Origin of the sequence: Pseudarthrobacter sp. S9 (assembly GCF_050156545.1) — a bacterium.
Taxonomy (GTDB): Bacteria; Actinomycetota; Actinomycetes; order Actinomycetales; family Micrococcaceae; genus Arthrobacter.
Genome location: NZ_CP189577.1, coordinates 226,364 through 283,117, shown reverse-complemented (window position 1 = coordinate 283,117; position 56,754 = coordinate 226,364). Strand labels below are relative to the sequence as shown.

At 63.3% G+C, this 56,754-nt stretch carries 52 protein-coding genes and 4 pseudogenes (2 of these 56 only partly in view); 33 read left to right on the top strand and 23 right to left on the bottom strand.

The features are described 5' to 3' along the window. The 7 genes from ACQCSY_RS23375 to ACQCSY_RS23345 form a co-directional block, all read left to right on the top strand. Positions 1–1,576: the 3' portion of a DEAD/DEAH box helicase gene (locus ACQCSY_RS23375; protein ID WP_427136159.1), read on the top strand. The gene continues 1,019 nt to the left of window position 1, outside the view; 1,576 of the gene's 2,595 nt are visible here — the last part of the coding sequence; the start codon falls outside the window, past its left edge; the stop codon is at positions 1,574–1,576. 136 nt (positions 1,577–1,712) lie between these two features. After that, complete coding sequence (locus ACQCSY_RS23370) at positions 1,713–2,393, top strand: SOS response-associated peptidase (protein WP_427136157.1); 681 nt, start codon at positions 1,713–1,715, stop codon at positions 2,391–2,393. Further along, positions 2,386–2,781, top strand: coding sequence for a plasmid mobilization relaxosome protein MobC (gene mobC, locus ACQCSY_RS23365; protein ID WP_427136155.1), 396 nt, complete (start codon positions 2,386–2,388; stop codon positions 2,779–2,781). Before ACQCSY_RS23370 ends, mobC begins: the two co-directional genes overlap by 8 nt. Positions 2,782–2,788: 7 nt before the next feature. Continuing rightward, on the top strand, positions 2,789–4,393 hold the full coding sequence (locus ACQCSY_RS23360; protein ID WP_211882927.1) for a relaxase/mobilization nuclease domain-containing protein: 1,605 nt from the start codon (positions 2,789–2,791) through the stop codon (positions 4,391–4,393). Between the two features lie 8 nt (positions 4,394–4,401). Beyond that, positions 4,402–5,160 carry a hypothetical protein gene (locus ACQCSY_RS23355; RefSeq protein ID WP_211882925.1) on the top strand — a complete coding sequence of 253 codons (759 nt, stop codon included), beginning with the start codon at positions 4,402–4,404 and terminating at the stop codon, positions 5,158–5,160. A gap of 53 nt (positions 5,161–5,213) precedes the next feature. Then, a complete protein-coding gene (locus ACQCSY_RS23350) occupies positions 5,214–6,266 on the top strand; it encodes a PDDEXK nuclease domain-containing protein (protein ID WP_211882923.1) in 1,053 nt (350 codons plus the stop codon). A gap of 171 nt (positions 6,267–6,437) precedes the next feature. Next, positions 6,438–6,740: a DUF4193 domain-containing protein gene (locus ACQCSY_RS23345; RefSeq protein WP_211882920.1), complete on the top strand. Its 303-nt coding sequence runs from the start codon at positions 6,438–6,440 to the stop codon at positions 6,738–6,740. A 99-nt stretch (positions 6,741–6,839) separates the two neighbouring features. Here ACQCSY_RS23345 and ACQCSY_RS23340 read toward each other — a convergent pair whose 3' ends face one another. The 3 genes from ACQCSY_RS23340 to ACQCSY_RS23330 form a co-directional block, all read right to left on the bottom strand. Next, positions 6,840–7,055: a hypothetical protein gene (locus tag ACQCSY_RS23340; RefSeq protein ID WP_211882918.1), complete on the bottom strand. Its 216-nt coding sequence runs from the start codon at positions 7,053–7,055 to the stop codon at positions 6,840–6,842. A gap of 153 nt (positions 7,056–7,208) precedes the next feature. Beyond that, positions 7,209–7,571 (bottom strand): cupin domain-containing protein, encoded by a 363-nt coding sequence (locus ACQCSY_RS23335; protein ID WP_211882916.1) that lies wholly within the window; start codon positions 7,569–7,571, stop codon positions 7,209–7,211. Between the two features lie 388 nt (positions 7,572–7,959). Next, positions 7,960–8,370 carry a cupin domain-containing protein gene (locus ACQCSY_RS23330; RefSeq protein ID WP_246528103.1) on the bottom strand — a complete coding sequence of 137 codons (411 nt, stop codon included), beginning with the start codon at positions 8,368–8,370 and terminating at the stop codon, positions 7,960–7,962. Positions 8,371–8,595: 225 nt separating this feature from the next. On the opposite strand from ACQCSY_RS23330, the gene ACQCSY_RS23325 reads away from it, so the two are divergent. Continuing rightward, positions 8,596–9,183, top strand: a complete 588-nt coding sequence (locus ACQCSY_RS23325; protein WP_211882914.1) for a TetR/AcrR family transcriptional regulator — start codon at positions 8,596–8,598, stop codon at positions 9,181–9,183. Positions 9,184–9,290: 107 nt separating this feature from the next. On the opposite strand, the gene ACQCSY_RS23320 is transcribed toward ACQCSY_RS23325, so the two are convergent. The 11 genes from ACQCSY_RS23320 to ACQCSY_RS23270 all read right to left on the bottom strand — a co-directional run bounded on the left by ACQCSY_RS23320 (position 9,291) and on the right by ACQCSY_RS23270 (position 21,316). Beyond that, positions 9,291–9,668 carry a DMT family transporter gene (locus ACQCSY_RS23320; protein ID WP_211882912.1) on the bottom strand — a complete coding sequence of 126 codons (378 nt, stop codon included), beginning with the start codon at positions 9,666–9,668 and terminating at the stop codon, positions 9,291–9,293. Continuing rightward, a complete protein-coding gene (locus ACQCSY_RS23315) occupies positions 9,665–9,991 on the bottom strand; it encodes a DMT family transporter (RefSeq protein WP_211882910.1) in 327 nt (108 codons plus the stop codon). Before ACQCSY_RS23315 ends, ACQCSY_RS23320 begins: the two co-directional genes overlap by 4 nt. A gap of 464 nt (positions 9,992–10,455) precedes the next feature. After that, entirely contained in the window at positions 10,456–11,100 is a 645-nt protein-coding gene (locus ACQCSY_RS23310) for a DUF5134 domain-containing protein (RefSeq protein ID WP_211882909.1), read from the bottom strand. Positions 11,101–11,252: 152 nt separating this feature from the next. Then, a complete protein-coding gene (locus ACQCSY_RS23305; protein ID WP_427136149.1) occupies positions 11,253–13,199 on the bottom strand; it encodes a primary-amine oxidase in 1,947 nt (648 codons plus the stop codon). Positions 13,200–13,589: 390 nt separating this feature from the next. Continuing rightward, on the bottom strand, positions 13,590–14,576 hold the full coding sequence (locus ACQCSY_RS23300; protein WP_427136611.1) for a heme-dependent oxidative N-demethylase family protein: 987 nt from the start codon (positions 14,574–14,576) through the stop codon (positions 13,590–13,592). A gap of 11 nt (positions 14,577–14,587) precedes the next feature. Next, a complete protein-coding gene (locus ACQCSY_RS23295) occupies positions 14,588–15,574 on the bottom strand; it encodes a PDR/VanB family oxidoreductase (RefSeq protein ID WP_427136147.1) in 987 nt (328 codons plus the stop codon). Further along, positions 15,571–16,053, bottom strand: a complete 483-nt coding sequence (locus ACQCSY_RS23290) for a dimethylamine monooxygenase subunit DmmA family protein (protein WP_427136145.1) — start codon at positions 16,051–16,053, stop codon at positions 15,571–15,573. Before ACQCSY_RS23290 ends, ACQCSY_RS23295 begins: the two co-directional genes overlap by 4 nt. Positions 16,054–16,062: 9 nt before the next feature. Further along, on the bottom strand, positions 16,063–16,443 hold the full coding sequence (locus ACQCSY_RS23285) for a cupin domain-containing protein (protein ID WP_427136143.1): 381 nt from the start codon (positions 16,441–16,443) through the stop codon (positions 16,063–16,065). Positions 16,444–17,475: 1,032 nt separating this feature from the next. Further along, on the bottom strand, positions 17,476–19,050 hold the full coding sequence (locus ACQCSY_RS23280; protein WP_427136141.1) for an APC family permease: 1,575 nt from the start codon (positions 19,048–19,050) through the stop codon (positions 17,476–17,478). Between the two features lie 562 nt (positions 19,051–19,612). Then, positions 19,613–20,335 (bottom strand): cache domain-containing protein, encoded by a 723-nt coding sequence (locus ACQCSY_RS23275; protein WP_211883159.1) that lies wholly within the window; start codon positions 20,333–20,335, stop codon positions 19,613–19,615. Positions 20,336–20,515: 180 nt separating this feature from the next. Next, positions 20,516–21,316 carry a FadR/GntR family transcriptional regulator gene (locus tag ACQCSY_RS23270; RefSeq protein WP_427136139.1) on the bottom strand — a complete coding sequence of 267 codons (801 nt, stop codon included), beginning with the start codon at positions 21,314–21,316 and terminating at the stop codon, positions 20,516–20,518. 420 nt (positions 21,317–21,736) lie between these two features. On the opposite strand from ACQCSY_RS23270, the gene hxlB (ACQCSY_RS23265) reads away from it, so the two are divergent. The 8 genes from hxlB (ACQCSY_RS23265) to ACQCSY_RS23230 all read left to right on the top strand — a co-directional run bounded on the left by hxlB (ACQCSY_RS23265) (position 21,737) and on the right by ACQCSY_RS23230 (position 30,372). Then, positions 21,737–22,336, top strand: a complete 600-nt coding sequence (gene hxlB / locus ACQCSY_RS23265; protein WP_427136138.1) for a 6-phospho-3-hexuloisomerase — start codon at positions 21,737–21,739, stop codon at positions 22,334–22,336. 76 nt (positions 22,337–22,412) lie between these two features. Continuing rightward, on the top strand, positions 22,413–23,036 hold the full coding sequence (gene hxlA, locus ACQCSY_RS23260) for a 3-hexulose-6-phosphate synthase (protein ID WP_427136087.1): 624 nt from the start codon (positions 22,413–22,415) through the stop codon (positions 23,034–23,036). 290 nt (positions 23,037–23,326) lie between these two features. After that, positions 23,327–23,479 (top strand): hypothetical protein, encoded by a 153-nt coding sequence (locus ACQCSY_RS23255; RefSeq protein ID WP_427136136.1) that lies wholly within the window; start codon positions 23,327–23,329, stop codon positions 23,477–23,479. A gap of 46 nt (positions 23,480–23,525) precedes the next feature. Then, on the top strand, positions 23,526–25,094 hold the full coding sequence (zwf, locus tag ACQCSY_RS23250; protein WP_427136134.1) for a glucose-6-phosphate dehydrogenase: 1,569 nt from the start codon (positions 23,526–23,528) through the stop codon (positions 25,092–25,094). Continuing rightward, positions 25,091–26,083: a glucose-6-phosphate dehydrogenase assembly protein OpcA gene (locus tag ACQCSY_RS23245; RefSeq protein WP_427136132.1), complete on the top strand. Its 993-nt coding sequence runs from the start codon at positions 25,091–25,093 to the stop codon at positions 26,081–26,083. Before zwf ends, ACQCSY_RS23245 begins: the two co-directional genes overlap by 4 nt. Positions 26,084–26,186: 103 nt before the next feature. Next, positions 26,187–27,293, top strand: a complete 1,107-nt coding sequence (locus tag ACQCSY_RS23240) for an S-(hydroxymethyl)mycothiol dehydrogenase (protein WP_427136130.1) — start codon at positions 26,187–26,189, stop codon at positions 27,291–27,293. Next, the gene (locus ACQCSY_RS23235) at positions 27,290–27,910 is read left to right on the top strand and encodes an MBL fold metallo-hydrolase (RefSeq protein WP_427136128.1); all 621 of its coding nucleotides are present in this window, start codon (positions 27,290–27,292) and stop codon (positions 27,908–27,910) included. Before ACQCSY_RS23240 ends, ACQCSY_RS23235 begins: the two co-directional genes overlap by 4 nt. Positions 27,911–28,020: 110 nt before the next feature. After that, positions 28,021–30,372, top strand: a complete 2,352-nt coding sequence (locus ACQCSY_RS23230; protein WP_427136126.1) for an FdhF/YdeP family oxidoreductase — start codon at positions 28,021–28,023, stop codon at positions 30,370–30,372. 84 nt (positions 30,373–30,456) lie between these two features. Here ACQCSY_RS23230 and ACQCSY_RS23225 read toward each other — a convergent pair. The 3 genes and pseudogenes from ACQCSY_RS23225 to ACQCSY_RS23215 all read right to left on the bottom strand — a co-directional run. Then, a pseudogene (locus ACQCSY_RS23225) lies at positions 30,457–30,577 on the bottom strand (ATP-binding protein); the annotation flags it as partial. 295 nt (positions 30,578–30,872) lie between these two features. Then, positions 30,873–31,616, bottom strand: a complete 744-nt coding sequence (locus tag ACQCSY_RS23220) for an IclR family transcriptional regulator (RefSeq protein ID WP_427136124.1) — start codon at positions 31,614–31,616, stop codon at positions 30,873–30,875. Beyond that, on the bottom strand, positions 31,613–33,085 hold the full coding sequence (locus ACQCSY_RS23215; RefSeq protein ID WP_427136122.1) for an APC family permease: 1,473 nt from the start codon (positions 33,083–33,085) through the stop codon (positions 31,613–31,615). Before ACQCSY_RS23215 ends, ACQCSY_RS23220 begins: the two co-directional genes overlap by 4 nt. Positions 33,086–33,539: 454 nt before the next feature. On the opposite strand from ACQCSY_RS23215, the pseudogene ACQCSY_RS23210 reads away from it, so the two are divergent. From ACQCSY_RS23210 to ACQCSY_RS23170, 9 genes and pseudogenes are all read left to right on the top strand, one after another. Further along, positions 33,540–33,785: pseudogene (locus ACQCSY_RS23210) on the top strand (aldehyde dehydrogenase family protein); the annotation flags it as partial. A gap of 18 nt (positions 33,786–33,803) precedes the next feature. After that, positions 33,804–35,753, top strand: coding sequence for a primary-amine oxidase (locus tag ACQCSY_RS23205; protein ID WP_427136120.1), 1,950 nt, complete (start codon positions 33,804–33,806; stop codon positions 35,751–35,753). Continuing rightward, entirely contained in the window at positions 35,750–37,405 is a 1,656-nt protein-coding gene (locus tag ACQCSY_RS23200; protein WP_427136118.1) for an APC family permease, read from the top strand. The genes ACQCSY_RS23205 and ACQCSY_RS23200 overlap by 4 nt, the downstream gene beginning before the upstream one ends. An 84-nt stretch (positions 37,406–37,489) precedes the next feature. Continuing rightward, positions 37,490–38,152: a DUF5134 domain-containing protein gene (locus ACQCSY_RS23195; RefSeq protein ID WP_427136116.1), complete on the top strand. Its 663-nt coding sequence runs from the start codon at positions 37,490–37,492 to the stop codon at positions 38,150–38,152. Next, positions 38,149–38,277: a hypothetical protein gene (locus tag ACQCSY_RS23190; protein ID WP_427136114.1), complete on the top strand. Its 129-nt coding sequence runs from the start codon at positions 38,149–38,151 to the stop codon at positions 38,275–38,277. Before ACQCSY_RS23195 ends, ACQCSY_RS23190 begins: the two co-directional genes overlap by 4 nt. Before the next feature lie 50 nt (positions 38,278–38,327). Further along, positions 38,328–38,892, top strand: a pseudogene (locus ACQCSY_RS23185) (NAD(P)-binding domain-containing protein); the annotation flags it as partial. 101 nt (positions 38,893–38,993) lie between these two features. Further along, positions 38,994–39,596 (top strand): hypothetical protein, encoded by a 603-nt coding sequence (locus ACQCSY_RS23180; protein ID WP_427136112.1) that lies wholly within the window; start codon positions 38,994–38,996, stop codon positions 39,594–39,596. Between the two features lie 151 nt (positions 39,597–39,747). Beyond that, the gene (locus tag ACQCSY_RS23175) at positions 39,748–40,479 is read left to right on the top strand and encodes a YcnI family protein (protein WP_427136110.1); all 732 of its coding nucleotides are present in this window, start codon (positions 39,748–39,750) and stop codon (positions 40,477–40,479) included. Positions 40,480–40,585: 106 nt separating this feature from the next. Continuing rightward, the gene (locus ACQCSY_RS23170) at positions 40,586–41,161 is read left to right on the top strand and encodes a copper resistance CopC family protein (protein ID WP_427136109.1); all 576 of its coding nucleotides are present in this window, start codon (positions 40,586–40,588) and stop codon (positions 41,159–41,161) included. A 546-nt stretch (positions 41,162–41,707) separates the two neighbouring features. Here ACQCSY_RS23170 and ACQCSY_RS23165 read toward each other — a convergent pair. Next, on the bottom strand, positions 41,708–42,976 hold the full coding sequence (locus ACQCSY_RS23165) for a LuxR C-terminal-related transcriptional regulator (protein ID WP_427136107.1): 1,269 nt from the start codon (positions 42,974–42,976) through the stop codon (positions 41,708–41,710). Positions 42,977–43,174: 198 nt separating this feature from the next. Here ACQCSY_RS23165 and tkt point away from each other — a divergent pair, with 198 nt between their 5' ends. The 6 genes from tkt (at position 43,175) to ACQCSY_RS23135 (ending at position 50,339) form a co-directional block, all read left to right on the top strand. Then, positions 43,175–45,328 (top strand): transketolase, encoded by a 2,154-nt coding sequence (gene tkt / locus ACQCSY_RS23160; RefSeq protein WP_427136105.1) that lies wholly within the window; start codon positions 43,175–43,177, stop codon positions 45,326–45,328. 104 nt (positions 45,329–45,432) lie between these two features. Next, the gene (gene tal, locus ACQCSY_RS23155; RefSeq protein WP_427136103.1) at positions 45,433–46,554 is read left to right on the top strand and encodes a transaldolase; all 1,122 of its coding nucleotides are present in this window, start codon (positions 45,433–45,435) and stop codon (positions 46,552–46,554) included. A 34-nt stretch (positions 46,555–46,588) separates the two neighbouring features. Then, positions 46,589–47,308: a ribulose-phosphate 3-epimerase gene (rpe, locus tag ACQCSY_RS23150; protein WP_427136101.1), complete on the top strand. Its 720-nt coding sequence runs from the start codon at positions 46,589–46,591 to the stop codon at positions 47,306–47,308. 10 nt (positions 47,309–47,318) lie between these two features. Further along, positions 47,319–47,792, top strand: coding sequence for a ribose-5-phosphate isomerase (locus ACQCSY_RS23145; RefSeq protein ID WP_427136099.1), 474 nt, complete (start codon positions 47,319–47,321; stop codon positions 47,790–47,792). 112 nt (positions 47,793–47,904) lie between these two features. After that, on the top strand, positions 47,905–48,924 hold the full coding sequence (gene fbaA, locus ACQCSY_RS23140) for a class II fructose-bisphosphate aldolase (RefSeq protein WP_427136097.1): 1,020 nt from the start codon (positions 47,905–47,907) through the stop codon (positions 48,922–48,924). 299 nt (positions 48,925–49,223) lie between these two features. Continuing rightward, a complete protein-coding gene (locus tag ACQCSY_RS23135; RefSeq protein WP_427136095.1) occupies positions 49,224–50,339 on the top strand; it encodes a Gfo/Idh/MocA family protein in 1,116 nt (371 codons plus the stop codon). Between the two features lie 157 nt (positions 50,340–50,496). Here the strand turns inward: ACQCSY_RS23135 and ACQCSY_RS23130 are convergent, their stop codons facing one another. From ACQCSY_RS23130 to hxlB (ACQCSY_RS23110), 5 genes and pseudogenes are all read right to left on the bottom strand, one after another. Then, positions 50,497–51,522 carry an ATP-dependent 6-phosphofructokinase gene (locus tag ACQCSY_RS23130; protein ID WP_427136093.1) on the bottom strand — a complete coding sequence of 342 codons (1,026 nt, stop codon included), beginning with the start codon at positions 51,520–51,522 and terminating at the stop codon, positions 50,497–50,499. 117 nt (positions 51,523–51,639) lie between these two features. Continuing rightward, positions 51,640–52,002 (bottom strand): cupin domain-containing protein, encoded by a 363-nt coding sequence (locus ACQCSY_RS23125; RefSeq protein ID WP_427136091.1) that lies wholly within the window; start codon positions 52,000–52,002, stop codon positions 51,640–51,642. A gap of 87 nt (positions 52,003–52,089) precedes the next feature. Continuing rightward, positions 52,090–53,577 carry a glyceraldehyde-3-phosphate dehydrogenase gene (locus ACQCSY_RS23120; RefSeq protein WP_427136089.1) on the bottom strand — a complete coding sequence of 496 codons (1,488 nt, stop codon included), beginning with the start codon at positions 53,575–53,577 and terminating at the stop codon, positions 52,090–52,092. 135 nt (positions 53,578–53,712) lie between these two features. Then, entirely contained in the window at positions 53,713–54,336 is a 624-nt protein-coding gene (hxlA, locus tag ACQCSY_RS23115) for a 3-hexulose-6-phosphate synthase (RefSeq protein WP_427136087.1), read from the bottom strand. A gap of 76 nt (positions 54,337–54,412) precedes the next feature. Then, positions 54,413–54,986: pseudogene (gene hxlB / locus ACQCSY_RS23110) on the bottom strand (6-phospho-3-hexuloisomerase). A 1,124-nt stretch (positions 54,987–56,110) separates the two neighbouring features. Here hxlB (ACQCSY_RS23110) and ACQCSY_RS23105 point away from each other — a divergent pair. Continuing rightward, on the top strand, positions 56,111–56,410 hold the full coding sequence (locus ACQCSY_RS23105; protein WP_427136085.1) for a cupin domain-containing protein: 300 nt from the start codon (positions 56,111–56,113) through the stop codon (positions 56,408–56,410). A gap of 101 nt (positions 56,411–56,511) precedes the next feature. Then, positions 56,512–56,754: the 5' portion of a hypothetical protein gene (locus ACQCSY_RS23100; RefSeq protein ID WP_427136083.1), read on the top strand. Its footprint extends 135 nt past the window's final position; only the first 243 of its 378 coding nucleotides appear in the window; the start codon lies at positions 56,512–56,514; the stop codon falls past the right edge of the window.

Below are 56,754 nucleotides of genomic sequence, written 5' to 3'. Positions count from 1 at the left end.
CATCACGACCACCACCTGGTTGAGCGGTGTCGAGATGCCGCGGGTGGTCCAGTACATAGCTCCGACCTCGATCTCGCAGTCAGGGAACCTGCGTGCCGTGATCTTCAAGCAGGCCCTGACCACCGGCTGGGACTGCCCCCGCGCCGAGGTCATGGTGTCTCTGCGCACCGCGCAGGAGCACACGCAGATCGCCCAGCTCATCGGCCGGATGGTGCGCAACCCCTTGGCCAAGAAGATCGAAGAGCCGGAATTCGACGATTTGAATGCAGTGGACCTGTACCTGCCGCACTTCAATAAGGTTGAAGTGGCGATGGTCGTGAAATCCTTCATGGATTCGGCGGACATCGAGGTTCCGGTGCAGTTGAATCCCAAGCGCATGACGCGAAACCCCGAAGTTCCAGCCGCTGTCTGGGATGCCATCGGTGGGCTGACTCGGGAGCAGAAGCCGGTACGCCGGTTCAACTCGAACGTGAATCGCCTGGTGCGGCTGGGCACCCTGCTGGACAACTCCGACTTCGAGCACCCCGGGGGGTCTTCCTACACCCAGGAATCACGCAACGTGGTCGTGGAGACCCTTGCCTCTGTGTACAGCCAGAACAGGGTGGCCATCGACAGGGTTGCTGATTCGCTGCTCGAAGTGAGCTTTGAAATGGCCACCTTCGACCAGTACAGCGGCGCCAACACAGGGACCATTGCTCGCACGGCTGCGACCAGCCAGAAGAATCTGCGCCAGCTCCTGGAGGAAGCCAAGCGACGGCTCCCCGACGCCGCCGCAGCTTGGTACAGCACCTCCTTGGTCATTGCCGGGGAACTGGCGTGGGATGAAGTGGTCGTCCGGACTGTGGCCCTGGCACGGTCCGCCGAGGCCAGGGAAGCACTGGAGGCCCAGTGCGGCGCGCGGGTGGAATCCTGGCGACGTAACACAGCCGGCTCGGTGGCACGCCTGAAGCCGACGCAACGCCATGAATTTGAAACCATCTTCGCCCCCATCGGTTCGGCACTGACCAGCAACCTCGGTATGCCCGAGACGATTTCGCAAAAGACAGAGATCCTGAACAAGGACACCGGCTTGGTCGAGGAGCTTCCGTTGTATGCGGGCCACCTCTACGCGTTGCCCGAAACCAAGCTGTTCCCCGACACCTTCACCGGATGGGAGGAGAGTGTCCTTGAAGCCGAGCAATCCTCTGGCACGCTGTTGGGCTGGTACCGGAACCCTGTGGGCGGCAGCCACGCGCTGTCGGTGCACTATCTGGATTCCGAGGTGTCCAAGAACCTCTACCCGGACTTCCTGTTCTTCCATGATGACGGGGAAGACGGGGTGGTCATCGACCTAGTAGATCCCCACAATCACTCTCTGGCGGACACCGCACCAAAGTGGGCTGCCTTGGCGCGGTACGTTCGAGAGCACGATGGGGATTTCCGCCGAGCGGCGATTGTCATCAAGGACTCTGCAGGAGAGCTGTTGGCGATCCAGTTGTCCGGTCAAACCGACGACATTCTGGAGAAAAAATTGTCGGAGGCAACATCCAAGGAAGCCATCGAGCAGCTGTTCCGTGAGCTTGGTGGAGCTTACTAACTCCACCAACGCCTGCTGGACCTCTCCATTTGAGTCCTACGACCGAGCACGCTGGCGGTAGGACGAGTCTCAGGCTGATGGGCAGGGGATTAGGGAGGTCCAAGTGCTGTTCGGGCTTGTCAGGCAGAATGGCCACATGTGCGGCAGATACGTTATGTCCAAGGCCACCGGCGACCTTCTGAGCTACTTCGATGCCAAGGAGGTGGAGGGAACTCCGCGGCCGCCGAGCTGGAACGTGGCGCCAACCCAGGATGTGCCAATCGTGGCAGAGAGGCTCATAGAAGGCAGCATCGAGCGGCATCTGCTTGTGGCCCACTGGGGTCTGGTGCCTTCCTGGGCCAAAGACATGAAGATCGGCAACAAGCTGATCAACGCCCGTAGCGAGACCATCCTGGAGAAACCTTCTTTCCGGAAAGCTGCCGTCAGACACCGGGCTATCGTCCCGGCCGACGGCTATTACGAATGGCAGAAGACCGAAGACGGCAAGAAGATCCCCAACTACCTGTACTCGGAGAACGAGCCCGTGCTGGGCTTCGCCGGCCTATATGAGTTCTGGGCGGATCCGTCTCTGCGAGAGGATGACCCGGGACGGTGGCTGCTCAGCTGCACGGTGCTCACCACGACCACCCAGGACGCGCTGGGGCACGTCCACGACAGGTCACCAGTCATCATCCCGAGCGACCGCTTCGCTGAATGGCTGGACCCGGACCTGACCGACAAAAATGGCGTCCAGCACCTGCTGGACTCCCTGCCTGAGCCGACCCTGACACCACGGATTGCTGCGCTGGCAACTACGAGGGGGCGGAACGATGAGTGAAGGCAACGGCTTTGCCGGTTGGAAGGCCCGCCGCCGCCGGGCCAACGTTGACGGCGGCAGGGTGCACCGTCACGAGGTCAAGGTCAGCCCGGAAGAGGAAGCCCGGCTTCTCGCCCTGGCGGAAAAGCACCGCGTCACGATTCCCCGGCTTCTGATCGAAGCGGCACTCAATGAAAACAGTGAAAGCCCGTCCGAGCACCGCGATCAGTTCATGCAGCTTTCGAACCTGCAGCGTCTCGTCGGGTCCGTGGCGAACAACATCAACCAGATCGCCCGGCACGCCAACTCAACAGGGGAAGTGCCGCCGGATGCGGCGGCTTCCATCGCCCACGCGAGGGCGGTCATCATCCGTATCGACCGTCAGCTCGCTGACATGGCCGGCCGGTGATTTGTTCGTGATTCCGAACATCACCCAGGGCGACCGCATGGCGGGTCTGATGATCTACCTCGCGGGCCCGGGGCGGGCGAACGAACACGAGGAACCGCACCTTGTCGCCGGCGATTCCGCGCTCATGGCGTGGCACGATGACAACGAACTGAACCGGGACGCGGCCCTGGACATCGCCAACGCCCTGGACCGCGCCCAGAAGTTTTTTGAAACGGAAGTGGACGGCGGCCACGTCTTCCACTGCTCCCTGAGCCTGTCCGCAGAAGAGGGACAGCTCACCGACGAGCAATGGGGTGCCATCGCGAACGACTTCATGACGGAGATGGACTTCACCGAGGACGGCGGAAAGGCCCCGGCCCGGTGGGTTGCCGTGCGGCACGGGCTGAGCAAGAACGGCAACGACCACATCCACATCGTGGCCAGCATGGTCCGCGACGACGGCACCAAATGGAACAGCTGGAAGAGCAAGTACAAGTCCCAGCAGGCCGCCCGGACGCTGGAGAAAAAGTACGGCCTCAACCAGCTCGGAGACGTTCGCGCGGAGCGTGGGTTCACTCCTGCGGAACAGGCCAAGGCCGTCCGCCAGGGACTGCCCGAGGTGGAGCGGCACAGCCTCGCACGGACGGTCCGCAGCTGCGCGGCAGCGTCAACGGATGAAGCGGAGTTCGTCCGCCGGGCACGCCAGGAAGGTGTGCTCGTGCGCCCACGTTACGCGGCCGGCCGCACCGACGTCGTGACCGGATACTCCGTCGCCGTTCGCCCCCGGAAGGGGGAGCGTGCCGTGTGGTTCGGCGGAAACTCCCTGGGACGTGACCTGGCTCTGCCCAAGCTCCGCACCGGGTGGGAAAGCACCCCGGAGTCAGCGGCTGCCGCCGTCGCGGAATGGAACGCCGCTGCTCGCAACCGCAGGCCGGTCACCCCGGGCCGGGAGACGCTGGAGCCCTCGGCCGACCTGTGGGCCAGGTACGCGAACGACGTCAGCGCCCTCCGGGAGAAACTGGCCACCACCCCGTACGGTGACCACGTCGCGTGGGCACAGGCAGCCCGCGAAACATCCGCCGCTTTCGGCGCCTGGTCCAAGCGCATCGAACCCAGCCCCGGTCCGCTGGCCGACGCCGCACGGGAGCTGTCGAAATCAGCCCAGCTGCGGCGCTACCCGTCACGGCCGGCGGTTGCTTTGCCGTCGGCACGCGGGGCCACCATGATCATCCTGGCCGCGACGTCCAGGAGCGAACGCGCAGCCTATGCCTTGATGTTCCGGCAGCTCGCCCAGACCGCCCGCGCCATCCACGACATGCACCAAGCCACCGATGACCTGCGGCGCGTCCGCGGCCTCTCAGCCGCCGTCATCGCCGCCAGCAAGGTTGTCGAAGCCAGCGCCACGACCCAGACCATCACGGCACAGCCCCTGACGATGGAAGTACTGCGGGAACAGCACCCGGGAGCCGGCGAGGAAGCCCTCCGGGCACGGCTGATCGCTGAACGGTCACGGGGCGGCTCGCCCATCCCGACGACACTCACCAGGCCAGAGAAAACACTGCAGCAGGCCGGGACCACCCGGGCCGAAGAACCTGACCGAGAACTCCATCCGAATCCAGGCATCGAGCGATAGGGACAAGCATGAGCGAAGCAGACGGAATCGACGATGCGGTAGACGCCGCAATGCGCACCGGGCTGATGGTTGCCAGCCGCATCGGCGAGCAGCTGGCCAGAATGCGCGAACAGGACCAGCGCGACATCGCCGCCGCCGAGGAACACCGGGCACGCCAGCTGCAGGAACGCTTCGACGCCCAGCGAGCAGCAGCCCGGGCCCAGTTGGCACCGGCCGCGCGGGATGACTGGTGGGACAAAGCCACTCCCGACATGATCGAACGCGCCCACCAGACAGCCACGGCCTGGAAAGGCTACGACCCCGAAGCCGCCCAGGCATCTGAACACATCCGGAACCAGATCCAGGCCAGCTACGGCATCGACGTGAACAACACAGGAGCGGACGAGGCATCCGTTTCCGCCGCGCTCACCCGGGCACAACAAGCCCGCGCCGAAGCAGACAACGAACGGACCAAAGCCACGGCCGCACGCACCGATGAAGCGATGGCCGTCGCCGCGGTTGAAGGCGCCAACCGGCAGGACTATGCAGCACAGAGGGGACAGCGCGAGCAGGCCTACGATTCCCCCGGGCGACGTCAGCAGCTCGCCGAAAGCCTCGACGGCAAAGGGGACCGTGAGGCCGTCAACTCCCGCCTCCTGGCAGACAAGCACCAGGGCGCGCCGGCGACAGCCGCTGTGGCGCAGAAGCCCTCGCTGGCCAGGACCTCGAAGATGGCCAAGCAGGGCGGCAAGGGCAAGACCCTGGAACGCGGCGGCCTTGAACGCTAGGGGAGCGGACCGCCTGCCGTGCCAGGACCGCTCCGATCATTAGGGTCGAAAGCATGACTGAAGATCGCGACCTCGCCCTCCCCACCGGCTACACCGACCTCCTCGTCGAGCTGAAGACCCGGGTCCGGGCAGCGCGCACCAAAGCACTGCGGACCGTCAACACTCAGCTGATCGAGCTGTACTGGTCCATCGGGAAAACCGTCCTGGAACGGCAGGAGGCGGAGAGCTGGGGGAGCGGGGTCATGGGCAGGCTGGCCGATGACCTGCGGGCAGAATTCCCTGAAATGAAGGGACTGTCCCGATCCAACCTGTTTTACATGCGCGGTTTCGCCGCCGCCTGGCCCGACCCAATTGTCCAACAGGCTGTTGGACAATTGCCGTGGGGCCACATCACCGTGCTGCTGGACAAACTCGATGCTGCAAAGGAGCGTGCCTGGTACGCGTCCGCGGCCGTCGAGCATGGCTGGTCGCGCAATGTCCTCATGAACATGATCATGAACAAGACCCTCGAACGTACCGGAGCGGCGCCTTCGAACTTTGTCCAACGGCTTGTTGCACCGGACTCGGAGCTGGCCCAGCAGATCGCCAAAGATCCCTACAACTTTGAATTCCTCGGACTCTCCGGGGAGGTGGCCGAACGCGATCTCGAGAACGCCCTGACCAGCCGGATCACCGAGACCCTGCGCGAGCTCGGGCCCGGCTTCTCCTTCGTCGGCCGACAAGTGCATTTTGACGTTGATGGCGATGACTTCTTCGTGGACATGCTTTTCTTCAACATCGAGCAATCCCGGTACGTCGTCATCGAGCTCAAGACGGGCAAGTTCCAGCCCGAATATGCCGGCAAACTCAACTTCTACGTCGCGCTCGTCGACGACGTGCTCCGGCGCGATCACCACAACGAAACCATCGGGATCCTCATCTGCGGCACCAAAAATGACCGGAGCGTCCGGTACAGCCTGGGGCGCTCCACCTCACCCATGGCCGTCGCCGCCTACACCTACGACAACCTCCCCCCGGCCGAACAACAGGCACTCCCCAACGAAGGACACATCGTCGCAGCGCTGGAATGGGCAGAACCCGAGACCTCGGCGGCGCAAGACGAATAAGGACTCCCGGGACAGCGCTTCGGCGCGTTCCCCCGACGTCCCGGACCAAGACGCCCCCAATGGTCGGGCTCCCCGGACGTCCCCGCCGCTCCCCGCGACTGAGGAATACCGGGGCTATGGTGTACGTTGCAGTCCCGTTAGACAAGAACGTCAGAAGAGAGAAAGACCTAAGTGGCAACCGATTACGACGAAGTACGGTCCGACGTCAAGGAATCCCAGGACCGGTCCCTGGAGGCGCTGCAATCCGCCAACGCACCGGATGCCCGCAGCGTTGTCCGGGAGCTGGACGAATCCGACGCCCTGGATGAGGCCATGACTCCCGGCGGGGAGTTTGTCTCGGAGGAACTCATTGTTCAGGTCATCCCCCAGGCCGAGGACGAGTTCACCTGCTATTCCTGTTTCCTGGTCCGGCACCGGTCCCAGCTCGCGCGCGAAAAAGACGGCCACTCGTACTGCATCGAGTGCGAGGGGTAGGACGATCCAGATGCCTGACCATCGGTCATCCGCCATGCCTTCTGTGATTGTCGTCTCTGTCCAGGCAAGAGTCGGAAAGAAGTAGCGATGAACACTCCGTTACATCTCCGCTGGGACGAACCAGGCCAGCAGCAGCTCCTCGCCCGGGCTGAAGCGTTGCTCCAGCGGCGCGGACGGTGCCTGCTTGGAATCGCCGGGGCGCCCGGTGCCGGAAAATCCGCCATCTCCATCCACGGGCACATCGGTGGGCTGCTGGAGCCGCTCCACCAGGGACCCATCGAACAAACCATCCTGCGCGGAAGAACCGGTATCCATACCCAATCCTCGCGGCCGCCCTATCGTGACCCGGTTAAATTAAAAACCGGCACCCTCACTTGCTGGCCCACGCACCTGGAACTCGCCGCCCACGCCCGCCGCTGTGGCCACGAGCAAGGGGCAAGCGCGCCGGCCGGCCAAGCATCGTCGCTGTCAGAAGATCACGTAGAGTTTGCGAAGTGTCTCGTGAAGCTCCCAGTTACCGCTCCAGCCCCGAGGGATGAAGACCGTGTCTCCGGGGCCAACGAACTCGGGCTCGCCGCCGTCGGCGGTAATTGTCATCGAGCCGGAAAGAACGTGCACAAATTCGTTTGTTTCAAGGACCCAGCGAGAGGGTCCTTCGGTGCATTCCCAGATGCCGGCTTCGGAACCGTTCTCGTCCTTCCACAGGTAGCTTCCGCGGGTGTCCATCTGCGGTCCGGTCGCTTCAGGACAAGGGCCCCAGTCGTCCAGCTCCGTAACGTTCCCTGCATCGCGGATAAGGTGGGCGGAGATGGAGGCTGTCGTTTCAGTCATTGTTTTGCCTTTCGGGTGGCTATCAGTGGTTGTTACCGATAGAGGTTTGTTTTTGTTTCATTGCGGCCGACCTGCCCTTGGATGCGGCGCTCAAGGTGTTCCGCATTGCGCAGCCGTCCTGCTGAACCACGCATAAGGCGGTCTATCACCACTGCCAGGGTTCTGATTCCGGCTTCAAATCCGGATGACCGCGTCAGCTCCACCGGCCACACAATTGGCGAGTTGATCAGCCTGTTTGCTGATCCGGGTACCCGCCAGCTTCGTAGACCCGCCGGGAGGCCCCGGATCCATTGGCTTCAGCGACCAGGCTTCGTCGATTCCAGGCCACTAAGGGTCCTTGACGCTTTTCCCTTGGCGCTGCCTGCCGTGGCCGGATATGGATCAGGGCTCAGACTTCGTAGTACCGGAAGGAGTGCGATTCCGCACCTGCGGGGTTGGGTCCGTAGATGGTGACCATCCGGGCGTAGACGGGTGCCCAGTATCTGCCCATGCGTCCGGGATTTACGCGGGCTGAATCGCCTGGCTTGAGGATGACGGTCTCTCCCCCACTCTCGATGTGGAGTTCGCCTTCCAGCACGTAATTCGTCTCGGTGTGGGGGTGGAAGTCCTCCCAGGCGCAGGCCTCCAGCTCCCACTCGGAGAGGATAAAGTCTTGCCAGGGGCCTTCAGGATGGGAGTTGATGAACCTGCAGCGGAGGCTCTGCCATTGGTCCTTCATCGGGGCCAGGGCCTGCGCAGGCCAGAAATCGATCGCAGTCCCCGTCGTCAGTGTCGGGGGCTGAGGGGTGGTTGTGACCATTGTTTTCACCGTTTCTTCAGGGGTTCTGCATTGCGAGCTGATTTGATGAATCTAAGTGACATCGCATCATCGTGATGCAGGTCACTCCGGTGTGAATACTTTTACATGGACGTGTGTTCAAGTCAACCGTTCTAGACGCTGATCTTGAACCTTTTTTCTCCAGCTAAGCAATAGGGTTAAGGAAGTGTCCCTGTCGAACCTAACCGGGAGACTGGAGAGTGAACTATGCGGGTATCCGCTGAAGATCGAAAAGAACAGCTGATTTCAGCGACGGTGGAACTGATGCGTCGTGAGGGTGTCCAGTCTGTGACCATTCGGGCCATAGCCAAGGAGGCTAATGCTCCGTTGGCTACGGCTCATTATTGCTTCAGCAATAAAGAAGAGCTCATGGAAGCGGCCGCCGAGGCCTGGTTCAAGAACCTGAGCCGCTTTTCCAGCGGCGCCCCGGTCCATTTGGGACTTCGCAAAGCTGTGGAACAAGTGGCCGAAGGCTACTGGCGCGCACTGGAGGAAGAGCCCGCAAGCATCCTTTCCGAGATCGAACTGATTCTGTGGGCAACGCGCAATGCAGCCGTCAGCCCGCTGGCCGTGAAGATCTATCCCGCCTATGAAGTGGAGCTGGGAAATATATTCTCTTCCGCCGCCCAAGGCAGCGGTGACCGGTGCCTCATAGACTTCCCCACGCTGGTGAGGCTCTTTCTCATGATCTACGACGGGGCCGCCATTCAATACATGACCGACCCGAAGGCTACCGATTACCGCGCCCAGTTCTTCATGATGGTTGATGCACTTCTGATCAAGGCCGGCGTCTGAACTACTCCGCTGTGGGGGCTCGACGAACCCCTAGAACGCGCCAAGGGGAATGCCGCGGGGCATACGCCATCGGATGGCCTTAATGGTCGGGAGAACCAGCGGGAGCCTCAGGCGGGGACCCTGGTGTCGGAACGGTCGGCATCGGACGTGGCGTCCGCCGGCAGGGACTTCAGCCCGGCCGCGCAGCCAACGATCCCGGCGATGAACAGCACCTTCAACAGGCTGAAGGGTTCGACGCCGGTTGCCATGGCCCAGCCGACGGTCAGGGCAGCGCCTATTCCTACCCAGACGGCGTAGGCGGTGCCCAGCGGGATGCTGCGGATGGCCGCGCCCAGCCCGATCATGCTCAGGGTGGCCGTCACGGCGAAAACCACGGTGGGGAGGGGAACTGTGAAGCCGTTGGACAGGCCCAGGGCGGTGGCCCACACGGCTTCCAGCACGGCGGAGCCAAGCAGCAGCAGCCAGGCTCTTGAACGTTGGCTCATTGCGCCACCATCTTCAGTCCGACCACGCACGCGGCGATGCCGGTGAGCAGCAGCAGGCGCGCCGTCGTCGGGCGTTCAGCTTTGGTGAGCATCGCGTAAGCGGAGGTCAGTATCACGCCGACGCCTACCCAGACGGCGTAGGCGGTGCCGGCGGGGATGGTCTGCATGGCGAAGGCGAGGCCGGCCATGCTGGCGAGTGCGGCGGCCAGGAAGAGGAGTGCGGGGGCGATGCGGCGCCTGCCGGGGCACCGGAACGTCCGGTGCAGGGCAGCGGCCCAGACGGCTTCCAGTGCCCCGGAGGAAATCAGGATTAACCACGACATGACAGATCCTTTGGCCACGCCTGTAACGCCCGACGGCGGGTGGCCGGGGCGGTGGCCAGCCTCACCGCCGGGATGCCCCGGCGCAGGACAGGAAGAACAAAGCTGGTGTTAGCCGGCAATTGGGCCATGGCTGACGCATCAAAGCCGGCCAGTCTCAAGATTAACCTCCCCATTGGTTGGTACCGCCCCAATGCGAAACGGAAGGCCCCGGCTGTGTTGCGCACTCAATCCGTCTCAGGTCCGGTGCAGAAGAAGCACTCCCCGGGTTCGAGGCTTGAGTCGCAAGTCTTTTCGATGAGGTGTTCATCGGCATCGTTTAGCGCCACGCTTACGGTTCGTGTATCCATGGCCGCTACTTTCTCGCTTGTGGACGCATCAGGTGGCAGCGCCCAATCGCCCGGCCAACCAGGCAGCGGATCCTGCTGCTGAAGGAGTGGACCGCAGCGCTCATTGGGGATCAGCACTTATGCCATGGTGGCGAACATGAGAGCCATGATGGCGGCGCCGAGGGCTTCGAGGCTGTGTTGTTTTCGGGGGGAGTGTTTTGGGGCTGTTTTGTTGGGGGCTGTGGTTGCCGGTTTCCGGTTGCGCAGTAGGAGGGCGATGAAGACCAGTGCCGCGGTTGCGAAGATGATTGTCAGTGGGGTGGCGAGGTTGGACAGGTGATCGAGGGTTGCGGTGGCTGTGGTGGGGGTTGGGTGGGGCATTGCGTGGTGGGTGTTGGGCAGTGGCATGGCGTCTGCGGGGCCGGTGGTGATGTGGCTTGTCATCATGGTGATCATGAGGGCGGCGCCGGCCATGCTGAGGCTGTGGTACAGGCATTTCAGGCGGCCTTGGCTGCCTGCGCAGAGTATTTTGAATTCGGTCCGGGCGACGGCCTGGATGATGAACCAGAGGGCTGCGCCGGTGAGGACGGCGATCTGGGCGAGCACGGTGGAGGGTGCGAGGTTCCAGAGCATGGCGGCCATCAGGATGTTCATGAGGGCGTGGAGGGTGTTGTTGACCCGGTCGGTGAGCTGGTGTGGCTTGGTGGCCTGCAGGAGGTGATAGCTTCCACTGAGCAGCAGGACGGCTGTGAGGGCCCAGGTAATTGCGGGGATATTTAACACGCGGATCACACTCTCGCTACAGGGTTGGGTTAGGTGCAGGTCGGTCCCCGGTGCTGTTGTTACAGCACCGGGGACCGCCTGTTTGAGGGTTGTTCGTTTCCAGCTTTAGGTCATGTGCCTGGTTCTTGGCTTTCCCTGAAGCTGGGCAGGGTTTATTTATCGGTGGTGCAGCATGTTCCGGTGTCGGTTGTTTCGGTTCGGTTTTCGTTGCCGGGGAGGTTCAGGGTCGGGTTTTGGTCGAAGAAGCCGTGGGGTTCGAGCATGAAGCCGATGTTCTGGCGGGGCATGACGGGCCAGTCTTCGAGGCGGACGACGTGGTGCATGCCGAAGGTGTACCAGACGACGAGGTCCTGGTCGACGATGTTCCGGTCCTTTTGGGTCCAGATGTGCAGGCCGTCGTCGGCGCCGGTGGCCTGGTTGGGGAATTCGCCGGCTGCGAAGCGTTCGGTCCGGTCGTAGGCGGTGACCCAGAGGTTGTTGCGGGCGAACTGGGCTCGTTTGCTGACGTAGGACTCGTCGCCGGCGGCGAGCTGGATGCCGTCGGTGGGGATGAGGCGGTAGGCGACCGGTTCGTTGACCAGGTTCTTGCTGTCGCGGTTGGCGATCTTCCAGAAGCGGTGCTTGGAGGAGTCTGTTTTCCGGATGGCGGCCTGTTCGGTTTCCAGGAGCCGGTCCACTGCCATGAAGGCGGTGTGGGTGGGGTTGTCTTCGGGGATTTTCATGTCCACTTCGTAGACGGCGTTGTTCGGTCCGTCGATTTCGAAGTCCATGCGGACGTTGAACATGTGCTGGTGGATCGGTGCGTAGAGTCCGTCGTTGTTCAGGGTCTGGCCGTAGGGGCTCTTCTCGCCGGGCTTCTGGCCGGCGGTGGAGAGGATGCCGGTGGCCTTGACCAGGAACTCGATGCTGCCGTCGAGGAAGAGGTGCCAGTAGAAGGCGTACTCGTAGTTCGCGACGGTGGCGATGAAGGAGATCACGAGCTTGCGGCTGCGCCGGGTTTCGGTGGTGCCCTCGCGGAAGTCGAAGTGCTTCCAGAGGATGGAGTCGTCTTCCTCGTGCATGCAGATGGCGTTCTCGATGGTCAGCGGGTTGCCGTGGCTGTCCGCGGTGATGCCGTCGAAGTACTTGATCTCGCCCAGGCAGTCACAGCCCAGGGTCAGGGAGTTGGCCATGTTGCCGATGTTGTATTCGCCGGAGTCGAAGGCGTTCTTTTTCGCCTGGACGGGGGCGGTATCGCCGTAGGGGACGACCATTTCCGACAGTGAGGCCCGGTTGATCACGGGACGTTCGACGCCCTTGTTGCGGAACTTCAGCTGGTGCAGGACCAGGCCTTCGCGGGGGGTGAAGCCGACACGGAAGGACCAGTCGGCCCACTGGACGTGGTTTCCGGTGACCGTGAAGGACGCGCCTTCGGGCTGGGTGATGGAGATCGGCTTGAGGTCGGCGCGGGCCGGCCCGACGTACTTGGGCAGGTAGTTGCCGCTGGCGCTGGGGACCGGGATCGCCTGGTCGTCCTCGACCTTGACGACGTCCCCGGAGTTCAGGTCCACGATGACGATGAAGTTCTCGATCGGGTGCGCGTACGGGCTGTCATCGGCCTCCTCGCGGACGAAGACCAGGGCGCGCATCAGGCGCCGGCCCTCGTTGTCTTCACCGAAGTAGCCCACGGACCACGGTTCGAAGCAGACCAGGGACATGTCGGTGATCCCGCGCTTGGCCAGGGCGGCCTGGACCTCGGGGTTCTTCCGGCAGCTCTCTTCACCCTCGGCGAACTCGTCCAGCATGAACGGAGGATGGATGTTCGCAGCCAGCTGCGTCCACTTCGAGACGATGCCCGAATCAAGGTCGACAATCGCTTCGTAGGAACGTCCCTCGGCACGGTTGACCAGGACCGCATCAGCCTCGCGCACCGTCTGAGCGCCGCTCCGCAGCAGTTCCTTCTCCGGCTCGCGCAGCTCAATACTGATAAAGCGGAACGACTCCGCCGCAGCCTGGCCACCCTTCAGGATCGAAGCCGCACGGGAAATCTCGGCGCGGGACAGCGGGTCGAGAGGGTGTGATACCCCTACCTCGGTGTGGATTTCAGTGTTGAGAGTCATGGTTTTCTCCTTGGTTGTTCAGGACGAGGGATCCCAATGGCTGACAGGCGAATTGCCCCGTGAGATGGGTGGGGTTTGGCGAATAGGTGGCAGACCACTCATGTGCTTGAAACCTGCCTGGAGGACGCCGAGCCTGGACTGGCTGCACTTGGCCTGCAAGCTCCTGACCCGGCAAACCCGGTATCCCTTAAGTTGCTAAGGGCCAGTGGAGTTCTACCCTGAACTCCACCAGCGTGACGCCGGTCACGTGTTCCTCTTTACTGCCAAGCTACGTCAAATAAATCATTTAGTCTAGCTTTTTTTATGGATATTCTTATGCGTCGTTTTTTATCGTTCGGAACAGTCGTGTTCCGGTCGATATGGGCCCCCAAGACGGGGCCGATCCGCTGGTTAGCGGGCCAGCAGCCAATCAGATGCCGCTTTGCGATAGCGGATGATGCCTTTGTATTCGGCCATGTCGTCGGGTAGCTCGGCCAGCACATGGCCCATTTTTTCCCGCCACGCAGGTACCCGGGCAATGTCGGTGAGGGGCAAGAGGTGGGTCCGGACCAGGAACAGCAGGGCACCGGAGTGCGGGAGACGGATCAAGTGCTGCACTTCCACCCGCAGATGGAGCTTCTCCGGCATGGCAGGGTCGTCGGCTATGGTGCTGCGGTCCGGGCCCCATTCCGGGTAGGTTTCCGTGGAGGTGTCCATACGCCGGCCGATGGTCATCGTCCAGTTGGTCCGCCGGAATTGTTCCCCGGGCTGCAGGCGCAACAGGAACTGCTCAGCCCGGCTGATGATGCGTTCTTCCTTTACCCGCGGGACGGGGTGGTGGATTTCGAGGAAGTTCATGCCGACATCGAATCCGAATGACCAGTCGGCGGCGAACGTCACGAGGCCGGCATCCAGCCACAGCGTATCTTCACGGACGTCAAGAAGAATGATGTCGTCCTGGATCTGGCTGCCGAGGAACCGCATTGGCCCCTCAGGCAGTGAACTGTCGTCGCCGACGGTGAATTCCACCTCGAGATTCTGCAGGCCATTACGCCAGCGGCAGCTGTTTCCTTCCCGCTGGAACGACATCGTATCCGGGTAATCTTCCGCCATGGAGGACAGCAGGGTGGTGAGGGCGTCCCATACTGCCGGTCGCATGTGGGGGAGGACATTCACGCGGGAAGGGTCGCGGCTCAGCACCTTGGCGCGCTCGGCCAGTTCGTCCAGATAATGTTCGTCGATGTCCACCAAATGGGCTCCCCAGGCGCCGGCTTCTGTCGGTGCTGTCTTGGTGGCCGGTTCGACGTTCGCGCTGTACCGGTAGGTGTCGGAGGCAAAAGGGAAGGGAAAGCGCCTGATCCGTTCCGGGAGGAGGGCGGCGTCAGGATCGATATCGATGATCGTGCTACTCAAAGGTCCAACTCCAATTCTGGGTCGTTGCTACGCGAGACGCAGCACATCATGGATGTGTTCGCTGCTTTTTCCTGGTCGGACAGGTAAAGGTCCCGGTGCTGAGGTGCGCCGCGAAGTACCGGGAGGACGCATTCGCCGCAGATGCCTTTGCGGCACATATTGGGGATGGTTTTCCCTGCTGTTTCGAGCGTCTCCAGCAGCGAAACGCCGGCCGGAACTTCCAAGCGAACGCCGCTGCGTGCCAGATGCACCGTAAAAGGTTCGCCCGCATCCAGTTCGGCTGCGCCAAAGGCTTCTGAATGGAGCCGGGCGGATGACCAGCCTTGGCTGCGGGCCTCTTCGAGGACCGCATCCATTAAGACAACCGGACCGCACACGTAGAGGTGGGTTCCGAGGGGCTGCGTTATAAGCGCTTCCGCCAGAACGTCTTGGAAACTGCCCCGGTCAGTGCACTCGACCAAAGCGGTCAACCCCGGCCCCAGCAGTTCCCGCGCTTCCGCCACGTGGGCGCCGGCGTCTGGCCGGTGCACGTAGATCATTAATGCTGTGTTGCCCCGTTCCACCGCGGCCCTGGCATGCGAAAGAATCGGCGTGATCCCGATTCCTGCAGCAACAAGCAGATGATGCTTCGCTGTTGATGCGGGCGCAAACGCACTCCGGGGGCGCGAAACGTTAACCCGGTCACCGACGGAGAGCCGGTGCATGGCCACGGAGCCGCCGGCACCTTCTTCGACCCTCAGCACAGAGATGTTGTATTCGGATGGCGCGTTGCCTGAACCTGTCAGCGAGTATGCATTGACGCCGCTCCCGTATTGGACCACCAAGTGGCTCCCCGGGACATAGGAGGGCAACCTTCCACCTTCCGGAGCAGCCAACGTAATGCTGACAATCGATTCCGTCTGACGGCTGACGTTTGTCACCTCCAGATGGAGGCCTCCCTCCACCGCCGGGTGGACATGGGGCTGGAGCGCTATGGCGGTCATGCTGCCTCCTCGGCATGGGCTGAGTAGCCCAGGTATGCGCCTCTTCGTCGGGAAAAGTGATCAGTGATGCTCAAGGTGGTGGCGCATCCTTGACACTTCACCTCGGTGCCGGCTGCCCCATCAATGGTGGTGGTAAGGCAATGCGGGCAATAAACAAACCGGGGTCCGGTTTCCTGGGACAGGAGTGATACCTCCTCGCCCAGAAGTCCGCAGTCCGCGGCGGCTGCGGCGGCTGCACGGATATCCGTCGGGGGGCCTGCGAGTACGAGACGGACGCCTACACGGGAACTGCTGAACACGGACTTGAGTTCCGAGAGGGCGTCGGCGGTTGCTGCTTCGAAATGGAGATCGTAGCGGGGCTGGCCATCGGTGTCTGGAACTGCGGTGTCACCTGTGGATCCGAAAGATACACAGATGACACCGCGGAAACCAGGTTCCAGGCCGGTGCCGGCTGCCGGCGGCATGGACGCGGAACGCATGGTCGGTCCTTACGGCTCGAAGGTGCGGTCGCCGGCGAAGAACCCCAGGGCGTACTCGGGGGTCTCGAACTTGACGGTGGTGCCCTTGGGGAAGAACAGCACATCGCGTTCCTTGGCGTGCGTCACTTCTCCCGTCGTCTGGTCAGTGAGGATGAATTCACCCTTGATGACGACCTTCATTTCGTCGTAGGTGTACGTGTACACCAGCGGATCTGAAGCCTTCAGCTCGAAGAATCCGGCGCACATGACCGAGCCCTCGGGGTTGTGGAGGGAATCGCCGATCGCAGCGACCGTCCCCGGCTCGTTCATCGACGGCAGTCCGATGAAGCCGTTTTCTACCTTGTGGATGGATCCGGCCTTGCTCAGTGTTCCTACGAGGGTGGTTTCCATGGTCTCTCCCGTGAATAGTGTTTGTGAAAGATTTGTCAGAACTTTTCATCTTTTGGTGCATAACAAGACTGCGCTGAGGATCAAGTCAGAACCCTGGTTCGGACTCCGGGGGGAATCGTCTGCAAACCGGCATCCTCTAATTTCCAGAGGCCCAGTCAGGCTCTGCTCCGAGCCCTGTCGGTGTGATGCCAGTCACATACGTTCGTCCCACATGCAAAGCTACGCTACGGAATTCATCTAGTCCAGTCTTTTTTAGGAATATTCATTTGAGAAGTTCAAGTTAATATTTCCCACAAGTTGACATGTGGGGGCCTGAGCCGCCCGGAGTCATCGTCGCCGGCGGCCATTTGCCACCTTCATGGGACCTGTTTGGCCAGTCATGGAATCGTCGGGCGTGTTGTGCCGGATACACCGATAGTCCCAGAATCCCGTTCCTGCGGATCTGAGCGTTCTCGGGCTTCATCCAAGGCCCGGATGCTGTCTTCCTGGACGACCTGCTGGGAGCGGGATGCGGCCCTGCTGCAGGACGCGCATGCGGTGCCGTCCTGGCCGCTGCGGGACGACCCCCTACGAGGCGCCCAGCCCGCAGGCGGCCTGAGAACCCCGCGCCCCAGCTGGCCGTCCCCTCCGCCGGTCGCTGCCGCCTGGCCTGGAAACCGACGCTTCCGCAATCAAGAAAAACCCACCCGACCGCTTGACAAAGAACATAGGGAAACCCCCGCCAACCGCGCGGCCATTCGTGTACACGGCAGCCGAACAGACATGCTGAAAAATCCGCCGTCATGCTAGAAAGATGGATGTCTCGACAAACTCTGCGAGCCTGAACGCCAGGCGTGGCCCGTGCCGTCTTTGACGCATCGGCCACCTGGCTAGTTCAGAGGTCACGGACACAACCGGTAACGCGATCCTCCGGCACAAAACGCCCAGGAAAAGATTGCCTACGGTGGAACAAGCGCGGGCCTCAGAATGCCGGCCACAGAGACGGGAAGGCAGACCGTTCCTTGACCGGTCTGCCTTCCCGTCTTTGAGAGATTAGACCAGTGCGGGTGCAAGCTGATCGTCAGCGTCAGCGGAGTCCGGCACGGCTGCCGCATGTTCTTCCAGCACACCCGTGCGGTGCCTGATACGCAGCCTGTACAGCAGGAGACCGACCACAACGACGAATCCGACGAAGATGACCCCGCCCCACTGGAAATACCACTCGAACGGTGGCTCGGAGTTGTAGATCTCCGGCCGAGGCCAGATCAGGTTGACGGTCATTGCGGCTCCCCAGACCACGGCAATGAGATTGACGATAAAGCCCCGCTTCTTACCCAGGCTGAAGCCTGACTCTGCCCCATCGTCAGCCAGCGGCCACTTTTTCAGGAACCTGTTACGGAGCATGGGAGCGGTGACCAGCAGGTAGGCCAGGTAGATCAGCACGATTCCAATGCTGGAAAGAATCGTAAAGATGGCGGGCTGGCCGATATTGATCAGCAGCGGGATGATTGCGAGAACGCCGGTGGTGATGGCCGCCGTCGTGGGGGTCTTCCGAACCGGGTGGACTTTTGCAAGCTGGCTGCTGAATGGCAGGTTATTGTCCCGCGCCATCGCGAACATCATGCGGATGGCCGCAGCATGGACGGCGAGTGCGCAGACAGTGATTGCCACCACGACGCAGAGCAGGAAGGCCTTGCCGAAGGGTCCTCCGAGGACCGACAGGACGATGTACTGCAGGCCTCCGTCTGCTTCCCCGAGCTTGGGGTCAGACAGGTCCGGAGCAGCGAGGAGGGCAGCGAGGAGCACTGCTCCGCCCAGGATGAAGGATGCCGTTACGGCCCTGATGATTGCCCTTGGCGCGGTCTTCTTCGGGTTCTTGGTTTCTTCTCCGAGGGAACCGGCGGTGTCGAAACCGTACATGGCGTAGCCGGAGGCCATGGCTGCGATAAGGAAGACGCCGAAGTATCCGAGGGGTTGGCCTTGACCCAGACCCTGGGTGTCGAAAACGACCTCGGGCCCGCGTACTGCGTGCCATGCCAGAGCGAGGACCAGGAATACAGCCGCGAAGAGTTCCACAAATACGCCGATGCTGTTGATGGCGGTCGTCAGTTTGACGCCAAACGCATTCACGAGGGTGGTGAAGGTGATCAGGATCGTTGCAAGCAGGACGCCGTTGACCGCGAAGTCGTAGGGGCCGGTTCCGTCACCGACCATCTGGAAGCCCTGCCAGATCTGCGGCATCGTAATCTGAAGAGACAGTGCGACAGCGCCGATTGTGACGATCGACGCGATCAGCATCAGCCAGCCTGCCATCCAGGACGTCGTTTTCGAGGCAAGCTGCTTGGACCAGTTGTATACGGCGCCCGCGACCGGATACCGGCCCGCGAGCTCGGCAAAGACGAGCGCGACCATCAGCTGGCCGACGAATACTCCGACCCAGGTCCACCAATAGGCCGGTCCTGCGGTGCCGTAGCCGAAGTAGAAAAGCTGAAAAACACTAGTGAGGATGGAAATGTAGCTGACGCCAGCCGCGAAGCTGGCGAATTTACCGATACTCCCGGTCGAGAGCGACTGCTTGTAGCCAAAGTCGCTGAGACCGCTCGTATCGTGGTGCTTGAGTTGAGACATGGGGGAGTCCTTAGTCGAATCTGAATGATTGCGCCGTTGGGGTCGTTGAGGAGGATGCCGGTGGGGGCCGAATTCGGGGGTGTCGTATCCGGGGGAAGTGCTTCTTCGTCCGGTCTGCGATCTTTGCAGGACTTCGGACCGTTCCGGCAGCGTCTCCTGTGAAACAGATCACTCTAAAGATTACAGACTTAACCTCCATTTCAACAGCTTTTATTCATGTTAATTTTGCTGCTTCGTTGCCCGCCTTCCAGGAGAGCCGTTCTCGGCCAACCTCGTCAGTCCCCTGTAGATGTTGAGGCTGGTACCGCCGGTCATCCACGTCCAGGCCCACGAACTCCTCCGCTGAACGCACGCCGCCACCCTGGCCAGCTGGCAGGAAGCCGGGTGTTCACCCGGCGGACACGCCCGGCCTTGACCGCCAGGGCTCGCAAAAGAGACAGACATGAACCGCCCGGGCGCCGAGGTGCTTACCAGCACACCGCCCAGGCTCCCGGCGACCCCCCGGACCCTGACCTACCAGATCACCACGGCGTGAACTTTAACAGCGGTCCACTGTCCTACTTCAGGAGGTCTGAGGCTGGGTGGTATAGATCAATGAGAGCCCCAGGTGGGGAACATCCAGAGCCAGTCGGTGCAGGTCTGGAGATCCGGATTTGATCCGCTCGCCAACCAAGTACATCCCGGAGTTGCCAAGAATGACGCGGTTGCTGGCGTTGATGAGGGCGGCATCGCCTGGGATAACGCGCAGGTTTGGCATGAGGAGGGGTTCGAGGTCCTTGATCCGAATGTCGCATCCCGCCACCCCCGCAAAGTTTCCATGGACGGAAAACGGTGCCGCGAACGTAAGGATGTATTCCTCGAAGCCGAGATAATCTATATACGGGCCCCAAAGGGTCTGCTCACCTGTGGAAGCGGCGGTCGAGAAGAACGGTAGCTTCTCATAGTCGTAGTATCGATTGCTGCCTGGAGTCAGGTCAAAGTCAAGCCTTCCGATGGCCCCGGATTCCTTGCGGGACCACCATTCCAAAGCCCGGCCGCCCTTCTCAACGGATTCCGCGGCGAGGAAGGTCCCGGCGCCGACAGCAAAGGTGTTCTTGGTCAGGAACTCCCGTGAGAGTTCGTCCAATCCGACCAGTGCAGCCTTGTTGACCTTGGACTTGCCGGCGAGGTTTCGTTCAAGCAGGGTGGCAACGTTTCTGGAGAGTTCCTTGATCTCGGTGGAGACACCGCTGGTCCACGAAGTGAGCGCATTGGCAGCATGTACGACTTCATTGTCGGGGTTCATTGGGCCATCCTGAGTTGATTCGGCGTAAGCCAAGGTGAGTTTCGTGATCAGGTGGAAGATGTTTCGCCTGACATGCTCAAGGACCCGTTTCCGGGCCTTCTCGGCTTGGTCCTGGGCCAGGCCCGGACCAGTTCCAAGTGTCAGCGGTTGCCACTTCGGGGTCAAATGCTACGGCGGGGGTCATTGGCCATCCTGAATTGATTGGGCGTAACCGAGAGTGAGCTTTGTATCAATCAGGTGGAAGATGTTTCGCCTGATGTGTTCAAGGACCAGTTTCTGGGCCTTTTCGGGTTGGTCCTGGGCCACGGCCCGGACCAGTTCCAGGTGTTCAGCGGTTGCCGTTTCGGGGTCAAATGCTACGGCGAGGGGGGTCCATAGCTGTTGAACTGTTTCCTCCTGAAGCCGGATTTCGGCATTGGCAAGCCTCGGTGATTGCGCGGATACTGCCAACTCGATGTGGAATCGGCTGTCAGCAGATGCACGCACTTCGGGGGTCGTGGCCAGAACCAATGCCCGGGCAAGTTCCTGAAGACGGTCGACGTCGTGTGCTTCCGCTCGCTCACATGCCAGACGGACGGTCGCGGCGGCTATGGCGGCATGTTCGTCGCCGATGTCGCGTATTTCCGAAATAGACGTGGAGAGAAACCACTCCCGTATGGTGTCGGTCTGGGTCCGAGGCTGATTGACGACGAAGGTCCCCCCGCTCCGGCCTCTGCGGGTCTCGACGACTCCCTGGTCGCGCAGTTCGGCCAAAGCTTCGCGAAGGGTTGCGCCGCCGACCCCAAACATGTCCGAGAGTGCCGCTTCGGGGGGCAGCCGTTCACCCACTTTGAGCAGCCCGAGGGCGATGGCCTTGGTAATTCTGTCGACAATCGCATCGGCCCTCTCGATTTCCGGCAAGGCTCGATATATCTGCGACTGGAATGAGGTCGGCGTGGCCAAAAGTCTGCGCTCCGAAAATGGGCTACGGGTGGGGGTCATCTAAGCAGTCCGGGCAGTACTGAAGGATTTTGATCCTTCAGTAGAGTCTATGCAATAAATCCTTCAACACTCCGGCTTTCCGGCCGGACTGGCCGCCGTCCCCCGGACGGTGACGAAATGGATGAAGCCATCCCCGCCCTTGCGAACCAGCCTCTCTCGTAATCGAACCACTGATCATGCATGTCCTGTCCTTGGACCAGGTGTCGGCCGCTTTCTCGACGGCCAAAGATTCTGCCACGAGCGGCCAGGCCCTCCGGACAGTCCACCGGGGACGGAAAACATCAGGCCATCCTAAAGTGTAGTGAGAACCGTCAGAAAACAGTGTTACCCCTGCCCGTCTGCTTCGGGATTATGGATATCAACCAGAAAGCCTCACCCGGCCCGCTACAGGCCGGGTGACCGAATCGAAGGGGATAAATCGTGACTCCGACAGCTAATGCAACGCTCACCGGGTACAGCAGCACAGAGGACATTGTCCGTAATCTGGCCCTTGTCAGGGACGAGATCGCGGATACGGCGGCCAAGATCGACGGGCAGCAGGTGGCCGACCTGGCCCGTCATCTCACCCAGCCGGGCCGGGTGTTTGTTGCCGGCGCGGGCCGGAGCGGGCTGGTGTTGCGGATGGCGGCCATGAGGCTGATGCACCTGGGCCTGAATGTCCACATCGCCGGTGACACCACCACTCCCGCAATCGCTTCCGGGGACCTGCTCCTGGTGGCCTCCGGATCGGGGACGACCTCGGGGGTGGTCAAGTCAGCGGAAACGGCCGCGAAGGCCGGGGCGCGGATCGCCGCGTTCACCACCAACCCGGATTCCCCGCTCGCCGGGCTCGCCGACGCCCTGGTGACCATTCCCGCCGCGCAGAAGACCGACCACGGCTCCAGCGTCTCGCGCCAGTACTCCGGGTCCCTGTTCGAACAGGTGCTTTTCCTCGCCACCGAGGCCCTCTTCCAGTCCCTGTGGGACAACACCGATGTGCCCGCCGAAGAGCTCTGGCTCCGGCACGCCAACCTCGAATAACCGGGGCCCCTCTTTTTCCACACCCACCGCAGTTACCTGCAGAGAACCGCAGTTCCTTACAGAAAGTAGAAACATCATGAAGCTCCAAGTTGCTATGGACGTTCTGACCACCGAAGCCGCCCTCGAACTGGCCGGCCAGGTCGCCGAATACGTCGACATCATCGAACTCGGCACCCCGCTGATCAAGGCCGAAGGGCTCTCCGCCGTCACCGCCGTCAAGAACGCCCACCCGGACAAGATCGTCTTCGCCGACATGAAGACCATGGACGCCGGCGAACTCGAAGCCGACATCGCCTTCAAGGCCGGCGCCGACCTGGTCACCGTGCTCGGCACCGCGGACGACTCCACCATCGCCGGCGCCGTCAAGGCAGCCAAGGCCCACAACAAGGGCATCGTCGTGGACCTCATCGGTGTCGCAGACAAGGTCACCCGCGCCAAGGAAGCCCGCGCCCTGGGTGCGAAGTTCGTCGAGATGCACGCCGGCCTGGACGAACAGGCCAAGCCCGGCTTCGACCTGACCGGACTCCTGAGCGCCGGAGCAGAAGCACGCGTCCCGTTCTCCGTCGCCGGCGGCGTGAAGCTCGCCACCATCGAAGCTGTCCAGAAGGCCGGCGCCGACGTCGCCGTCGTCGGCGGCGGCATCTACAGCGCAGCCGACCCCGCCCTGGCCGCCAAGCAACTCCGCAACGCCATCAACTAACCCTCCGGCCGCCCCAATGACCGCGGCGGCCCGCACCTGACAACGGTGCGGGCCGCCGCATCCACGCCCAACGATCAGCGGCCCCATTTCGAACCAGTACTGCCCGCGGAGAAACATCACCGCGGGCAGTACAGGTTCGGTACTGAATTCGACCTAAGAACACAAAGCCCCACGGATGAGGGGTTGGCACATGCGAAACCTAACCCATGGGAAGGAATCTGTTCATCATGCATAGTCAGGCCACACACAATTTGGAAGTAGTCGTTACCGAGCCAAGTCGTCTTTATGCGTTGCTCGATGATGCAGAGGCCACGCTCCGGCAGGTAGCAACGCCCCATTGCTATTCCGGCATTCTGGTCACCCGCCATAATCCCAGCCGGTACACCCTCGCCCTCAGCGACACCGTTCCCTACGGGGAGACCCGCGAGCAGATCCTCTCATAACCGCCGGTCCCCGGCCGCACTACCCTGTCGAAAGTTAGAAGCCACCATGTCACTCACCTACGTTGATTCAAGTGCGAGGCCCCGGCACAAGTCCGGGGGTAATCCGTTGCGGGATCCGCGGGATCGTCGGCTGAACCGTATTGCCGGGCCGTCGTCGTTGGTGCTTTTTGGGGTGACGGGGGATCTTGCCCGCAAGAAGCTCATGCCTGCGGTGTACGACCTGGCGAACCGGGGGCTGCTGCCGCCGAGCTTCGCCCTGGTCGGCTTTGGCCGGCGGGAATGGGACAACGAGGACTTCGCCGCCGAGGTCAAGGAAGCCGTCAAGGCCTACGCCCGGACCCCGTTCGATGACATGGTGTGGAAGCAGCTGTCCCAGGGCATCCGGTTCGTCCAGGGCGAGTTCGACGACGACGCCGCGTTCGAGCGGCTCCGCGACACGATCAAGGAACTGGACGAAAACCGGGGAACGCGGGGAAACCACGCGTTCTACCTGTCCATCCCGCCGAAGGCCTTCGAACTGGTCTGCCGGCAGCTCTCCAAGCACGGACTGGCCCAGGCCGAGGGGGACAAGTGGCGCCGCGTGGTGATCGAGAAGCCCTTCGGGCACGACCTCGCATCGGCCCGGCAGCTCAACGACATCGTCGAGTCGGTCTTCCCGCCGGACGCGGTGTTCAGGATCGACCACTACCTGGGCAAGGAGACGGTGCAGAACATCCTGGCGCTGCGCTTCGCCAACCAGCTCTTCGAGCCGCTCTGGAACGCCAACTCCGTGGACCACGTCCAGATCACCATGGCCGAGGACATCGGCACCGGCGGCCGGGCCGGGTACTACGACGGCGTCGGCGCGGCCCGCGACGTGATCCAGAACCACCTGCTGCAGCTGCTCGCCCTGACAGCCATGGAGGAGCCGATCTCGTTCAACGCCGATGACCTGCGCGCCGAGAAGGAAAAGGTCCTCGCCGCGGTCCGGCTCCCGGCGGACCTGTCCGCGCACTCGGCCCGGGGCCAGTTCACCGGCGGCTGGCAGGGCGGCGAAAAAGTCGTGGGGTACCTGGCGGAGGACGGCATCCCGGCCGACTCCAGGACCGAGACGTTCGCCGCGATCCGGGTGGACATCAACACCCGCCGCTGGTCCGGGGTGCCGTTCTACCTGCGCGCCGGCAAACGCCTCGGCCGCCGGGTCACGGAGATCGCCGTCGTGTTCAAGCGCGCCCCCAACCTGCTCTTCACCGACCACGGCGAGGACGACTTCGGCCAGAACGCCGTCGTGATCCGGGTCCAGCCCGACGAGGGCGCCACCATCCGGTTCGGGTCCAAGGTCCCGGGCACCCAGATGGAGGTCCGTGACGTGACCATGGACTTCGGCTACGGCCACTCCTTCACCGAATCCAGCCCCGAGGCCTACGAACGGCTCATCCTGGACGTGCTGCTCGGCGAACCGCCGCTGTTCCCCCGGCACGCGGAAGTGGAACTGTCCTGGAAGATCCTGGACCCGTTCGAGGACTACTGGGCGTCCCTGCCCGGACAGCCCGAACCCTACGCCCCCGGCAGCTGGGGCCCCGCCTCCGCCGACGAGCTGCTGGCCCGTGACGGACGAACCTGGAGAAGGCCATGATCGTAGACCTGCCCGACACCACCACCTCGAAGATCTCCAAGAAGATCATGGCCCTGCGCGAGGCGGGCGGCGTGATCGCCCTGGGCCGGGTCCTGACCCTCGTGGTCGTCACCAAATCCGGACTGGAAGAGGAGGCCATCGACGCCGCCAACGAGGCCAGCCGGGAACACCCCTGCCGGATCATCGTGCTCGCCGACGCCGGCGCCGACGCACCCACCCGCCTGGACGCCCAGATCCGGGTGGGCGGGGACGCCGGCGCCTCCGAGGTGATCCTGCTCCGCGGCTACGGTGAACTCGCCCAGGAAAGCGAATCCCTCGTCGCGGCCCTGCTGCTGCCCGACGCCCCGATCGTGGCGTGGTGGCCGCACGGCGCCCCGAACAACGCCTGCCAGACCTCCATCGGGAAAATTGCGCACCGCCGGATCACGGACTCGGCCAACGAGGCCGACCCCCAGGCGGCCCTGGACAGAATCCGGAACACCTACAAGGCCGGCGACACCGACCTCGCCTGGACCCGGCTGACCAACTGGCGGATCCAGCTCGCCGCGGTCCTGGACCAGGCCGACGGCTCACCCGTCACCGCCGTCGCCGTCGAAGGCGCCTCCGATTCCCCCAGCACCATCCTGCTCGCGGCCTGGCTCACCCTGGCCCTGGACGCCCCCGTCACTATCGTCGCGGACCCCGCCGGCACCGGGATCCGGCGTGTGCGGCTGACCCGGACCTCCGGCGACATCCAGCTGTACCGGCCCGGCCCCACCATCGCCGAACTCACCCAACCCGGCCAGCCCGCCCAACGCATCTCCCTGCCGCGCCGCACCCTCAAAGACTGCCTCGCCGAAGAACTCCGCCGCCTCGACCCCGACGAAGTCTTCGGCGAAACCGTCCGTAGTCTTGATACCTCCAAAATGCACCAGGAAACCGACATGACGTTCACGTGCAACGGGGAACCATGGCGTAACCGGGATCTTCAGTCACTGATCGCCGTTTAGGGGACCGCGCAACCGAGGACCAGGAACCCCAACGCGTTAGTTAGATTGGCACCTGGTGCCGATACACCGGATCCGGCCGGATCCAGGAAGGAACACAAGAATAATGGTCCACAAAGTACAGGCAGTCATCGCCAGGGAGAAGAATGCCCCGGTTTCGTTGGAGACAATCCTGGTCCCGGATCCGGGGCCGGGGGAGGCCCTGGTGGACATTCTCACGTGCGGGGTCTGCCACACGGACCTGCACTACAAGCAGGGCGGCATCGGCGACGACTTCCCCTACCTGCTGGGACATGAGGCCACGGGTGTGGTCAGCGCGGTGGGTTCCGATGTCACGCAGATTCGGCCGGGCGACCGGGTCATCCTCAACTGGCGGGCCGTCTGCGGTGAGTGCAGAGCCTGTGCCAAGGGCCAGCCGCAGTACTGCTTTAACACGCACAACGCGACGCAGAAGATGACGCTCGAGGACGGTACGGAACTCTCTCCCGCGCTGGGCATTGGCGCCTTCGCGGAGAAGACCCTGGTTGCCGCCGGGCAGTGCACCAAAATTGATGACGACGCCGATCCCGCCGCCGTCGGGCTGCTCGGCTGCGGTGTGATGGCAGGCATCGGTGCCGCCATCAACACGGGTGAGGTCAAGCGCGGCGAATCCGTGGCCGTGATCGGCTGCGGCGGCGTGGGTATCGCCGCGATCGCCGGCGCAAAGCTCGCGGGCGCCACCACCATCATTGCGGTGGACATCGATGCCAACAAGGTGGAGATGGCCAAGTCCCTTGGGGCCACCCACGGCGTGGATTCCGGCAAGGAAGACCCCATCGAGGCAATCCGGGCCCTCACGGGAGGCAACGGCGCGGACGTGGTGATTGACGCCGTCGGCCGTCCCGAAACCTACAAGCAGGCGTTCTACGCCCGCGACCTCGCCGGCAGGGTGGTGCTGGTGGGCGTCCCGACGCCGGCCATGACGCTTGAGTTGCCCCTGCTGGACGTCTTTGGGCGGGGCGGATCGCTGAAGTCGTCCTGGTACGGGGACTGCCTGCCCTCCCGTGATTTCCCCATGCTCGTGGCGCATTACAAGCAGGGCAACCTGGATCTGGACGCCTTCGTCACCGAGCGGATCACCATTGACCAGGTGGAGGAAGCCTTCGCCAAAATGCACGACGGCAAGGTCCTGCGCTCGGTCGTTGAAATACAGTCTCTGAAGGAGCTCTCATGACAGTCACCATCGAAAACCTTGTCACCTCGGGCACTTTTTCGCTCGACGGCGGCACCTGGGACGTGGACAACAACGTCTGGATCGTGGGCAACGACCATGACTGCGTCATCATCGATTCGCCGCATGATGCGGCAGCGATCATCAACCAGGTGCGCGGCCGGAAGGTCCTGGCCATCCTGCTGACCCACGCTCACAATGACCACATCGGCGCGGCGCGGGAGGTCGCGGACGCTGTCGGCGCCCCGATCGTCCTGAACCCGGAGGACCTGGTCCTCTGGAAGCAGGTTTACCCGGATACGGAACCGGACCGGTACCACGGGGACGGTGACGTGTTCGAGGTGGGCGGCACCGCGCTGTTGGCCATCCACACCCCGGGCCATTCCCCGGGCTCCACCTGCTTTTACCTCGAAAGTGAGGGAACGGTCTTCACCGGCGACACGCTCTTTAACGGTGGACCGGGAGCGACGGGACGATCCTACAGCGATTACCCCACCATCCTGACTTCCATCGGAGAACGGCTGCTCACCCTCCCGCCGGAGACCGTGGTCCGCACGGGCCACGGCGATAACACCACCATTGGTGCGGAACGGGAAACGCTGGCTAAGGTTTCCCAGTAGAGCAGGGTTCCCCCATCAGCAGGATCCCGACGAGGCGCGCCAGGACAGCTGGCGCGCCTCGTTGGGCGTTTTGAACAAGAACGGTGTGAGCCGGTAAGGAAGTTGGAACAATGAAGTTCGGCAAGCAGCCCGCCCCCGTCGCAGACATCAACGAGGACAACCTCGCAGTCCGCAAGCCCAAAACAGAAGCTGCCGGAGTCAAGGCCGTCATGGTGGCCCTCGAACGCGCCGTGGCCCAGGCCGGCGTGACCCGCACGGCGCAGTCACTGCTGCGGCTGAACCAGCAGGGCGGATTCGACTGCCCCGGCTGCGCCTGGCCGGAATCGGCCACGAAGCGCAAGGCGGCCGAGTTCTGCGAGAACGGCGCCAAGGCCGTGGCCGAGGAAAACACCCTCCGGACGGTGGGGTCGGAGTTCTGGGCCAAGCACTCAATTGCCGAGCTGGCGGAGAAGACAGAGTACTGGCTGGGCAACCAGGGCAGGCTCAGCGAACCGGTGGTCATCAGGGAGGGGGAGACGCACTATTCGCCGATTTCCTGGGCAGACGCCTTTGAGCTGATCGGCGAACACATCCGCGCCTCCACCCCGGACCGGTGCGTCTTCTACACCTCGGGGCGTACCGCGAACGAGACGGCGTTTATGTACCAGCTGTTCGCCCGGGCCCTGGGCACCAACAACCTGCCGGACTGCTCGAACATGTGCCATGAGTCCTCGGGCTCGGCACTGAATCCGACCATCGGCATCGGCAAGGGGACCGTGTCCCTGGAGGATATCCACGACGCGAAACTCATCTTCGTCGTGGGGCAGAACCCCGGCACCAACCATCCCCGGATGCTCTCAGCTCTGAAGGAGTGCAAGGACAAGGGCGGCAAGGTGGTGGCGGTCAATCCGCTGCCGGAGGCCGGGCTGTTCAACTTCAAGGATCCGCAGACCGTCTCGGGTGTGGTGGGCGGGGGCACTCCGCTGGCTGACGAGTACCTGCAGATCAAGGTCGGCGGCGACCTGGCGCTGTTCCAGGCACTGGGCCACCTGCTCCTGGCGGAGGAGGAACGGAACCCGGGCACCGTCGTCGACCGTTCCTTTATCGACGCGCAAACCGACGGGTTCGAAGCCTACCGCGAAGCCCGCCGCGGGCTGGACTGGGCGGAGACCGAGAAGGCCACCGGCCTGTCCCGGGAACAGATCGAAACCGTGGCCGGGATGCTGATCCGGTCCAAGGCCACCATTTTCTGCTGGGCCCTGGGCGTCACGCAGCAGCCGCACTCGGTGGACACCATCAAGGAAATGGTCAACGTCCTGCTCCTGCAAGGCAACTTCGGCAAGCCCGGCGCCGGCGCCTGCCCGGTCCGCGGGCACTCCAACGTCCAGGGCGACAGGACCATGGGCATCTGGGAGAAGCCCAAGGAATGGCTCCTCGAGGCACTGGACACAGAGTTCGGGATCCAGTCCCCGCGGCATCACGGCCATGACGCGGTGGAGTCCACGGAAGCGTTTGAGCGCGACGAGGTGGATGTTTTTGTGTCCATGGGCGGCAACTTCTCACTCGCCTGCTCGGACACCGAAACCCTGGAGGCGGGCATGCAGCGGATCGGCCTGACCGTGCACATCTCCACCAAGCCGAACCGGTCCCACGTGGTGCACGGCCGCACCTCGCTGATCCTGCCCACGCTGGGCCGGACGGACAAGGACGACAAGCACCCCAACGGGGCCCAGTTCCTGTCCGTGGAGGACTCCATGTCCGTGGTCCACTCGACCCAGGGCAGGCTGCAGCCGGTCTCCGATCACCTGCTCGCCGAGCCGGTCATCGTGGCCAGGATGGCCGAGGCAACCTTGGGGCCGGACCACGCCGTGGACTGGAAAGCCATGGCCGAGGACTACGACGTGGTCCGTGACCACATCTCCCGAGTCCTGCCCGGTTTCGAGGACTTCAATACCCGGGTCCGGACCAAGAACGGCTTCGTGCTGCCCAATCCGCCCCGGGACACCCGCTCCTTTAAAACGGACATCGGCCGCGGCCGTTTCACGGTCAGCCCGTTGGAATACATGACCCCTCCCGACGGGCATTTAGTACTCCAGACCATCCGCAGCCACGACCAGTACAACACCACGTTCTACGGCCTGGACGACCGCTACCGGGGAATCTCGGGCGGCCGCCGCGTGATCCTGGTACACCCCGAAGACCTGGCAGAACTCGGATTCAAGGACCGGGACCTCGTGGACGTCGTGAGCACCTTCCGGGGCCAGGACCGGCAGGCGGACAAGTTCCGGCTGGTCGCCTACCCGACCGCGAAGGGGTGCGCCGCGGCCTACTTCCCCGAGGCCAACGCCCTGGTCCACAAGGAAAACGTGGCCCGGGAATCCAACACCCCCGGGTTCAAAGCCATGTTCGTCCGCTTCGAGCCGCACGCCGGCGGGACTGCATCTTCCGCGGCCGGCGCTCTCGAACCGGCCACTGTCGTCTAGGAACAGCAGAACGGCCCCGCATCCAAAGAAGACGGGGCCGTTCTTGTGATGTCGGCCGGCCGGTCGCGCAGGCGTTCCATTCCCGGCTGCCATGTTGTCGCCGTACACGGTTCCCCAGCGTACTGATTTCGAGGTTGGTGGTGATGATCAGGCTGCGTTTCTCACGGCCGTCGGTGATGACTTGGAACATGAGCCTGGCGCCTTCTGCATTTCGAAGGAGCCGGCTATTCCCGTATCTAAGTGCGGGCTCACCGCACCATCCAGCAGGCGACAGGGAGGCGTTGCTCAGCGGTGGGCTTCGTGGAGGACGATCACGGGCAGGCGGGATCGTTCATCGAGTTCCCCGCGAGTAGGGACGCTGTTTGGGAGGGCTGGTACCCCGGTGTGGAGTGCCGGCTTCACCGGTGATCGCCCCGGTGTGGCGTTGGGCTGCGCCATTGGATACTGGCGATCAATTCACGCTGTCCGGAGTGCCCTTTCGGCTCCGTTCCGATGTTCAATCAGAACAGGAAAGGTGCTAGTCGTGCCGTCAGTTCACGGGCCGCTTCCGCATGTTCGCAGATAGTGGTGAACCGTTCTGAGGGGCCGGAGAGGCAGAGGGCTGCGCCGACGGACCCGTCCGGGAGTCTTACTGGAAGTGCCAGGCTGGCGGATCCTTGTGCTAATTCGTTGATTTCCGAGGCCTCGCCTTTGAACCGTATTTCCGCGAGTTGCTCTTCCAGTTGCCCCCGGTCTGTGATCGTGTGCTGCGTCAGCTTCATCAATGGCCCTCCCGGGGGAGGGGAGGCTGATTCGCCGAGTTCAGCGAGCATCAGTTTCCCTGCGGCGGAGGCGTGTGGATACCGGAGCATTTCGAATGCTGGTTGGAGCGGGTAGTCCGGATCTTCATCGGCGATTCTGAGGGAAGCGTTCCGGAACATGATGAGGTGCACCGCGAAACGGTTTCCGTTCCGGAACTCTTTTATCAGGGTGCGGGCTGCGGTGGGAACGGTGGGCGGGGTCGCGGCCGTAATCAGGCCTGAAATCGCGTGTCCGAGTGCGAATCCGCGGAGGTCGGAGGTGCGGGCCAGGTATTCGTCCCCGACGAGCGCATTCAGCACCCGGTAGGCGGTCGCCGGGGGCATCTGCAGAGCGTCGGTGATCTCTTTCGCGGTTGTCCCGGTGCCGAACCGTGCCACGATCTCCAGGATCCTGAGCGGGTTTGACGTTGTGCTGGGGCCGGAGTGTGTGGGTCTGTAGGTCATGGGGTGGGCTTGCCGTGAAACAGGTCTATTTCCCGAGTCTCGTCGTAGATGCCCACGGACGCCAGACGCTCAGGTAACCGGAGGCGAAGGAACAAGGCGTAAAGGACGCTGGCGAGGAGGACACCGCCGTAGACGAAGGTCTGCAGGTTGCCTGCGTGAATCGATACCGTTGCAGCCTGCCAGAGCACGGCCCCGAGGGCCAGGAAGGTTGCTGTTCCCAGTATCCAGCTCGCGTAAGTGTCCTCCCCTATCCGGCGCAGGAAGAAGGGCATGGACGCGCTTGCGAGGATATAGGCACCAAGGTATCCGTAGGCGCCCAGTGTGAAGAGGTTCACGAGGCCCTGCTCGGGACTGGCACCGGAGATGATGACCGCGATGGGAATGATGGCAACTACCGGCATTACGACCATGATTGCCATCGAGGGGGTTCGAAAGGCGGGATGGGTCCGGCCGACTATTCGCGGTGCAACGCCTTCTCTGCCCATACAGAAAAATATCCGGGCGAGGGCGTTCACGGAGGCGATCGCGCACGCAAACCACGATGCTGCGATTCCCAGGTCAAGGACTGCGGCGAACGCAGGGGAAGTCTGTGAGAAAAGGGCTGACAACGGAGTTGAGCTGGCTGTGATGTTTAACGGTGCCCCGTTGAGGGCTATGTCCTCGGCGGTCGCGGCAAGAAGAAAGAGCAGGCCGGTCACGATCGGGGTCCATGTGATGGCCCGCGGGACGCTGACAAAGGGCCTGTATGCCTCCCCGCCCAGGGTGGTCGGGCTTTCGAAGCCGACAAAGGCACTTACGGCCACGACGATTCCGATCGATAGCGAATCAAAATTTCCGTTCCAGACAAACACGCTCGCGACACTCACCTTCGGCGCGTTGAAGGCGAAGTAGACGATCATGAGGACGGCGAGGACTCCAATCGAAATGGATTCGACCGAAAACGTCACCAGGGCGGATATCTGGATGCCGCGCACCATGAGCACGCAGGCGGCGGAAGCGGCGGCAAGAATGACCAGGATCGCAAGCAGCCGGGGATCCGGTGTCGGGACTCCGAGGTTGATCAGCAGCTGAACGACATAGGTGCCAACAGCTAACAGACTGGCCATGGCAATGAGGCCGTAACCGAACATGGCCGACCAGCCGACGGTAATTGCCGTCCGTTGGCCAAGTCCCTTGGCCGTGTAGCTGTAGAGGCCGCTGACGGCAGCCATGCGCTTTGCCATCGGTCTCAGACAGAAGGAAACCAGGACCATGACCGCCATGGCCGCGCCGAATGTCAGTACAAGGTTCGGTCCGGTTGATCCAAAGACAAGAGCCGGAAAGACAAGAGCCGGAATGACGGCCATCGCACCCGCAGGCGCGACAGCGGCCACTGCCTGCGCGAAGACCGGCAAGAAGGAAAGCTTCCGGCGGCTCAGGCCCTCCACTGGAGAGCGGGGAGTGATGAAGCGATCACCGCGGGCAGACATTGGGAACCAACTTTCCCTCCGACGGGCAGGCTCACCTTGCTTATGAGGGACGCAAGTCGTCATCGACCGGAGGTGCAAAACATAGCATTCTCGGCCCCTGTAATGACAGTCGCGAACGTGTTTCCGAATGTTTCCAACATGTTAACTGCAATGGGAAAATATGGCACCAAATTTCTCATGTTAATCTCCAGGAAAGACTCGCCTAAATGAATTCCCTGGCGTAGTTTTGCTACGTGAAGGGAAAGTCCGTGACCCACATCACGCCGGCAGGACTCGGAGCAGAGCACAGCCGGTACTCGATAAATTCGAGGATGTCAGGTTTGCATACGATGCCTTCCAGAGCCCCGACCGGGGGCTTTTGAGGTGATCTTAAGCGCCGTCTCATGTGCACCAAAAATAAACATTTCTGACAAAGATAAACAGTTCTGATAATCCAAGGACCTTTCGTGTCTATTGGTCCCGCAATGGCAATACCGCCTACCGGACCGGGCACGAGATCCAGACCGGGCGTGTGTGGGTCAACGACTACCATGCCTACCCCGCGGGGGCGGCGTGTGGCGGCTACAAGTCCTCAGGCATCGGACGTGAGAACCACTCCATGATGCTGGACCACTACCAGCAGACCAAGGACACGCTCGGCTTCTTCAATGCCGGTTCCTGGAACATGTCGCCTGTCAGCCATTGGGATCCCTCGTCCTGAACAACCAAGGAGAAAACCATGACTCTCAACACTGAAATCCACACCGAGGTAGGGGTATCACACCCTCTCGACCCGCTGTCCCGCGCCGAGATTTCCCGTGCGGCTTCGATCCTGAAGGGTGGCCAGGCTGCGGCGGAGTCGTTCCGCTTTATCAGTATTGAGCTGCGCGAGCCGGAGAAGGAACTGCTGCGGAGCGGCGCTCAGACGGTGCGCGAGGCTGATGCGGTCCTGGTCAACCGTGCCGAGGGACGTTCCTACGAAGCGATTGTCGACCTTGATTCGGGCATCGTCTCGAAGTGGACGCAGCTGGCTGCGAACATCCATCCTCCGTTCATGCTGGACGAGTTCGCCGAGGGTGAAGAGAGCTGCCGGAAGAACCCCGAGGTCCAGGCCGCCCTGGCCAAGCGCGGGATCACCGACATGTCCCTGGTCTGCTTCGAACCGTGGTCCGTGGGCTACTTCGGTGAAGACAACGAGGGCCGGCGCCTGATGCGCGCCCTGGTCTTCGTCCGCGAGGAGGCCGATGACAGCCCGTACGCGCACCCGATCGAGAACTTCATCGTCATCGTGGACCTGAACTCCGGGGACGTCGTCAAGGTCGAGGACGACCAGGCGATCCCGGTCCCCAGCGCCAGCGGCAACTACCTGCCCAAGTACGTCGGGCCGGCCCGCGCCGACCTCAAGCCGATCTCCATCACCCAGCCCGAAGGCGCGTCCTTCACGGTCACCGGAAACCACGTCCAGTGGGCCGACTGGTCCTTCCGTGTCGGCTTCACCCCCCGCGAAGGCCTGGTCCTGCACCAGCTGAAGTTCCGCAACAAGGGCGTCGAACGTCCCGTGATCAACCGGGCCTCACTGTCGGAAATGGTCGTCCCCTACGGCGATACCGCCCCCGTCCAGGCGAAAAAGAACGCCTTCGACTCCGGCGAATACAACATCGGCAACATGGCCAACTCCCTGACCCTGGGCTGTGACTGCCTGGGCGAGATCAAGTACTTCGACGGCATCACCGCGGACAGCCACGGCAACCCGCTGACCATCGAGAACGCCATCTGCATGCACGAGGAAGACGACTCCATCCTCTGGAAGCACTTCGACTTCCGCGAGGGCACCACCGAAACCCGGCGCAGCCGCAAGCTCGTGATCTCCTTCATCGCCACCGTCGCGAACTACGAGTACGCCTTCTACTGGCACCTCTTCCTCGACGGCAGCATCGAGTTCCTGGTCAAGGCCACCGGCATCCTCTCCACCGCCGGCCAGAAGCCCGGCGAGAAGAGCCCCTACGGCCAGACCCTGAACAACGACGGACTCTACGCACCGATCCACCAGCACATGTTCAACGTCCGCATGGACTTCGAAATCGACGGACCGAACAACGCCGTCTACGAAGTGGACATGAAAATCCCCGAAGACAACCCCACCCACACCGCCTTCATGGCAGTGGACCGGCTCCTGGAAACCGAACAGGCCGCCATCCGGAAAACAGACTCCTCCAAGCACCGCTTCTGGAAGATCGCCAACCGCGACAGCAAGAACCTGGTCAACGAACCGGTCGCCTACCGCCTCATCCCCACCGACGGCATCCAGCTCGCCGCCGGCGACGAGTCCTACGTCAGCAAACGAGCCCAGTTCGCCCGCAACAACCTCTGGGTCACCGCCTACGACCGGACCGAACGCTTCGCAGCCGGCGAATTCCCCAACCAGGCCACCGGCGCCGACGACGGCCTGCACATCTGGACCCAAAAGGACCGGAACATCGTCGACCAGGACCTCGTCGTCTGGTACACCTTCGGCATGCACCACGTCGTCCGCCTCGAAGACTGGCCCGTCATGCCCCGCCAGAACATCGGCTTCATGCTCGAACCCCACGGCTTCTTCGACCAAAACCCGACCCTGAACCTCCCCGGCAACGAAAACCGAACCGAAACAACCGACACCGGAACATGCTGCACCGGACACGAATCATGAGCCGGCAAAGCACCGGCGCGAAGGCTCCCTCCACGCAGGGCTCCCAACCGGGCAAGCTGAAAGCCAACAGCCTGGGGCTGTGGGATGTTGTTTTCATGGCTGTGGCGACGTCCGCACCGATTACGGTCATGAGCGGAAACGTCCCCATTTCGGTCGGCTACGGTGTCGGAACCGGAACCCCGGCGACATACATCTGGGCGACGGTTATCTTGTCGGTCTTTGCGGTCGCATATGTCACGATGGCCCGCTATGTGACATCAACGGCCGCATTCTACGGATTCATTTCCCGTGGATTGGGGCGCGTGTTTGGCCTGGGGACCGGTTACATGGTCACCTTCAGCTACATCGTCTTTGAAGCCAGCATCATCGGCATTTTCTCCTACTTCGGTCAGCTGGCTTTCAAGGACCAACTCGGGCTGGATATCAATTGGGTCGTTTTCGCCGTGGGCGGCCTCGTCCTGATCGGGATGCTGACCTACTTTGAGATCAGCATGGCAGCGAAAATCCTGACGTTGCTGCTGGCCACCGAGATCGGGATTCTGGCCGTCATGGCCTTCGGCGTGCTCTTCAACGGCGGAGGCCCCGACGGGCTGATGCCTGAGACGCTGAACCCGGTAAATGTCTTCCTGCCAAACGGCCTGCAGGTCGCCGCGCCGGGACTTGCCATGTTCATCGCGTTCTGGTCCTGGACCGGATTCGAATCGACAGTCATGTATGGGGAGGAATCCAAGAACCCGAAGAAGATCATCCCTATCGCCACGATGATCGCGGTCACCGGCGTCGGTGTCTTCTACACGTTTGTCTCCTGGATGTCCGTCGCCGGGAACGGTGGCGCACAAGCCATTGCTTTGGCGCAAAGCGACAATCCCCTGGACATGTTCTTTCACCCCACGGACGTCTTTGTCGGCCACGGGTGGGTTCTGGTCATGGAATGGCTGATGATGACCGGATCCTTCGCTTGCGCCATGGCTTTCCACAACGCCGCAGCACGGTACATGTATTCGCTGGGAAGGGAAGGAGTCCTGCCCGCCGCATTGGGCAAGACCCATAAGAAGCACGGATCCCCGCACATCGCCTCGTTCGTCCAGACAGGCATCGCAATCCTGTGGATCCTTGGGTTCTTCTTCCTGAACCAGGACCCGTACACGGATCTGTTTACCATTCTGGCTGTCCTCGGGACCTTCTCGCTCCTGATTGTGCAGACCATCACCATGGCCGCCGTATTCAACTACTTCCGCCACAACCACCCGGAAGAAAAAATGTGGCGCACCAAAGTCGCTCCGATACTCGGTGGAGTGGGAATGTTGTGTGTTGTCATCATGATGATCACGAACCTGGACACGGCTGCCGGGCCTGCAGCGTCGTCTCTGCTGTTCAAACTCATCCCCTACATCACCGCCGGGCTCTTCATCGTGGGGGCAGGCCAGGCACTTTACCTGCGCAAGACCAATCCGATCAAGTATGAAAGCATCGGCCACGTCGTTCTCGCTGACGACGCTCACGGCCTGCTCCTGGATGAACAAGACGTGACGCATCTTAGCCCGGTCGAGCTCAGTGTCGCCAAGGCGCTGGAGGAGACGCACGGCAAGCTGACTCTACGCGATGAACTGGAGCTCGAACGCGAACTGGAGCGGGAGGAGGATCTGCGCTAGAGGTGCGGTCCCCGGTGCGGTCTGCAGCCGCATCGGGGACCAGACCCGTACCTAACCCGCCCCAGTAGTGAGAGCGTGATCCGCGTGTTCGATATCCCCGCAATTACCTGGTCCCTCACGGCCGTCCTGCTGCTTAGCGGAAGCTACCAGGTCCGGCAGGCTATAAGGTCGCAGCAGCGCACGGACCGGGTTAACAAAAGCCTTCATGCCCTCATGAACATCCTGATGGCTGCCATGTTGTGGAACCTCGTGCCCTCGACCATGCTGGCCCAGATCGCCGTCCTCGCCGGTGCGGCACTGTGGTTCGTCATTCAGGCGGTCGCCCGGCCGGAATTCAAAACACTCTGCGCGGGCAGCCAGGGCCGGCTGAAATGCGCCTACCACAGCCTCACCATGGCCGGCGCTGCTCTCATGGCCGCCATGATGGGTCAGATGACCACAACAGCGGGCCACGGAATTGTTCCGGCAGGCGGAATGTCAATGCCGCACGCCCACCACGCGATGACAGCCGCAACCCCAAGCACGGCTGCAGCAACAGTTGATCACTCACCCGACCTCGCGATCCTCCTGACAGCATTCTTCGGGGCTGCGGCGGTGGTTTTCCTTATCCTTCTACTGCGTTCCCGGGTAGCGACAACCACTCTCGGCCACGCGGCGGGGCCAAGGCGCTCCGTCCGCGCAGAACACGGGCTCGAAGCCCTCGGCGCCGCCGTCATGGCCCTGATGTTCGCCACCATGGCCGCATGACCCCCGACCACACAGCCGTATGCCGGAACCGCAGCGACGCCGGCATGAACACCGCGCGGGCTGGCGACGGCGAAGACCAGGGTGACTACCGTTACCCCGTAATGCCCGCCCGGCTCCCCGACTAGCAGCCCCACCCCCATCACTGGCGCAGGAAGGGTTCCACGATGCACCTCGGATGATCGGCCCAGGAAAAATGGGATTTCACATGCGCGAACGGCTGCGCAAGGGTGGGGTGGAAGTTACCGGCTACGACCGCAACTCGGAGGTCACCGATGTAGCCTCGATGGACAAACTCCTCGCAAAAGTACCGGCTCCCCGGATCATGGTCGCGCGCTTCCGGTCTTTGATGCCCTGCGGCCGGAAGGTGAACGGCGGACAGCTTCGTCCACGCTGGGGGAGACTGCGCGGGCCACTACGCCAAAATGGTGCACAACGGCATCGAGTATGGCCTCACGCAGGCCTACGCCGAGGGCTACCATCTGCTCGCTTCCAAAGACATCATCACGGAGCTGGCCGGCACCTTCCGTGCCTGGCAAAAGGGCACAGTGGTGCGGTCCTGGCTCCTCGACTTGCTGGTCAAGGCCCTGGAAGAGGACCCGGGGCTGCAAAACATCGACGACTACGTCGAGGATGCCGGCGAAGGCCGGTGGACTGTGGAAGAAGCGATTGCCAACGCCATTCCCGCCCCCGACGCATCAACTCGCTGGACCGCCACACAGGAACCGCGGGAGGAAACTACGTCTGGCCCTCATGGTTTAGATCGAGAGAATTGCCAATGTCCATGCCGCTAACGATGAGTTGGCAATCTAGAGTGGAGTCCGGCAGTATCTCGGAGGGAAGGGTGGCGATTGGCATGGGTGCCCCGTTGCGTTTCCCTCGTGCCGTTGCGGTGACGGCCGCGGTGTTTGCCCTGGCCGCCGGAGCCCATGTGCTGGCCGGCGGCGAACTGCCCGGGCCGGCCATTGCTCTGGGTCTGCTGGTGCTGGTGCTGGCGCCGGTGATGGTCCTGACCAGGATCAGGATCACGGCGCCGGTGATGGCCGGGCTGCTCGGGGCCGGCCAACTGGCCCTGCATGAGGCCTTCGATGCCCTGTCGGTATCCGCGGGATTCACTGCCGGGTCCGGCGGGCATCTGCATGGAACCGGGCCGGCGCTCCCGCCGGCGGCGGCCCTGATGCCGGAGCACGCCGCTGCGCCCGGGGCCCTGATGCTGGTCCTGCACGCCGCGGCGACCCTGGCCACCGCGCTGCTCCTGGCCCGGGGCGAGGCGGCCCTGTGGGCGCTGGCAGCCTGGCTGCGGCCCCTGATCCGGCTGCTGACGGCCGTGCTCATTCCTGACTGGCCGCACCTTCCGGCACCGCACCCCGCCGTCGTTCCTTCCCGGTGGAGAAGCCTCCGGCTGCCGGCCCTGCGCGGCCCGCCGTGCGCCCGCCCCGCTCCCTGAGCGGCACAGCCACACCCACGCGCCCGCGCGCCCGGCCGGACCCTGCCTGTAACCAGGACGATCCCTTGCCGGTGCCGGCCGTGTGGTCCCCTCTCCCGCGCCGCCGTCTCCGCGGCCCCTTGGCGCACCCCCTTTTTTGGAAGGCATGTTCATGAAAACCTCAATCCGTCGTACCCTCACGACCGTCACCGCCGCGACCGCGACGGCGGGGCTGATCGCCCTGGGCGCCACCGCCGCCTCCGCCCACGTCAAGGTCGACCCCGACGACACCGGCGCGAACGGCTACTCGCACCTGACCTTCAACGTCCCGAACGAATCCCCGACCGCGAAGACCAGCAAACTCGAGGTCACGCTGCCCACCGGGACCCCGTTCACCTCCGTCTCGGTCAAGCCCGTCGAGGGCTGGAGCGCGCAGGTCATCACCAGCGACCTGCCCACGCCGGTCACCGTGTCCGGGACCACCGTCACCAAGGCGCCGAGCTCCGTGGTCTGGACCGCGGACGAGGCACACCAGATCGGGCAGAACCAGTACCAGTCGTTCTCCCTGTCCGTGGGCAAGCTCCCCGCCGCCGGGACCGACGTGACCTTGCCGGCGGCGCAGACCTACACCGACGGGACCGTCGTTAACTGGGACGAACAAGCCGCTGAGGGCCAGCCCGATCCCAAGCACCCGGCCCCGTCCTTCACCACCACCGCCGAAGACGGAACCGACGCCACCGCCTCCGCGTCCCCGGTGGCCGCTGCCCTCGCGAGCCAGACCTCCGAGGTTTCCGGCAACGGGGCATCCGTGTGGGGCACCGTCCTGGGCGGCGCCGGATTCATCCTCGGTGCAGCGGCGCTGGGCCTGGTCCTGGCCGGCCGACGCACCCGCACCGCCAAGTAAGTAACAATGCCTCCGGGGCCGTGGCGGGACGCACCTCATCCCGCCACGGCGCCGCGGCCCTAGGACTACGACGCCCCGAGGCGCCGGCCGCCGAAAGGACCCACCCTTGAAAACCCCACCCCGTCACCGTTCCGGATACCGGCCCGGCCGTTTCCTGCTGACCGTGGCCACGGCCGCGTTCCTGATGGTTCCCGCCGCGGCGGCGCAGGCCCACGATGCCCTCGAGACAACCGACCCGGCCAACGGATCCGTTGTCGGCACCGTTCCGGCCACGATCGGCCTGACCTTCAACCACACCCCGATCGCCATCGGTTCCGTGGTCCGCGTCCAGGATGCCACCGGCACCGACCAGGCCGACGGGCCCGTAGCCATCCTCGACAACCACGTCAGCCAGGCGGTCAAAACAGGCGCCCCGGAAGGCAAATACACGGTCCTCTGGCGGGTGGTGTCCTCCGACGGGCACCCCATCGACGGAACCTTCACCTTCACCGCCGGCGCCGCCAACACGGCCGCCGCCGCAACGCCGTCCGCGTCCCCCTCCCCGGCCCCGGCAGACACCAGCGGAGCCGTCCCGGCGGGACTGATCACAGCCGGAACCGTCGCCCTCGTCCTGGTGATCGCCTTCGCCGCACTGTCCACCATCATCAAACGCCGGCTCCGCGGCCCGGAATCCCGCCGCTGACCCGGGCTGACCCGGATCGAGCCTGAGTCAATAAACAAGACGACTCAGCCGATGCCCAAAATGCCAGCTCAAACTGTCCACTGAACCTTGGGCAGACCGAACGCGAAACAGCGGTCCGGCGGGCTTTTAGGATCCCGTACCCGCTTTGTAGAACTACAGCCCGTTTCCCACAGTCCGAGTTCCGGGGCCGCCCCACCCCGCGGGTCGCCACAGCGATGGCCGAGGCCACGATAACGCCAATGACCTGACCTGGGTCAGTCCTGCCGTATGTCATACCCAAGGAATCGTCGACTGACGGAGCGCTTGGTCCCGCCGGCGCTCTCTGTTCCTTCTTCCGGCCCGAGTGCTGTGGGACAGGTGCTGGAAGACTCAATGCCTCTGGACGATTTCCACCTTGTCTCTCGCGCTGCTGATGGTCCAGACGCCCGAATCCTGGCCTGCGGGACCGGCGAGCAGTTTCCTAGCGATGGGCCGTTTCGTCCCGGGTGCGCTGCCATTTCCTCGACGGGGCACAGATTGTCCCGGTGCCGCCGGTTTCTTACATCGTCACCGGAGTCCGTGACTGTGCGCCAGGGCGATGGCCTCGGTGCGTGAACCGACGTCGAGCTTCCTGAACAGGTTCCGCACGTGGAACTTGACCGTGTTCTCGCTGATGCCCAGCGTGGAGGCGATGGTCCGGTTGCGGTGCCCGGCAACTAGGTGCTGGAGCACCTCGAGCTCCCGGGCAGCAAGATCCCAGCCGTCGACATCCCCCGGCGGGCGTGACATTTGCAGGTCCAGGGGGAGGGTGACAAAAACGTCCGCACCCCAGCCTGGCATGACGTCGATCCGCAGCTGCCCGGTGAGCGCCTGGACCCGGCGGTCCAGGCGGGCGATGCTGGGCGCGTCGGCTTTGAGTGCACCCCGGCCGTCGTCGCGGACGTTGATCAGCAGGTTTTCGCCGTCGCAGTCCCATTGCGTCCGTACTCTGCTGACGTCGGGTTGTTCCGTCATGGCCAGCACAAGTCCGCGGACGATGGCCCGTGCCGCATGGGCAACTTCGCCGGGCAGGGCCCTTCCATTCAGCGGCGGTTCGATAAATTCGATCTCGATGCCGCTGTAGCGTGTGAGCGGCCGCAGGTCCTCCCGCAGGCGTTCGAAGGCCTTGGCAACGGGCTCTTTCACCAGGTCTGTCGTGCGGTCACTGTGGGTCCGGAGCCCGATCAAAGCCTTGGCGGTGAGGTCGATAACGGTTGTGCGGGCCGCCGCATCGTCCAGAGAGGATGAACGAAGGGCTGCCAGAAGGGTCTCCAGGGTGGTGGAGTGCACATCGGTCAGTTCTGCTGTCACGCGAAGGCGTTCAGCGGATGCCGCCCGCGATTCGAGCAGGTACGACGGCGGCGCATCAGCCACCTTCTCCCGGATCCGCCGCGCAGTGAGGCGCCACAGATACGTCACCAGGTCCAGCCCGGCATTGCGCCCCGGATCAGCAGGGGGATCGGTGAGGACCAGGAGGGCGTTGCTCGAGGCGTGTTTCAGGGCGAGCACGGGGCGGGTCTTGCCGGCGAGCTCGGTTTCCCCGAACCAGGGTCCCTCATCATTAAGGGTGGCGCGGAGCGTGTCCAGCTCGGTGATGGAGACCCGGGAAATAATGTCTTCATCGCCCGCCTTCTTCTGCGGGCGGCCTGTGCAGTCTTCCGTGAAGATCACCAGCGCGCTGCTTCCCATGTAGGGCAGCGTGGCATCACGCAGGCGCTCCGCTATCTGGGCCAGGGGGGCATCGGCCAATGCTGCCACACTCTGCAAAAGCGGCCACGGCAGGTCGGGTAGGGGCATGGTGAATTCCTTCAGGGATGGGTCCGGGTTGCACTCATCCGGACAGCATACCCGGGAAAACGTCATTCCAACCCAAAAGGGTAGTAAGAACCGTCAGAAAACAGTGTTACCCCTGCCCATTTGGTTCGCAATCATTGATATCAACCAGAAAGTATCCGTCCGGCCCCTTCAGGCCGACCAGATCCAAAAGGACAAACCGTGAACCCGACAACAAATGTGATACTGCCCGGCACTGCAAATTCAGCAACCCTCAACTGGACGCCCGAGGATGAGCGCGCTGTGGACACCGCCCGTGTTTTGGCTGCGGACGCTGTGGAGAAGGTCGGCAACGGCCACCCGGGCACGGCCATGAGCCTTGCCCCGGCCGCCTACCTTCTTTTTCAGAAGCTGATGCGCCATGACCCCCGCGACCCGGACTGGCTGGGACGTGACCGTTTCATCCTGTCACCCGGCCACTCCTCGCTGACGCTATACATCCAGCTGTTCCTCTCCGGCTACGGCCTGGAACTGGACGACCTCAAGGCGCTCCGGACCTGGGATTCCCTCACTCCGGGCCACCCCGAGTACAAGCACACCGCCGGCGTCGAGATCACCACCGGTCCGCTGGGCCAGGGCCTGGCATCGTCGGTGGGCTTCGCGTACTCGCAGCGGCGGATGCGCGGCCTGTTCGACGCCGACGCTGCCGAGGGCACGTCCCCGTTTGACCACACCATCTGGGTCATCGCTTCCGACGGCGACATCCAGGAAGGCGTGACCTCCGAGGCTTCCTCGCTGGCCGGGCACCAGGAACTGGGCAACCTCGTAGTGGTCTACGACGAGAACCACATCTCCATCGAGGACGACACAGATATCTCCTTCACCGAGGATGTCCTCAAGCGCTATGACGCCTACGGCTGGCACACCCAGCGCGTGGACTGGACCGAGACGGGTGAATATGTTGAAGACGTCCAGGAGCTGTATTCTGCCCTGCTCGCGGCGAAGGCTGAGACCTCCAAGCCGTCCATCATCTCGCTGCGCACCATCATCGGGTACCCGGCTCCGAAGAAGCAGAACACCGGCAAGATCCACGGTTCCGCCCTGGGCTCGGACGAAGTGGCAGGCCTGAAGACCGTGCTGGGCTTCGATCCGGCCAAGTCCTTCGAGGTGGACCAGGACGTCTTGGCCCACGCCCGTGCCGTCGTCGACCGGGGTGCTGCCGCCCGCAGTGAATGGGAGTCCTCATTCGAGGCGTGGCAGTCGGCCAATCCTGAGGGCGCTGCCTTGTTGGAGCGGATCGAAGCGAAGAAGCTTCCCGCCGGACTCGATGCAGTCCTGCCGGTCTTCGAAGCCAACAAGGATGTCTCCACCCGCGCCGCGTCGGGGAAGGTGCTGAACGCGCTGGGCCCTGTCATGCCGGAGCTGTGGGGCGGTTCGGCTGACCTCGCCGAGTCCAACAACACCACCATCGAGGGATCGGCCTCGTTTATCCCGGTCTCCCGCTCCACCGACGCGTGGAAGGGTAACCCGTACGGCCGTGTCCTGCACTTCGGTATCCGTGAACACGCCGCCGCGTCGATCGTGAACGGTATCTCGCTGCACGGCCGGACCCGGGCGTTCTCCGGCACGTTCCTGATCTTCAGTGACTACCAGCGCCCGGCCATCCGCCTCTCGGCTCTGATGGGTGTCCCGTCCATCTACGTGTGGTCCCACGATTCCATCGGCCTGGGCGAGGACGGCCCCACCCACCAGCCGGTGGAGCAGCTCTCCACACTGCGCGCCATTGTGGGCCTGGACGTGGTCCGCCCCGGCGACGCGAACGAGGTGGGCATAGCGTGGAAGACCATGCTGGAGAACCACGAAAACCCGGCCGGTATCGTCCTGACGCGTCAGAACGTGCCCACATTCGCCCGCGGTAACGGCGCAGCACAGGGTGACACGTTCGCTTCCCCGGCGGGTGTGGCCAAGGGCGGCTACGTCCTGGCCGAAGCAGCAAAGGACGGTGCAACCGTTCCGGCCGACGTGCTGCTGATCGCTACCGGCTCGGAAGTGCAGCTGGCCGTCCAGGCCCGCGAAGCCCTTCAGGCAGAAGGCATCGCCGCCCGCGTTGTCTCGATGCCGTGTGTTGAGTGGTTCAACAAGCAGGACGCGGCCTACCGCGAGTCCGTGCTTCCCGCCGCCGTCAAGGCCCGCGTCTCGGTCGAGGCCGGACTGGCCCTGGGTTGGAGGGAATTCGTTGGCGATGCCGGCCGTTCCATCTCGCTTGAGCACTACGGCGCTTCGGCAGATTATAAGCGCCTGTTCCAGGAGTTCGGCATCACTGCGGAGGCCGTGGCCGCCGCGGCCAAGGACTCCCTGGCCGCTGCCCGCATCTGACCTTTACCTGCACTGCGGCCAGCGCAGCGGGACGGCCCCATGGGGGGCGTCCCGCTGCGCGGCCGCGAACTGTCATCAGTCCACAATTTTTGAAGGAAGAAGCTATGACCAACGCAACCCCCACCGCCCAGCTGTCCGACGCCGGTGTGTCCATCTGGCTCGACGACCTCTCTCGTGAGCGTCTCGCCAGCGGCAGCCTGCAGAAGCTCATCGACGAAAAGAACGTGGTGGGCGTGACCACAAACCCGTCCATCTTCCAGGCCGCGATCACCTCCGGATCGGACTACGACGCAAAGATCGCCGAACTTGCCGTGCAGGGCGCCGGCGTCGAGGAGACCATCTTCGAGATCACCACCACCGACGTCGCTGACGCCTGCGACCTGTTCGCCCCGATCGCCGCCGCCACAAATGGCGTGGACGGACGTGTCTCCATCGAGGTGGACCCCCGCCTGGCCTGGGACACCGAAGGAACCATCGCCGAAGCAAAGCGCCTCTACAAGAAGGTGGACAAGGACAACGTCCTCATCAAGATCCCCGCCACCCTTGAGGGCCTTGAAGCCATCACCGCGGTCCTGGCCGAAGGCATCAGCGTCAACGTGACCCTGATCTTCTCCCTGGACCGCTACCGCGCCGTCATCAACGCCTTCCAGGCTGGCCTGAAACTGGCCAAGGAAAACGGCCACGACCTCTCCACGATCCACTCGGTGGCCTCCTTCTTCGTCTCCCGCGTGGACAGCGAGATCGACAAACGGCTCGACGCCCTCGGCACCGACGAAGCCAAGGCACTCAAGGGCAAGGCCGGCGTAGCCAATGCCCGCCTGGCCTACCAGATGTACGAGCAGCTCTTCTCGACCGAACGGTGGGAAGTTCTGGCCGCAGCCGGCGCACGCCCGCAGCGTCCACTGTGGGCGTCCACCGGTGTGAAGGACCCTGCCTACCCCGACACCCTGTACGTCACCGGACTGGTTGCTGCCGACGTCGTCAACACCATGCCGGAGAAGACGCTGGACGCGACGTTCGACCACGGCGTGGTCACCGGTGACACCATCACCGGCACCTACGCCGAGTCCAAGGCCGTGCTGTACGCACTGGACGCCCTGGGCATCTCCTACAACGAGGTGGTTGGCCTCCTCGAATCCGAGGGCCTGGACAAGTTTGTGGCCAGCTGGAAGGAACTGTTGGCCGACGTCGAAGGCGCCCTCGCCACCGCACGGAAGGCATCGTGACCCGAGCTCTGACCGCTACCGAAAGGCAGACAACATGTCCGCATCACCTCTGAACTGCTGCATCCACCCCAGCATCCTCTCGGCCGACTTTGTCAATCTCGAGGTCGAGCTTGCCCGCATCAGCAACGCCGATGCCGTGCACGTGGACGTCATGGATAATCACTTTGTGCCGAACCTGACCATCGGCCTGCCCGTCGTGGAACGGCTGCAACGGGTCAGCCCCGTCCCCTTGGACGCCCACCTGATGATCGCCAACGTGGACCGCTGGGCGCCGCAGTACGCCGACGCCGGCCTGAGCTCTGTGACGTTCCACGTGGAGGCATCCGATGCCCCCATCAAACTCGCCCGTGAACTTCGCGCACGCGGGGCCAAGGCGGGCATGGCACTGCGGCCGGCCACCCCGGTGGAGCCATACCTGGACATGCTCCCCGAACTGGACATGCTCTTGATCATGACGGTGGAGCCGGGCTTTGGCGGCCAGGCCTTCCTGGACGTTATGCTGCCGAAAATCCGCCGTGCCCGCGCTGCGGTGGACGGTTCAGGGGTGAACGTGGCCATCCAGGTCGACGGCGGCATCACGGAGGAAACCATCACCCGCGCCGCGGAGGCCGGTGCCAACGTCTTTGTGGCCGGGTCCGCCGTATACGGCAAGCCGTCGCCGGCAGACGCCATCGAGTCACTGCGCGCGAACGGGCAGCTCGCCTTTGGCGCGCGGGCTCTCCATTTCAACAAGACCGCACCCCAACCAGCCTGAAGGACCACTCATGCGCGTTCACATCGCAACCGACCACGCCGGCATGGAGCTCAGCTCCCACCTCATCACCGCACTGTCTGCCAGCGGCTACGAGATGGTGGACCACGGACCGGCCGCCTACGATCCCGAGGACGACTACCCGGCCTTCTGCATCAAGGCCGCCTCCGCCGTCGTGGCCGACCAGGCCGCCGGCGTGGACGCCCTTGGGATAGTGCTGGGTGGGTCCGGCAACGGCGAGCAGATCGCCGCGAATAAGGTCAAAGGCGTGCGTGCGGCCCTGGCATGGAACCTCGACACCGCCAAACTGGCCCGCGAACACAACAACGCCAACCTCGTGGCAGTGGGTGGCCGCCAGCACACCGTTCAGGAAGCCACCGAACTGATCGAAGCCTTCCTGGCCGAACCGTTTAGCAACGCCGAGCGCCACGAGCGCCGCATCGGCAAGATCGCCACCTATGAAACCACCGGCAAGGTTGCCGAGTAGCTTCACTAGGGCCCCGCGCAATCCTTTCGAAGGACTGCGCGGGGCCTTGGGACTGTCTGGCACGTGCTTGTGGCAGGCGTGGCCAAAAACAAAATTCACTTTAGGAGTCAGCATGCCCATTGCAACCCCCGAGATCTACTCGGAGATGATCGACCGCGCCAAGGCCGGCGGCTTCGCATTCCCCGCTGTCAACGTCACCTCCTCGCAGACCCTCAACGCGGCGCTGCGCGGCTTCGCCGAGGCCGAGTCCGACGGGATCGTCCAGGTCTCCACCGGCGGTGCAGCCTACTGGTCCGGCGCCTCCACCAAGGACATGGTTGCCGGCTCCCTGGGCTTCGCCGCGTTCGCCCGCGAAGTCGCGAAGAACTACGGCGTGAACATCGCCCTGCACACGGACCACTGCCCCAAGGACAAGCTCGAGGGCTTCGTCCTGCCGCTGCTCGCCGCCTCCGAGGCAGAGGTCAAGGCCGGCCGGAACCCGCTGTTCAACTCGCACATGTGGGACGGATCCGCCGAGACCCTGCAGGACAACCTGCGGATCGCCCGTGAACTGCTTGAGCGCACCGCCGCCGCCAGGATGATCCTCGAGGTCGAGATCGGCACCGTCGGCGGCGAGGAGGACGGCGTCGAGCACGCCATCAACGACAAGCTGTACACCACCGTCGAGGACGCCCTGGCCACCATCGAGGCCCTCGGCGCCGGCGAGAACGGCCGCTACATCACCGCGCTGACCTTCGGCAACGTGCACGGCGTCTACAAGCCCGGCGGCGTCAAGCTCCGCCCGGAGATCCTCAAGGACATCCAGGCACAGGTCGGCGCCAAGATCGGCAAGGCCAACCCCTTCGACCTCGTCTTCCACGGCGGCTCCGGCTCCTCCGAGCAGGAAATCGCCGACGCCGTCTCATACGGCGTGATCAAGATGAACATCGACACCGACACCCAGTACGCCTACACGCGTCCCGTGGCGGACCACATGCTCCGGAACTACGACGGCGTGCTGAAGATCGACGGGGAGCTCGGGAACAAGAAGCTCTACGATCCCCGCGTCTGGGGCGCCTCCGCCGAGGCCGGCCTGTCCGCACGCGTCGTCGAGGCAACCCAGCAGCTCGGCTCCGCCGGAACGACGTTCTAAATATGTCCGACGAGTTCCGCAAGGACCTGATGGCGGGACCGTCCCGAAGAGTTCGGTCCGTGGCAGGCGGCCTGGCCGCAGCACCCCGGCACGTGCGACACGACGTGGACCGAATCCATGGAAAGCTTCCAGCCAAGAGGGGTGGGCGCCAAGATCCCTCACTGCAGTACGATCCGAAACCCAGCAACTGCGACCGGGCATGGAACCGCCCTATGCTCACGCTGTAACTGCCCGAACTCAAGCCGACGGTCTTATCTACCGCCCTTCCGGGGCAGACAGTCTGCAAAAAGGAGTATTCAATGAGCGAGAAATTGCGTTGGGGCGTCCTGGGCACCGCCCGGATCGTCCGCAAGACAATTCCGGCGTTGCAGGAAACGAAAAATGGTGAGGTCGTAGGTATTGCGTCCCGCACCGAGGAAAGGGCCAGGGAGTACGCCGACAAGCACGGCGTCCCACAGGCGTTTGGTTCCTATGGGGCGCTGCTCGCTTCCCCGGACATCGACGCTGTCTACATTGCGCTGCCGAACGCCCTGCACCTTGAGTGGATTCTTAAATCCTTGGACGCAGGCAAGCACGTCCTCTGTGAAAAACCATTGGCGATGAGCGCCGCCGAGTGCGAGGAGATTACGCGCAAGGCCGAGGAGACCGGGCTCAAAGTCTTAGAAGGCTTTATGTACCGTTTCCACCCGCGTTTCGAGAAGCTGCAAGAGCTGCTCGCGGCCCATGCGGTGGGCAAATTGACATTTGTCCACGTCGGTCACTCCTTCGACGCGGGCGGGGACGACAACATCCGCTGGTATGCCGGGCTCGGCGGCGGCGCACTTTTCGATACGGGGTGCTACTGCGTCAACGTGAGCCGGATGGTCACGGCGCAGGAGCCGGCTCGAGTCGCCGGCTTTGGCAACTACCGCGACGCCAACGACGGAGGTCGAATCGACACCAGCATTGCGGGCATGCTCCGCTTTCCCGGCGGCGCAACCGCGCTTTTTGATACCGGAGTGAACCTCGAGCGCCGCAACTTCTTGGAACTCACGGGCACCGAGGGCCGGCTCTACCTCGACAATCCTTTTGGGCTCCTGGAGGAGGATTCGGTCCTGGAGGAGCATCACTTCGGGCAGGACACGATCTATCACGAGGTCAAGGGCGAAAACCACTTCGTACGGATGGGCGAACACTTCGCCGACAGCGTCCTAAACGGAACGCCGCTCCGCTACAATCTCACGGACGCGGCAAACAACGCGCGGGTGTTGGAAGCTCTCGACAGGGAAGCGCGGAAACAAGACGGGGCGTCTGAACCGGGACCACATTCTGGCGCTGGCCCGCCACTCGGCGTTGGGCTTGAGACGGGTTCGTTCGGCGAGCGGCACGGGGCGAATGTAGGACCATCTGCTCCTGCGCCTGAGGTTGGCACATAACGCTGTCAACCTCTGGCTGCCGGACAACGGTGGTTGTGGCCATGGGTGCTTCTTGTCCAGCGCTCTAGTGAGGCACTAAGCTCCTGGACCGACGCTGGCAGGATCTCTGCGGTCCGCGAGCCGATTCCCTCGGCGCCCAGGCCGCCGTGCGACCAGCTCAGCCGAACAGGACTGCGGCTTCGTCGTAACGCTTCTGCGGAACGGACTTCAGCTGGCCCAGGGCCTCCTTGAAGCCTACCTGCTCGATCTCCGTGCCCTTCAGGGCAACCATGGTGCCCCAGAAGCCTTCCACCACAGAGTCGACGGCGGCCATGCCCAGGCGAGTGGCCAAGACACGATCGAAGGCTGACGGCACGCCTCCGCGCTGGATATGGCCCAGAATGGTGGCACGCGTTTCAATGCCGGTCCGGGCTTCCAGTTCCGGGGCCAGCTGGTCCGCGATCCCGCCGAGCCGGGGTCGCCCAAAGGTATCCAGCCCGCGCTCGGAGTGCGGGGATTCCATATGGTCCGGGACAAACCCTTCGGCCACCACTACCAGTGGTGCGCGACCTCGAGTGTGGGCTTCCTTCACCCACTGGGCAATCTGCTCGATGCTGACCTTCTGCTCCGGAATGAGGATGGCGTGGGCGCCGGCTGCCATGCCGGCGTGCAGCGCGATCCAGCCCACGTGCCGTCCCATCACCTCCACGATCATGCACCGATGGTGCGATTCTCCGGTAGTCCGCAGCCGGTCGAGGGCCTCGGTGGCGATCTGCACGGCGGTGTCGAAACCGAAGGTGTAGTCCGTGGCGTCAAGGTCATTGTCTACGGTCTTCGGGACGCCCACGATCTTGAGCCCGGCGTCGGTCAGGCGCTTGGCCGCAGCCAGGGTTCCCTCACCACCGATGGCGATGATCGCGTCGATGCCCAATCGCTTCATGTGCGCCTTGATGACCTCGGGGCCGCCGCCGTTCTCAAACGGGTTGGTGCGGGAGGTACCAAGGATGGTTCCGCCCTGCTTCGCGATGCCCCGGACCAAAGTGCGGGGAATATCGATGATGTCGCCCTCAACCACACCGCGCCAGCCGTCCAGGAAGCCCACGAATTCGTGACCATGGATGGCAATGCCTTTCAAGACGGCGCCGCGGATAACGGCGTTTAGACCGGGGCAGTCGCCACCGCTGGTGAGGATTCCAATTTTCATGTTTCGGCTCAAATCATAGGAGAGGGTTTACAGGCAGGACACCACGCAGCGATCACGCACCAAAACCTGCCAGGCCCGGAGTGTACCCCCGGGCCTGGACCGGCAGAGCTCTGGCGGTCAGGGCGTGAAGATCACAAAGAACTTTCTGATCCGTTCCTGGATCTCCCAGGTCCCTCGCCACCCGATGGGAAAGAAGCCGGCGGTTCCGGCCTCCAGCATGACCGGTTCACCGCCGTCCTCAGTGACCACCATGCGCCCTTCAAGGACGTGAATCACCTCACCGCGCTCCAGAAACTCCCACCGCGAGAGGCCGGGTTCGGCCTCCCAGACTCCAGAGAGGATGCGGGAGTCGTCGCTGGTGAAGGGAATGGAAATTCTCGTTGGAATCTCGTCGCCTAGCACCTCGGCCAGGGGAGGGCCGAGCAGGGATTCGTCTAGCTCCCCTGCGAAGAGCTCTGCGGGCTGGAAGGTTTTGCTCATTGGATTTACCTTTCTGCTGCTGCCCGCCGGTAACGTCTCCGGCGGGCAGGTGGTGATGGCCGCGGCTCGGTTAAGCAGCGGTGGAATTTATCCCAGGGCGGCAAGCACCGACATGGCCTCCTCAACGACATCCGTGGCGGGGAAGGACGGCCGCTTCACACCGGCCATCTCCTCCATGACGCGGACCACCTGGCAGCTGTAGCCGAACTCGTTGTCGTACCAGACGTAGAGGACCAGGTTCTTGTCATTGGAGATGGTCGCGAGGCCGTCGACGATGCCGGCACGGCGGGAACCGACGAAGTCGGTGGAGACCACCTCGGGGGAATCCATGTAGTCGATCTGCCTGCGCAGCTCCGAGTGCAGTGACATTTGGCGGAGGAAGTTGTTGACCTCGTCCTTTGTGGTGCCGTTTTCCAGGCTCAGGTTCAGGATGGCCAGCGAAACATCCGGGGTGGGAACGCGGATGGAGCTGCCGGTGAGCTTGCCCAGCAGTTCGGGCAGCGCCTTCGCGACGGCCTTGGCGGCACCGGTTTCGGTGATGACCATGTTCAGCGCGGCGGAGCGGCCGCGCCGGTCACCCTTGTGGAAGTTGTCAATCAGGTTCTGGTCATTGGTGAAGGAATGGACGGTCTCCACATGGCCGTGAACCACTCCGAACCTGTCATTGATGGCCTTCAGGACCGGGGTGATGGCGTTGGTGGTGCAGGAGGCCGCGCTGACGATCTTGTCGGCGTCGGTGATCGAGCCGTGGTTGATGCCGTGCACGATGTTCTTCAGCTCACCCATGCCCGGAGCCGTCAGCAGGACCCGGGAGGCGCCCTTGCTGCGCAGGTGCCGGGAAAGTCCTTCGGCGTCACGCCAGCGGCCGGTGTTGTCCACCACGAGCGCGTCGTGGATGCCGTACGCGGGGTAGTCCACCGTGGCGGGGTTGTCCGAGTAGATGACCTGGATCTGGACGCCGTTGGCCGTGATGGTGTTGGCATCCTCGTTGATCCGGATGGTGCCTTCGAAGGAACCGTGCACCGAATCGCGGCGCAGCAGGCTGGCACGCTTGGCGAGGTCGTTGTCCGAGCCGCGCCGCACCACGATGGCGCGCAGCCGCAGGCCGTGGCCGCCGCCGGTCTTTTCGATCAGGAGACGGGCCAGGAGCCGGCCGATGCGGCCGAAGCCGTAGAGGACGACGTCGGTGCTGGTGCGGTTGTCGCCGCCGCGTTTGCCCACGAGCTCGGCGAGTTCCGCGCGGAGGAATTCCTCCAGGGTGGCACCGCTGCCCTTTTCCTTAAATTTTTGGTTCAGCCGGGCGATGTCGATCGAAGCCGGGCCGGGCTCCAGCTGCGCCAAGGTGCTCAGCAGCGGGGCAGTCTCCTCCAGGAGCAATTCGTCCTTGCCGATCCGGCGCGCAAAGCGGTGTGCCTTGAGGATGTTCATGGTGGAGTTGTTGATCAGGCTCCGGCCGTGGATGCTGGTCACCACGTTGTTCTCGCGGTACAGCCGGCCGATCACCGGAATCATGGCCTCGGCGAGGGCCTCCCGGCCCATCCACGCATCAAGACAAGAATCTGAGGTTTGTAGCATCGGGCTGCCTTTCCAAAAAAGGGTCGGGTCTGATACGGACCGGATGTCCAAAAATGCCCTCATACCCTTCGTCTTGGTCGAAGAGCCGGCCAAGACGGACACCCGTGCGCCGCCGGTCTTTCCGAAGGAGAGGGGTTAGTTGATGGCGTTGCGGAGTTGCTTGGCGGCCAGGGCGGGGTCGGCTGCGCTGTAGATGCCGCCGCCGACGACGGCGACGTCGGCGCCGGCCTTCTGGACAGCTTCGATGGTGGCGAGCTTCACGCCGCCGGCGACGGAGAACGGGACGCGTGCTTCTGCTCCGGCGCTCAGGAGTCCGGTCAGGTCGAAGCCGGGCTTGGCCTGTTCGTCCAGGCCGGCGTGCATCTCGACGAACTTCGCACCCAGGGCGCGGGCTTCCTTGGCGCGGGTGACCTTGTCTGCGACACCGATGAGGTCCACGACGATGCCCTTGTTGTGGGCCTTGGCTGCCTTGACGGCGCCGGCGATGGTGGAGTCGTCCGCGGTGCCGAGCACGGTGACCAGGTCGGCGCCGGCCTTGAAGGCGATGTCGGCTTCGAGTTCGCCGGCGTCCATGGTCTTCATGTCGGCGAAGACGATCTTGTCCGGGTGGGCGTTCTTGACGGCGGTGACGGCGGAGAGCCCTTCGGCCTTGATCAGCGGGGTGCCGAGTTCGATGATGTCGACGTATTCGGCGACCTGGCCGGCCAGTTCGAGGGCGGCTTCGGTGGTCAGAACGTCCATAGCAACTTGGAGCTTCATGATGTTTCTACTTTCTGTAAGGAACTGCGGTTCTCTGCAGGTAACTGCGGTGGGTGTGGAAAAAGAGGGGCCCCGGTTATTCGAGGTTGGCGTGCCGGAGCCAGAGCTCTTCGGCGGGCACATCGGTGTTGTCCCACAGGGACTGGAAGAGGGCCTCGGTGGCGAGGAAAAGCACCTGTTCGAACAGGGACCCGGAGTACTGGCGCGAGACGCTGGAGCCGTGGTCGGTCTCTGCGCGGCGGGAATCGTCACCAGGGCGTCGGCGAGCCCGGCGAGCGGGGAATCCGGGTTGGTGGTGAACGCGGCGATCCGCGCCCCGGCCTTCGCGGCCGTTTCCGCTGACTTGACCACCCCCGAGGTCGTCCCCGATCCGGAGGCCACCAGGAGCAGGTCCCCGGAAGCGATTGCGGGAGTGGTGGTGTCACCGGCGATGTGGACATTCAGGCCCAGGTGCATCAGCCTCATCGCCGCCATCCGCAACACCAGCCCGCGCCGGCAACAAACACCCGGCCCGGCTGGCTAAGGTGACGGGCCAGGCCGGCCACCTGCTGCCGGTCGATGCCTGCGGCGGTATCCGCGATCTCCCCCAGGACAAGGGAGACGCTGCCGGCGAAGGCTTCCCCGGATACGTCCGGGGCGGGTCCGGTCATCACGGTCAAATTCACTTCTCCTCCTCCAGAGGTGGGCCTGACATCCATCGTCCTGTCATTTACGGGGAGGGGAAACGCTAATTCGGGATGGTTTAAACTGCCCGTTTGGGTAGGTCGCTGCGTGGATCGTCCGGTACGCCGGCTGGATGAATGAGCCCACAGCATCCGTTCCCCTGCAAAGGTGACCGGGCCCGGCGCTCCTTCGTTGCATTGCCCGTAGCGGGGATGCGCCGCTCTCCCGGGCCACGCATTGCGGGCAGTACCCGGCAGGTTCTGGTGCTCACATATTCGGCAAGCAATGCACTGCTCGTCATCAGCTACGCGGATGGGCTCGGAAGTCTGGCAGAGGAGATTCATCGATATGATGCGCTGCCTTTGGCAGTTCGCACCCGCCGCATCCAGGAGAAGGTCAGCGGCGCCCCACCGTCCTGGAATTCCGCGCGGCCTCGGCGGAACGGCTGGGGGTCATGTGGACTTGTGGACCCGCACTCGGACCCCTCCGCGGACAAGATCGCCGCCGGGGAACCACACTATGACGGGCCGCCTGGGGTCATCGGCCGAAGAAACGGGTCCAGAGATTGAGGTCCACAGTCTTCGCTCATCCGTGCGAATGGCATGCGGTCCCGTGCACCCGGGCCCTCCAGCGGGTGGCCGCCCTTGACGCAGATCAGCTTGGGCGGACTCCCTGGCGCGTCCTTGGCCGGACGGAGCCGCGTGTCCGCCTCCGACGCGGCGTCAGCAAACACGAGAACCGTCCTCTTGCATAGGCCATAAAAAAGGTTCTACATCTTCATCTTGAACCATTGACTTGAACACTTGTTCATGGCAAAGTTTCTTGGGACGAACGTACGTGACTGTCATCACACCGGCAGGGCTCAGAGCAGAGCTCGGCTGGGCCTCTGGAATTTAGAGGATGCCGGTTTGCAGACGATTCCCCCGGAGTCCGAACCAGTGTTCTGACTTGATCCTCAGCGCAGTCTTTTATGCACCAAAAGATGAACAGTTCTGACAAATCTTTCACACCACTATTCACGGGAGAGACCATGGAAACCACCCTCGTAGGAACACTGAGCACGGCCGGATCCATCCACTAGGTAGAAAACGGCTATATCGGGCTGCCGTCGATGAACGAGCCGGGGACGGTCGCTGCGATCGGCGATTCCCTCCACAACCCCGAGGGCTCGGTCATGTGCGCCGGATTCTTCGAGCTGAAGGCTTCAGATCCGCTGGTGTACACGTACACCTACGACGAAATGAAGGTCGTCATCAAGGGTGAATTCATCCTCACTGACCAGACGACGGGAGAAGTGACGCACGCCAAGGAACGCGATGTGCTGTTCTTCCCCAAGGGCACCACCGTCAAGTTCGAGACCCCCGAGTACGCCCTGGGGTTCTTCGCCGGCGACCGCACCTTCGCACCCTAGGGACACTCCATGGGTTCCCCGTCCACGCCGCCGGCAGCAGGCACCGGCTGCAAACCAGGTCGGGGGAACCGCTGCCTTCCTGTGTCCCGGAGAGCCACCTTGTGGTCCACTACGGAAGGGACGCCAACGCCTATTCGCTCACCGGTTCAGGTAGCGCCCCTTCCGGATACACCATCTCGGTCCTCCAAATCGAAGACGGCGCCAGCGGCCCCCTGGCCATGCATCGGCTCGCCATCGGTGACCGGGTCCAGGTTTCGCGTCCCCGCAGTGCCTTCGCCCCGGCCGCAACAGCCACTCATCAACTGCCTGTTGCGGCAGGAACCGGGATCACCCCGGGGCTGTCG

What these genes read in the sequence shown, in the direction of transcription:
- ACQCSY_RS23370 (WP_427136157.1), top strand. Translation starts at nt 1,713, where the DNA reads ATGTGCGGCAGATACGTTATGTCCAAGGCCACCGGCGACCTTCTGAGC.
- mobC (WP_427136155.1), top strand. Translation starts at nt 2,386, where the DNA reads ATGAGTGAAGGCAACGGCTTTGCCGGTTGGAAGGCCCGCCGCCGCCGG.
- ACQCSY_RS23355 (WP_211882925.1), top strand. Translation starts at nt 4,402, where the DNA reads ATGAGCGAAGCAGACGGAATCGACGATGCGGTAGACGCCGCAATGCGC.
- ACQCSY_RS23350 (WP_211882923.1), top strand. Translation starts at nt 5,214, where the DNA reads ATGACTGAAGATCGCGACCTCGCCCTCCCCACCGGCTACACCGACCTC.
- ACQCSY_RS23340 (WP_211882918.1), bottom strand. Translation starts at nt 7,055, where the DNA reads ATGGATACCGGTTCTTCCGCGCAGGATGGTTTGTTCGATGGGTCCCTG.
- ACQCSY_RS23335 (WP_211882916.1), bottom strand. Translation starts at nt 7,571, where the DNA reads ATGACTGAAACGACAGCCTCCATCTCCGCCCACCTTATCCGCGATGCA.
- ACQCSY_RS23330 (WP_246528103.1), bottom strand. Translation starts at nt 8,370, where the DNA reads ATGGTCACAACCACCCCTCAGCCCCCGACACTGACGACGGGGACTGCG.
- ACQCSY_RS23325 (WP_211882914.1), top strand. Translation starts at nt 8,596, where the DNA reads ATGCGGGTATCCGCTGAAGATCGAAAAGAACAGCTGATTTCAGCGACG.
- ACQCSY_RS23320 (WP_211882912.1), bottom strand. Translation starts at nt 9,668, where the DNA reads ATGAGCCAACGTTCAAGAGCCTGGCTGCTGCTGCTTGGCTCCGCCGTG.
- ACQCSY_RS23315 (WP_211882910.1), bottom strand. Translation starts at nt 9,991, where the DNA reads ATGTCGTGGTTAATCCTGATTTCCTCCGGGGCACTGGAAGCCGTCTGG.
- ACQCSY_RS23305 (WP_427136149.1), bottom strand. Translation starts at nt 13,199, where the DNA reads ATGACTCTCAACACTGAAATCCACACCGAGGTAGGGGTATCACACCCT.
- ACQCSY_RS23295 (WP_427136147.1), bottom strand. Translation starts at nt 15,574, where the DNA reads ATGACCGCCATAGCGCTCCAGCCCCATGTCCACCCGGCGGTGGAGGGA.
- ACQCSY_RS23290 (WP_427136145.1), bottom strand. Translation starts at nt 16,053, where the DNA reads ATGCGTTCCGCGTCCATGCCGCCGGCAGCCGGCACCGGCCTGGAACCT.
- ACQCSY_RS23285 (WP_427136143.1), bottom strand. Translation starts at nt 16,443, where the DNA reads ATGGAAACCACCCTCGTAGGAACACTGAGCAAGGCCGGATCCATCCAC.
- ACQCSY_RS23280 (WP_427136141.1), bottom strand. Translation starts at nt 19,050, where the DNA reads ATGTCTCAACTCAAGCACCACGATACGAGCGGTCTCAGCGACTTTGGC.
- ACQCSY_RS23275 (WP_211883159.1), bottom strand. Translation starts at nt 20,335, where the DNA reads ATGAACCCCGACAATGAAGTCGTACATGCTGCCAATGCGCTCACTTCG.
- ACQCSY_RS23270 (WP_427136139.1), bottom strand. Translation starts at nt 21,316, where the DNA reads ATGACCCCCACCCGTAGCCCATTTTCGGAGCGCAGACTTTTGGCCACG.
- hxlA (WP_427136087.1), top strand. Translation starts at nt 22,413, where the DNA reads ATGAAGCTCCAAGTTGCTATGGACGTTCTGACCACCGAAGCCGCCCTC.
- zwf (WP_427136134.1), top strand. Translation starts at nt 23,526, where the DNA reads ATGTCACTCACCTACGTTGATTCAAGTGCGAGGCCCCGGCACAAGTCC.
- ACQCSY_RS23245 (WP_427136132.1), top strand. Translation starts at nt 25,091, where the DNA reads ATGATCGTAGACCTGCCCGACACCACCACCTCGAAGATCTCCAAGAAG.
- ACQCSY_RS23240 (WP_427136130.1), top strand. Translation starts at nt 26,187, where the DNA reads ATGGTCCACAAAGTACAGGCAGTCATCGCCAGGGAGAAGAATGCCCCG.
- ACQCSY_RS23235 (WP_427136128.1), top strand. Translation starts at nt 27,290, where the DNA reads ATGACAGTCACCATCGAAAACCTTGTCACCTCGGGCACTTTTTCGCTC.
- ACQCSY_RS23230 (WP_427136126.1), top strand. Translation starts at nt 28,021, where the DNA reads ATGAAGTTCGGCAAGCAGCCCGCCCCCGTCGCAGACATCAACGAGGAC.
- ACQCSY_RS23220 (WP_427136124.1), bottom strand. Translation starts at nt 31,616, where the DNA reads ATGACCTACAGACCCACACACTCCGGCCCCAGCACAACGTCAAACCCG.
- ACQCSY_RS23215 (WP_427136122.1), bottom strand. Translation starts at nt 33,085, where the DNA reads ATGTCTGCCCGCGGTGATCGCTTCATCACTCCCCGCTCTCCAGTGGAG.
- ACQCSY_RS23205 (WP_427136120.1), top strand. Translation starts at nt 33,804, where the DNA reads ATGACTCTCAACACTGAAATCCACACCGAGGTAGGGGTATCACACCCT.
- ACQCSY_RS23200 (WP_427136118.1), top strand. Translation starts at nt 35,750, where the DNA reads ATGAGCCGGCAAAGCACCGGCGCGAAGGCTCCCTCCACGCAGGGCTCC.
- ACQCSY_RS23190 (WP_427136114.1), top strand. Translation starts at nt 38,149, where the DNA reads ATGACCCCCGACCACACAGCCGTATGCCGGAACCGCAGCGACGCCGGC.
- ACQCSY_RS23175 (WP_427136110.1), top strand. Translation starts at nt 39,748, where the DNA reads ATGAAAACCTCAATCCGTCGTACCCTCACGACCGTCACCGCCGCGACC.
- ACQCSY_RS23165 (WP_427136107.1), bottom strand. Translation starts at nt 42,976, where the DNA reads ATGCCCCTACCCGACCTGCCGTGGCCGCTTTTGCAGAGTGTGGCAGCA.
- tal (WP_427136103.1), top strand. Translation starts at nt 45,433, where the DNA reads ATGACCAACGCAACCCCCACCGCCCAGCTGTCCGACGCCGGTGTGTCC.
- rpe (WP_427136101.1), top strand. Translation starts at nt 46,589, where the DNA reads ATGTCCGCATCACCTCTGAACTGCTGCATCCACCCCAGCATCCTCTCG.
- ACQCSY_RS23145 (WP_427136099.1), top strand. Translation starts at nt 47,319, where the DNA reads ATGCGCGTTCACATCGCAACCGACCACGCCGGCATGGAGCTCAGCTCC.
- fbaA (WP_427136097.1), top strand. Translation starts at nt 47,905, where the DNA reads ATGCCCATTGCAACCCCCGAGATCTACTCGGAGATGATCGACCGCGCC.
- ACQCSY_RS23135 (WP_427136095.1), top strand. Translation starts at nt 49,224, where the DNA reads ATGAGCGAGAAATTGCGTTGGGGCGTCCTGGGCACCGCCCGGATCGTC.
- ACQCSY_RS23130 (WP_427136093.1), bottom strand. Translation starts at nt 51,522, where the DNA reads ATGAAAATTGGAATCCTCACCAGCGGTGGCGACTGCCCCGGTCTAAAC.
- ACQCSY_RS23125 (WP_427136091.1), bottom strand. Translation starts at nt 52,002, where the DNA reads ATGAGCAAAACCTTCCAGCCCGCAGAGCTCTTCGCAGGGGAGCTAGAC.
- ACQCSY_RS23120 (WP_427136089.1), bottom strand. Translation starts at nt 53,577, where the DNA reads ATGCTACAAACCTCAGATTCTTGTCTTGATGCGTGGATGGGCCGGGAG.
- hxlA (WP_427136087.1), bottom strand. Translation starts at nt 54,336, where the DNA reads ATGAAGCTCCAAGTTGCTATGGACGTTCTGACCACCGAAGCCGCCCTC.
- ACQCSY_RS23105 (WP_427136085.1), top strand. Translation starts at nt 56,111, where the DNA reads ATGAACGAGCCGGGGACGGTCGCTGCGATCGGCGATTCCCTCCACAAC.